The 48,986-nt window shown below is 28.6% G+C and carries 43 protein-coding genes; 36 read left to right on the top strand and 7 right to left on the bottom strand.

Annotated elements, in window-relative coordinates; all coding sequences use genetic code 11:
• Positions 1–17: 17 nt before the first annotated feature.
• The 18 genes from ACRC28_RS07425 (at position 18) to ACRC28_RS07510 (ending at position 19,875) form a co-directional block, all read left to right on the top strand.
• Complete coding sequence (locus ACRC28_RS07425) at positions 18–215, top strand: hypothetical protein (RefSeq protein ID WP_438542817.1); 198 nt, start codon at positions 18–20, stop codon at positions 213–215.
• Between the two features lie 380 nt (positions 216–595).
• Positions 596–1,639, top strand: coding sequence for a DNA-processing protein DprA (locus tag ACRC28_RS07430; protein ID WP_438542818.1), 1,044 nt, complete (start codon positions 596–598; stop codon positions 1,637–1,639).
• A gap of 77 nt (positions 1,640–1,716) precedes the next feature.
• A complete protein-coding gene (locus tag ACRC28_RS07435) occupies positions 1,717–2,286 on the top strand; it encodes a Uma2 family endonuclease (protein ID WP_438542819.1) in 570 nt (189 codons plus the stop codon).
• 229 nt (positions 2,287–2,515) lie between these two features.
• The gene (galU, locus tag ACRC28_RS07440) at positions 2,516–3,385 is read left to right on the top strand and encodes a UTP--glucose-1-phosphate uridylyltransferase GalU (RefSeq protein ID WP_438542820.1); all 870 of its coding nucleotides are present in this window, start codon (positions 2,516–2,518) and stop codon (positions 3,383–3,385) included.
• 135 nt (positions 3,386–3,520) lie between these two features.
• Positions 3,521–4,468 (top strand): LCP family protein, encoded by a 948-nt coding sequence (locus ACRC28_RS07445; protein WP_438542821.1) that lies wholly within the window; start codon positions 3,521–3,523, stop codon positions 4,466–4,468.
• A 160-nt stretch (positions 4,469–4,628) separates the two neighbouring features.
• The gene (gene galE / locus ACRC28_RS07450) at positions 4,629–5,687 is read left to right on the top strand and encodes a UDP-glucose 4-epimerase GalE (RefSeq protein WP_438542822.1); all 1,059 of its coding nucleotides are present in this window, start codon (positions 4,629–4,631) and stop codon (positions 5,685–5,687) included.
• A gap of 173 nt (positions 5,688–5,860) precedes the next feature.
• Positions 5,861–6,952 carry an immunoglobulin-like domain-containing protein gene (locus tag ACRC28_RS07455; protein WP_438542823.1) on the top strand — a complete coding sequence of 364 codons (1,092 nt, stop codon included), beginning with the start codon at positions 5,861–5,863 and terminating at the stop codon, positions 6,950–6,952.
• 161 nt (positions 6,953–7,113) lie between these two features.
• Complete coding sequence (locus ACRC28_RS07460; protein ID WP_438542824.1) at positions 7,114–8,784, top strand: hypothetical protein; 1,671 nt, start codon at positions 7,114–7,116, stop codon at positions 8,782–8,784.
• Between the two features lie 10 nt (positions 8,785–8,794).
• Positions 8,795–9,325, top strand: a complete 531-nt coding sequence (locus ACRC28_RS07465) for a hypothetical protein (RefSeq protein WP_438542825.1) — start codon at positions 8,795–8,797, stop codon at positions 9,323–9,325.
• Between the two features lie 2 nt (positions 9,326–9,327).
• The gene (locus ACRC28_RS07470; protein ID WP_438542826.1) at positions 9,328–10,068 is read left to right on the top strand and encodes a hypothetical protein; all 741 of its coding nucleotides are present in this window, start codon (positions 9,328–9,330) and stop codon (positions 10,066–10,068) included.
• A gap of 61 nt (positions 10,069–10,129) precedes the next feature.
• Positions 10,130–10,780 carry a hypothetical protein gene (locus tag ACRC28_RS07475; protein WP_438542827.1) on the top strand — a complete coding sequence of 217 codons (651 nt, stop codon included), beginning with the start codon at positions 10,130–10,132 and terminating at the stop codon, positions 10,778–10,780.
• 787 nt (positions 10,781–11,567) lie between these two features.
• Positions 11,568–12,338: a threonine/serine ThrE exporter family protein gene (locus ACRC28_RS07480; protein ID WP_438542828.1), complete on the top strand. Its 771-nt coding sequence runs from the start codon at positions 11,568–11,570 to the stop codon at positions 12,336–12,338.
• Positions 12,338–12,814, top strand: coding sequence for a threonine/serine exporter family protein (locus ACRC28_RS07485; protein WP_438542829.1), 477 nt, complete (start codon positions 12,338–12,340; stop codon positions 12,812–12,814). Before ACRC28_RS07480 ends, ACRC28_RS07485 begins: the two co-directional genes overlap by 1 nt.
• A gap of 49 nt (positions 12,815–12,863) precedes the next feature.
• Positions 12,864–13,994 carry a glycosyltransferase family 2 protein gene (locus ACRC28_RS07490; protein ID WP_438542830.1) on the top strand — a complete coding sequence of 377 codons (1,131 nt, stop codon included), beginning with the start codon at positions 12,864–12,866 and terminating at the stop codon, positions 13,992–13,994.
• A gap of 149 nt (positions 13,995–14,143) precedes the next feature.
• On the top strand, positions 14,144–16,411 hold the full coding sequence (locus ACRC28_RS07495; RefSeq protein ID WP_438542831.1) for a bifunctional glycosyltransferase/CDP-glycerol:glycerophosphate glycerophosphotransferase: 2,268 nt from the start codon (positions 14,144–14,146) through the stop codon (positions 16,409–16,411).
• Positions 16,412–16,427: 16 nt separating this feature from the next.
• Entirely contained in the window at positions 16,428–17,138 is a 711-nt protein-coding gene (locus tag ACRC28_RS07500) for an ABC transporter permease (RefSeq protein WP_438542832.1), read from the top strand.
• A 94-nt stretch (positions 17,139–17,232) separates the two neighbouring features.
• The gene (locus ACRC28_RS07505) at positions 17,233–18,390 is read left to right on the top strand and encodes an ABC transporter ATP-binding protein (RefSeq protein ID WP_438542833.1); all 1,158 of its coding nucleotides are present in this window, start codon (positions 17,233–17,235) and stop codon (positions 18,388–18,390) included.
• Entirely contained in the window at positions 18,391–19,875 is a 1,485-nt protein-coding gene (locus ACRC28_RS07510) for a DUF6056 family protein (RefSeq protein WP_438542834.1), read from the top strand. It begins immediately after the preceding gene.
• A gap of 32 nt (positions 19,876–19,907) precedes the next feature.
• Here the strand turns inward: ACRC28_RS07510 and ACRC28_RS07515 are convergent, their stop codons facing one another.
• A complete protein-coding gene (locus ACRC28_RS07515; protein ID WP_438542835.1) occupies positions 19,908–20,855 on the bottom strand; it encodes a glycosyltransferase family 2 protein in 948 nt (315 codons plus the stop codon).
• A complete protein-coding gene (locus tag ACRC28_RS07520) occupies positions 20,842–21,270 on the bottom strand; it encodes a GtrA family protein (RefSeq protein ID WP_438542836.1) in 429 nt (142 codons plus the stop codon). Before ACRC28_RS07520 ends, ACRC28_RS07515 begins: the two co-directional genes overlap by 14 nt.
• A 360-nt stretch (positions 21,271–21,630) precedes the next feature.
• Between ACRC28_RS07520 and ACRC28_RS07525 the strand changes: the two genes are divergently transcribed.
• The 3 genes from ACRC28_RS07525 (at position 21,631) to ACRC28_RS07535 (ending at position 25,759) form a co-directional block, all read left to right on the top strand.
• Positions 21,631–23,046 (top strand): SH3 domain-containing protein, encoded by a 1,416-nt coding sequence (locus tag ACRC28_RS07525; RefSeq protein WP_438542837.1) that lies wholly within the window; start codon positions 21,631–21,633, stop codon positions 23,044–23,046.
• Positions 23,047–23,354: 308 nt separating this feature from the next.
• Positions 23,355–24,551 (top strand): LPXTG cell wall anchor domain-containing protein, encoded by a 1,197-nt coding sequence (locus tag ACRC28_RS07530; protein WP_438542838.1) that lies wholly within the window; start codon positions 23,355–23,357, stop codon positions 24,549–24,551.
• 134 nt (positions 24,552–24,685) lie between these two features.
• Entirely contained in the window at positions 24,686–25,759 is a 1,074-nt protein-coding gene (locus ACRC28_RS07535; protein WP_438542839.1) for a phosphotransferase enzyme family protein, read from the top strand.
• A gap of 49 nt (positions 25,760–25,808) precedes the next feature.
• Here ACRC28_RS07535 and ACRC28_RS07540 read toward each other — a convergent pair whose 3' ends face one another.
• Together ACRC28_RS07540 and ACRC28_RS07545 are read right to left on the bottom strand one after the other, a co-directional pair.
• Positions 25,809–26,828: a hypothetical protein gene (locus tag ACRC28_RS07540; RefSeq protein WP_438542840.1), complete on the bottom strand. Its 1,020-nt coding sequence runs from the start codon at positions 26,826–26,828 to the stop codon at positions 25,809–25,811.
• Between the two features lie 142 nt (positions 26,829–26,970).
• On the bottom strand, positions 26,971–27,711 hold the full coding sequence (locus tag ACRC28_RS07545; RefSeq protein WP_438542841.1) for a zinc-ribbon domain-containing protein: 741 nt from the start codon (positions 27,709–27,711) through the stop codon (positions 26,971–26,973).
• A gap of 124 nt (positions 27,712–27,835) precedes the next feature.
• Here ACRC28_RS07545 and ACRC28_RS07550 point away from each other — a divergent pair, with 124 nt between their 5' ends.
• From ACRC28_RS07550 to ACRC28_RS07560, 3 genes are all read left to right on the top strand, one after another.
• The gene (locus ACRC28_RS07550) at positions 27,836–28,975 is read left to right on the top strand and encodes a CDP-glycerol glycerophosphotransferase family protein (RefSeq protein ID WP_438542842.1); all 1,140 of its coding nucleotides are present in this window, start codon (positions 27,836–27,838) and stop codon (positions 28,973–28,975) included.
• A 183-nt stretch (positions 28,976–29,158) separates the two neighbouring features.
• Positions 29,159–29,866 (top strand): helix-hairpin-helix domain-containing protein, encoded by a 708-nt coding sequence (locus ACRC28_RS07555; RefSeq protein WP_438542843.1) that lies wholly within the window; start codon positions 29,159–29,161, stop codon positions 29,864–29,866.
• Between the two features lie 157 nt (positions 29,867–30,023).
• Positions 30,024–30,638 (top strand): type II toxin-antitoxin system PemK/MazF family toxin, encoded by a 615-nt coding sequence (locus ACRC28_RS07560; RefSeq protein WP_438542844.1) that lies wholly within the window; start codon positions 30,024–30,026, stop codon positions 30,636–30,638.
• A gap of 417 nt (positions 30,639–31,055) precedes the next feature.
• Here the strand turns inward: ACRC28_RS07560 and ACRC28_RS07565 are convergent, their stop codons facing one another.
• Entirely contained in the window at positions 31,056–33,335 is a 2,280-nt protein-coding gene (locus tag ACRC28_RS07565) for a transglutaminase domain-containing protein (protein WP_438542845.1), read from the bottom strand.
• Between the two features lie 135 nt (positions 33,336–33,470).
• Here ACRC28_RS07565 and ACRC28_RS07570 point away from each other — a divergent pair, with 135 nt between their 5' ends.
• Complete coding sequence (locus ACRC28_RS07570; RefSeq protein WP_438542846.1) at positions 33,471–34,616, top strand: CapA family protein; 1,146 nt, start codon at positions 33,471–33,473, stop codon at positions 34,614–34,616.
• Between the two features lies 1 nt (position 34,617).
• Positions 34,618–35,433, top strand: coding sequence for an N-acetylmuramoyl-L-alanine amidase family protein (locus ACRC28_RS07575; protein ID WP_438542847.1), 816 nt, complete (start codon positions 34,618–34,620; stop codon positions 35,431–35,433).
• Between the two features lie 56 nt (positions 35,434–35,489).
• On the opposite strand, the gene ACRC28_RS07580 is transcribed toward ACRC28_RS07575, so the two are convergent.
• A complete protein-coding gene (locus tag ACRC28_RS07580; protein ID WP_438542848.1) occupies positions 35,490–36,302 on the bottom strand; it encodes a zinc-ribbon domain-containing protein in 813 nt (270 codons plus the stop codon).
• A gap of 111 nt (positions 36,303–36,413) precedes the next feature.
• Positions 36,414–36,611: a hypothetical protein gene (locus tag ACRC28_RS07585; protein WP_438542849.1), complete on the bottom strand. Its 198-nt coding sequence runs from the start codon at positions 36,609–36,611 to the stop codon at positions 36,414–36,416.
• Between the two features lie 277 nt (positions 36,612–36,888).
• On the opposite strand from ACRC28_RS07585, the gene ACRC28_RS07590 reads away from it, so the two are divergent.
• The 10 genes from ACRC28_RS07590 to ACRC28_RS07635 form a co-directional block, all read left to right on the top strand.
• Positions 36,889–38,187, top strand: coding sequence for a J domain-containing protein (locus ACRC28_RS07590; protein WP_438542850.1), 1,299 nt, complete (start codon positions 36,889–36,891; stop codon positions 38,185–38,187).
• Positions 38,188–38,232: 45 nt separating this feature from the next.
• The gene (gene grpE, locus ACRC28_RS07595) at positions 38,233–38,811 is read left to right on the top strand and encodes a nucleotide exchange factor GrpE (RefSeq protein WP_438542851.1); all 579 of its coding nucleotides are present in this window, start codon (positions 38,233–38,235) and stop codon (positions 38,809–38,811) included.
• 2 nt (positions 38,812–38,813) lie between these two features.
• The gene (locus tag ACRC28_RS07600) at positions 38,814–40,523 is read left to right on the top strand and encodes an Hsp70 family protein (protein ID WP_438542852.1); all 1,710 of its coding nucleotides are present in this window, start codon (positions 38,814–38,816) and stop codon (positions 40,521–40,523) included.
• A gap of 9 nt (positions 40,524–40,532) precedes the next feature.
• Positions 40,533–41,333 (top strand): tetratricopeptide repeat protein, encoded by an 801-nt coding sequence (locus tag ACRC28_RS07605; RefSeq protein ID WP_438542853.1) that lies wholly within the window; start codon positions 40,533–40,535, stop codon positions 41,331–41,333.
• A gap of 75 nt (positions 41,334–41,408) precedes the next feature.
• A complete protein-coding gene (locus ACRC28_RS07610) occupies positions 41,409–42,023 on the top strand; it encodes a hypothetical protein (protein ID WP_438542854.1) in 615 nt (204 codons plus the stop codon).
• 150 nt (positions 42,024–42,173) lie between these two features.
• Positions 42,174–43,523: an MATE family efflux transporter gene (locus ACRC28_RS07615; protein WP_438542855.1), complete on the top strand. Its 1,350-nt coding sequence runs from the start codon at positions 42,174–42,176 to the stop codon at positions 43,521–43,523.
• Positions 43,524–43,644: 121 nt separating this feature from the next.
• Positions 43,645–45,213: an ABC transporter substrate-binding protein gene (locus tag ACRC28_RS07620; protein WP_438542856.1), complete on the top strand. Its 1,569-nt coding sequence runs from the start codon at positions 43,645–43,647 to the stop codon at positions 45,211–45,213.
• A 460-nt stretch (positions 45,214–45,673) separates the two neighbouring features.
• Complete coding sequence (locus ACRC28_RS07625; RefSeq protein ID WP_438542857.1) at positions 45,674–46,627, top strand: ABC transporter permease; 954 nt, start codon at positions 45,674–45,676, stop codon at positions 46,625–46,627.
• The gene (locus ACRC28_RS07630; RefSeq protein WP_438542858.1) at positions 46,627–47,439 is read left to right on the top strand and encodes an ABC transporter permease; all 813 of its coding nucleotides are present in this window, start codon (positions 46,627–46,629) and stop codon (positions 47,437–47,439) included. The genes ACRC28_RS07625 and ACRC28_RS07630 overlap by 1 nt, the downstream gene beginning before the upstream one ends.
• A 3-nt stretch (positions 47,440–47,442) precedes the next feature.
• A partial coding sequence (locus ACRC28_RS07635) for a dipeptide ABC transporter ATP-binding protein (RefSeq protein ID WP_438542859.1) occupies positions 47,443–48,986 on the top strand: 1,544 nt, incomplete at its 3' end.

A 48,986-nucleotide genomic window follows, 5' to 3' on the forward strand; every position in this document is an offset into this window, starting at 1 on the left:
GGAAAATATAGATAAATATGTATTTAGAAGAAAAAAGAAAAGGTGGGAATTGTATCGTTTATATAGGAACTAAAGAAAAACAAGAACAAGACTTGTTAGTAAATAAAATAGGAGCAGGAACATTTGCAGGAACTTTTAAAGTTAGTACTGCGGGATATTATACATTAACTTTTACAACAGACAGTGCATTTACCTTTGAATATAAGCCGTTTTAAAAGCAAGTGGGATCTAAAGTAAACAAAACAGATACTGTGCAAATTCAAGAAAAATGTAAAATAAGTAATTTGAAAAAGTAATTTAAGATAGGTGAAGAGTGTTAACGTTAGTGTTAGTGCTCTTTTTTTAAGATAGTGCATTGTATAATAATTTTAATATTTGATAAAATGAAAGAACTTTTGTTCGTATATAAATACAATATTTTGGCTAGTATTGTAATAGAGGAAGTGATATATTCAAAAGTTCTTAAATCCTGTTAAGATAAATGATTTAAGAGATGAAGTAAAAGGTGTTGAATCAAAAGGATTAAAATGATAGTAAAGAAAGGAGGTATTTAGTCTTAGGAATTTTGAAATATTCCTAGAACTAAGGAGAAGTTATGGGGATTGATGTTTTGTATTTGTGGATAAATTTAATCTCTAGTGTTGGAGATGTGAGAATAAATAAACTTGTTAAAGAGTTTGGAAGTATAAAAAAGGTATATGAAGCTAAGAGAGAAGATTTACTAAAGGTTGAGGGAATTGGTAAAGTTATTGGAAGTAGAATATTTGCATATAAGTCTTTAAATAAGGCAAATGAAATAAAAAAGTATTGTGATTCAAAGGGAATAAAGATTTTATGTCGTGAAGATAAAGAATATTTTAAAGAACTTTTGAAATATGAAGATGCACCATCTATGTTATACACTTATGGAAGGATAAGAAAAATAAAAAATACTATAGGTGTTGTTGGTGGCAGAAATGCAGATATGTATGGAAAGAATATTGCCTTGGAAATAGGAGATAATGCAGGCGAAAATGATGTGACTATAGTAAGTGGAATGTCAGAAGGAATTGAAGCTTATGTACAATCAGGAATTATAAGAAGCAAAGGATATTCAATTTGTGTATTGGGAACTGGAATAGATGGATGTTATCCTGCAATTCATAAAAGGTTAAGGAATGCACTTGGAGAAAATTGCTTACTTATATCACCATTTAAAATAGGAACAAAGCCAATCCGTGAAAACTTCTTTAAGAGAAACAAGTTGATAGCAATGCTTAGTAATAAAATTGTAGTCATACAAGCAAATAAAAATAGTGGTTCTTTAATAACAGCTAAGTATGGAATAAAAAAAGGAAAAGAAGTATATGCAGTGCCAGGTGATATTACGAATGACTTAAATGAAGGAAGTAATATATTACTTAGAAATGGGGCAAAAGTATATGTTGCTATCGGAAACATTATGAGAAGAAAAAATAAAAAAGAGGAAAAGGTAAAAGAAGAGGTTGAAAAGAAAATAATAAGGTTAATAAAAGAAAAACCAAAATCTATAGATCAGTTAGAAATAATACTAAGATTAAAAAAAGAAATTATTGTAGATAAATTATTTAACCTAGAACTAGAGGGCTTAATTAAATGTAAAAATGGAGAGTATTATTAGAATAAGATTGCTTTGAAAAATAGGAAATGTATATAATAGAGATAGATAGAAAAGGACGATATAAAAAGGAGGATAAAATGGCGATAAAAAGATTGAATCCAAGGTTTACGCTTGAAGAATTTGAGCAATTAGAAAAAGAAAGCAAAGAAATATTAGAATTTATAGATGGATATATTTATGCAAAATCATTTTCATCAATGAATCATAATACAATAATAGGAAATATACAAGGAGAACTTAGAAGTTATTTAAGAGGAAAACCTTGTAATGTGTATATGGAACAAATAGAAGTTATACTTGGCGAAGATAGAGTAAAACCAGATATATTCGTTGTTTGTAAAAATGAAGAGGGGGAATTTTCTAAAAAAGGACAGTCGTTTCTTACTATACCTAAATTAATATTTGAAGTAGTTTCAAAATCAAATGCTAGATTAGATACAGTAAAGAAAATGGATCTTTATGCAAGAGCGGGAGTTGAAGAATATAACTTAGTATATCAGGAAGGATATATTCATCAGTATAAGTTGAATGAAGAGGCAGAGTGTTACTATTTAAATGAAAGCTATAATATAAATGATACTTATAAAAGTATAGTTTTCTCAGATTTTAAAGAAAAGTTGAAAATAATTTTTGAAGACTTAGAATAAAAAATAAGTGTAGATATGTAAGGAGCATGGACAGAGATGTCGGTGCTCTTTTTACACGGTAAAGTGATATAGTATTTTACTAAGATTTAAGTTTAATATAGATATTATAAGAGTTGAATTCATAATTTGGTTACAAAAAATTAATGATATGTTATAATGATTTGTGAAAATATTATTTTGTAGAAATATAGAGTGGATATAAGAAAATTGTATAAAAAGGGATGGGAATATGAGAAAAGTAAGAAAAGCAATTATACCAGCAGCAGGATTGGGTACAAGATTTTTACCTGCAACTAAGGCACAGCCTAAGGAGATGCTTCCTATAGTGGATAAGCCTACTATTCAATATATTATTGAGGAGGCTATTGCATCTGGAATTGAAGAGATTCTTATTATTACAGGAAGAAGCAAAAAGTGTATTGAAGATCACTTTGATAGAAGTGTTGAACTTGAGTTAGAACTTGCAAAGGGTGGCAAGGATGAACTTCTTGAGATTGTTAATGGAATTTCTAATATGGTTGATATTCATTACATTAGACAAAAGGAGCCTAAGGGGCTTGGACATGCTATAAATTGTGCAAGAACTTTTGTGGGTGATGAGCCTTTTGCAATACTTTTAGGTGATGATATTGTTTATAATGATGAAAAGCCTTGTTTAAAGCAACTTATAGAATGTTATGATGAGTATAAAACAAGTGTTTTAGGGGTACAAACTGTAGATGCTAAAAATGTTAATAAGTATGGAATTGTTGATGGAATTGAAATTGAAGATAGAGTAATGAAAGTTAAAGGTTTAGTTGAAAAACCAAATGTAGATGAAGCTCCTTCAAATGTTGCTATTTTAGGGAGATATATAGTAACTCCAAGAATATTTGATATTTTAAAAGATACAAAGCCTGGTAAAGGTGGAGAAATCCAATTAACAGATGCATTACTTACATTAATAAGTGAAGAAGCTATGTATGCATATAACTTCCAAGGAAGAAGATATGATGTTGGAGACAAGCAAGGTTTCCTAGAAGCAACTATAGAGTATGCACTTAGACGTGAAGATTTAAAAGAAGGTTTTAAAACGTATTTAAAAGCGTTAGATATATAAAAAAAATAATAAATCAAAAGATAGTAATAATAGGAGTATTGATAAAAATAGTACTCCTTTTTATATGGGTTAACTACAGAAAAAGTTATAGAAAAATGACAGATATGAAAGAGTGTATATAAAGGAGAAAAGAGAATGGGTAAAAAGAAAAAGATTTTAATATCAGGAGTTTTAGGGATTATAGCCATAATAGGAATGCTTTTTGGTGGAGGATACTATTATGTTAAAAATAAGCTTGATAAAGTTGAAAAAGTTGATATTAATGTAGAAGAGCTTGGGATAGATAAAGAATTAACTGCAAAGTATGGAAACATTCAAAATATAGCTTTATTTGGAATAGATAATGTTGATGGAATGAAAGGTAGATCAGACTCTATAATGATATTAACTATAAATAGAGAAAAGAAAACTTTAAAAGTAAGTTCAATAATGAGAGATAGTTATGTAACAATAGCAGGAAAAGGAATAAAGGACAAAATAAATCATGCATATGCATTTGGTGGACCAGAAATGGCAATAAGAACTTTAAACGAAAGTTTTAATTTAAATATAAAAGAGTTCATAGCAGTAGATTTCGCATCATTACCAGAAATAATAGATACGATTGGTGGAATTGAGTTAGAAATAGATGAAGAAGAATTGAAATATATAAATTCATATATAAGTGATTTAAATAAATTAAATAAAACAGAAAATAGAGAAATAACAAAGCCTGGAAAGACACTAGTAAGTGGAACTGAAGCAATGGCATACTGTAGAATAAGATATACAAGTGGTGGAGATTACAAAAGGACAGAAAGACATAGAGAAATTTTAGGAAAGATATTTGAAAAAGTACAAAAAATATCACCAACAGAATATCCAAAGTTTTTAGATAAAATATTACCATTAGTAAAAACAAATTTAGAGTCAAAAGAAGTGATGGATATAGGCTTAGATATTGTGAAAATAGGAGGAAACTTACAAGAATCAAGATTTCCAAAGGATGAAGATTGTAAGGGCGAAATGATAGATGGAGTATATTATTTATCATTTAATAAAGATACTACAATAAAAAAGATGCATGAATGGATATTTAATTAAAGAATAATTGATAAAAAATAAGGCTTAATTTAAGAATACAAAATTACAGTGAGCGCTAACTTCTAGTTAGTGCTCTTTCAAAATATGTCTAAATAGTTAATTAAATGAATAAATGTGGTATAATATTAGAGTAAAAAGGGTAATAAGGGGAGAATTGAATATGAAAAATATTTTAGTTACTGGTGGTATGGGGTACATTGGTAGCCATACTAATGTTGAACTTTTAGAAAAGGGTTATAACGTTATTATTTTAGATAATTTGTGTAATAGCGATGAAAGAATAAAGAAAAGGGTTGAAGAAATCACAGGTATTGAACCTAAGTTTTATTATGGTGATATTTTAGATTCTAATATACTTGAAGAGATTTTTGAGAATGAGGACATTCATTCAGTTATTCATTTTGCAGCGCTTAAGGCTGTTGGTGAATCTGTTCAAAAGCCACTAGAATATTATAAGAATAATATTAGTGGAACTTTAAATTTACTTAATGTAATGAAGAGGTTTAACGTAAAGAATATTATTTTTAGTTCATCAGCAACTGTTTATGGAGAGGCTAAGGAAATGCCTATATCTGAAAAATCAGAAAGACTTCCTGCAACAAATCCATATGGTAAAACTAAAAGTATGATGGAAGATATTCTTATGGATGTATATAAGAGTGATGATTCTTGGAATATAGTTTTATTAAGATATTTTAATCCAGTTGGAGCACATAAAAGTGGTCTTATAGGAGAAATGCCAAATGGAATTCCTAATAATCTTATGCCATATGTTTCAAAGGTTGCATTTGGTGAACTTCAATATTTAAATGTATTTGGTGATGATTATGATACAAAGGATGGAACTGGAGTTAGAGATTACATTCATGTGGTAGATTTAGCTAAAGGACATGTACAAGCTATAAATAAAATAAATGAAAACTGTGGTCTTAAAATATATAATTTAGGAACAGGTGTTGGATATTCAGTTTTAGAAATAGTTAAAGCCTTTGAAAAAGCTTCAAATAGAGAAATAAAATATAAAATTAAAGAAAGAAGAGCTGGGGATATAGGAACATGTTATGCAGATCCAAAACTAGCAAAAGAAGATTTAAAGTGGGAAGCTAAATTTGGAATTGAGGATATGTGTGAAGATTTCTGGAGATGGCAATGTGAAGGGCTAAAAGCTTTGATTGAAGAAATTGATTTTAAAGAAATTGAAACGACACAGAAAATCTAAATATTATTAAAAGTAAATGAAAATCCAAGTAGAGTGCTTTAAATATGAAGTTACTTTCCTTGGATTTTTTTATTTAGATCTATTAAAGTATAAATTTAAATAACTTACTTGAAAATAAAATTTATATATGGTAATATTTGGAAGGGAGATAAAATTTCAAGGGGGATAATTTAATGAGAAAAAGAAAATTATTAGGTATGATTGTTGCTTTAGGATTAGCTGTAAATTTATCAACTGGTTTAGTAGCAAATGCAACAGAAAATGTAGGGGATGTACCAGCAGTTGAACAAGAAAAAGAGGAAAAAGAGGAAGTTGTTAAGTTAACATATACTAACTCTACTCAAAAGGTTGGAGAGGTTTTAAATTTAAATTTACTTAATGCTGAAGCAATTAATGTAAATGACAGAGTTACAAAATATAAAATTGTATATGGTGCGTGGGATGATACTGAAAATCCTATATTTGATGTAGTTAATAAAGATACTGCTATTATTGAAAAGGCCGGAGTTTATAATGTGGTTATTCAAGCAATAAATAGTAAAGGCGTTTTAGTTGCTGAAGGTCAAGCAACTATAACTGTTTTAGAAGAGGATAAAAAGGTTGATCAAGCACCGGTTATAGAAGGAAAAGGAACTATTATTAAGCAGTATGAAGCTTTTGATGTAAGTACTTTAGGAATAAAAGCTTTTGATAAAGAAGATGGTGATTTAACTAAAAATATTGTTATAGATAGTAAAGTAGATACATCAAAAGCAGGAGTTCAATCAGTTTATGTTTCTGTAAAGGATAGTGCAGGAAATGAAACGAAAGAAGTATTTTCAGTAGTTGTTAAAGAAAGAGGAAAACCTGTTATAACAGGAGTTGCTGGAGATAAATTAGTTTTAAAAGTAGGAGATAAATTTGATAACTCTATGCTTAACGTAAAAGCAACTGACAAGGAAGATGGTGATTTAACTTCTAAGGTTGTATATGAAGGCGCTGTAGATACATCAAAAGTTGGAACTTATAAAGTAATTGCAAAGGTTTCTGACAAAGAAAATTTAGAAACAATCAAAGAATTTACTGTTGTAGTTGAAGAAAAAGCAACTGTGAAACCACCAGTAAAACCAGTACAACCAACAAAACCAGTACAACCAACAAAACCAACAAAACCAACATCAAAGCCAAATTCAACAAAGCCTGTTACAGGTGATGAAACTGCATCAGGATATGCAATGGCAGGAATGTTAGCTTTAGCTGGTATAGTAATTGCAAAGAAAAAATAGTTTTATAATTAAATAGATTTTAAAATAAATTAAAGTGGTAGGATGATAAATCTTACTACTTTTTTTTAAAACTAGAGAAAGATATAGTGAGTAACAATTAACATAAAAAAAAATAATATATAGTAAGCAAGAGTTTAACGAATGAAGAGAGGAGGGAGATGATGTTTAAAGGAAAGATATTTTACTATGAAGATGTCTTATATATTTTATATGAAGATGAGATGGAGAAGTTAGAGAAGTCGAGTATTTTTCTTGGAAAGAATTACAGTTTTCATGTTGACGGGGAGAGGGATGTTTTTTTATCAGATATAATAACTGAAGTATTTTTTTGTAGCTTAGATTATGGAAGGAACTGTGTTTCTTTTAAGGTCAATGAAGATGGAAAAGGCGTATTGAAAAATTATAAATTAAGGTTTGGAGCATTCTTTTTAAAGGAGATTAATTATGTAACTAATAGTAAAGGCGAGATATATGATTTATGTAATTTTTACGATGTTAAGCCTAACTATACTCTTATAAAGCTTAAGGATTTTGAGGTTAAGTTTATTGATGAATGGAGTATTGGATTACTTCTAAAATCAGATATTTTCATTAAGACTTTGAATAAAGATGACTTTATTTTTGAAGTTGATGGAAAGGCTAGGGAGATTGCATATATAAGAAAGGATGACTTTAATTATTTTACAATGGTCTTTAGAGAGCGGTTTACTAATAATCCAAGGGAAAGCTTAGTATTAAAAACGAAGAATGTTATAAAGGGTTCAATAGATGCCTTAGGAAGATTTATAAAGGAAGAGGAAATGGTTTCTATAGAAAACAAGCTTAAACCAAGGATAAGAAATATAGGTTTAGTCCAGTTATCTGAGGAGAAGATAAGCTTAAGTTTAAATTTTGATACAGATATTTTAAGGTATTCTTCTAATGATTTTTATGTAAAGGTTAGAGGTGAGAAGGCTTTAGCTAAAGGAAGTTCAAATTTCTTAAGAAAGGGTAAGCCTATGATTTTAGAGCTTGAGAAGACTAATGGCATTGACATTGAAGATGTGGACATCTATGTAAAAACAGAGGGTATAAAGTCCTTCTTTACTCTTGGATATAATAAAAGTATGATTGAAAGCTTTGATTTTATAAAGGTGGAAGCTTTTTATGGAAAAAGGGCACTGTTAAATAGTGATATAGATAGTATTTTAAATGTTTCATTTAATGAAAGATTAAGGAAGATAGAAAAAATAGATATAAAGTATACAGTAGCAAAAGAAGAAGACAGGATAAGCCTTATAAATGAAGAGTATGGAAAGATAAATTTCTATTATGAGGGGATTGTACAAAATATAACGAGAACTACAATAGATGGAACCTTAGAAAGTAGTGAAAATAATCTTAATATCTTTTTTGCTGGAATGATTTTAAATGAGTTTAAAGGCTTTGTGTATGCAGATTATACAACAGGGAATTCTATTGAAAATGAAAGAAAAATAGGTGGATTAAAGGGCGTTAATACACCTATAGAATATGTGGAAAATGTTGAAGAAGTCATATATATAGAAAGCTATGATTTTGGTGAAAATTGGACTTTAGAAGGAAAGCGAGTAACCAAGCCTGTAATTATAGAAATTGATAATAGTGTCTCTTATAGATATTATGGAAACTTAGAAAATAAAACGATTTTTGAGGCTGAGTTAAAATGGATATATATAGAAAGAGATGATGGAAATTTGAATGTAGATGTTGATATTTATAATTTTGAGTGTGAAAATCTTGTAATAGAAATAGATAAAAATATTAATATAAACTTTAAAGAATCTATTATAAAAAATATGATAAAGCTTTAAGGAGAAGGTTATGGGAAAAGTATTAATTAGTATAAACAGTATAAAAAAAGAAGAGATAGAGTTTTCATTAAATGAGTTTACAGAGATTACTAAAGAAAGTTTAAGGATTTTTAGTCTAGTAGAAAATATAGCACTTGAAGAGGCTGAGTATAGCTTAGTATTTAAAGATGAAAAATATATATTGACTGTAAGGGGTGAAAAGTCCTGTTATTTTTATATAAAAAAAGAGGGAATAATGTCAAATATTATATATATTTTCAGAAAGAGTGTTATATTAAATGGAAATTATATTTATACAAGAATACCATTGCCAGATGAAAGCTATAAAACTTTTTTTAGTGATGAAAGCTTTATTAAGGGGAGGAACGTTTTAGCTAAAGGTGATGTTTTTGAACTTTTAAAAGAAATAGATATGGAAAAATCTTATTTTGTAGTTGATGAAAGAGAGACTCAAAAGAAAATTATAATTTATTTATTTTCAGTAAATGGGGGTTTAATAGAAGGGGATTATAAGGTAAAGCTAGTTAAAAGAGGTGGATAAGGATGAAGATTCAGCTTGAAAACTCAAGGATAGATAATTTAAATGTAAAAGCAGAAAATGAAATGACTGTAGAAAATAAGGGAAGTGAAGTTGGAGAAATTCATATTGGTGGTAGAATAATTGAATTAAGAGGGGAGTTTTTCAATAATATTAATATTGAAAAAGCTACAGATATTATATTAGATGGTAGCTTTAGATTGATAGATAATAAAATAAGCTTAGATACTGAAGTTACTGATATAAGAATGATTTATAGTGCAGGAACTGATGTATATATGGATATTTTAAATAATATTAAAATTGATATTTTAAAAGGTATGACAAAAACAAAGCTTTATATAAAAAGTAAGGATATAGAAATTTTAGAATCTAAAGCAGGGAATGAACCTTTCATAAATATCTATTTAGATGGTGGACAAAGGGTAAAGGTTGATGAAAGTGTAAATGAAATTAATTTTAATAATGAAAAGAACCTTGAAATTGAGTTTTTTAATACCAAAAATTTGCCTATAATAAAAAATTTAAACAATGGAAATGTAGAAAAGCTAATAGGAAGTTTTGAAAATGTAAAGTTAATTGAAGAGAGTGGAGTAGCTATAAATAATATTGAATTTGTTTATGATGTTAAGTTTGTAAGTGGAGTAGGAATAATAGAGAATTTAGAAAATTTCTCTGATTTAAGAGATATATCTTTAAAGATATATGAGAAAAAAGAATATGAAATAAAGGAGTCACAAATTTAGAAGGTTAACATAATATATATTATAAAGTTAAGATTTAACGAGAGATAAGGAGTGAAATATTATGTTAATTAAAGTAAAAGGATATTCTTATACAAATGGTACTATTTCAATTGAATTAACTAAAAATGATAAAACTAGCTTAGCTTTAACAAATACTGCAAAACCAGCAAAAGAAATATTTACGTTACAAAAAATAGATGGAGAAACTTTAAAAACAGTAGAGATAAGTGCTCTAGATTTTCAAGGTGGAGCAGAGGCACCGGCAACTTTTGATGGATTATTTAAGATAACTTTTGTAAAAAATGGAACTAATGCAGTTGCAGTAGGAGATATCTTAGTTTTAGGAGGAATTGATGGGGTTATAGCTTCTCCTTTTGAAAGGATTTATAATACTGCAACAGTTGATGGAAGTCTTGGAGCTATTGCAGAAACAACTGAAACAACTGTTTCAATGGTAGCGCCAAACCATAATCATACAAGTGATCAACCATATAATTTAGTAATAAATGCATTAACTGAAGGTGAAGTAGCTTCAGCAGCAGTTGTAGTACCCTTAGGAGATGATTTGATAATTAATGGTATTCAAGTTGCAAGTGTTAAGCTATCAAAATCAACTGCAGGAACTAACTTTAATAAAGGTGATAAGATTGATTTTAAAGTAACATTCCACAGTGATGCAAATGGAACATCAGCACCATTAAACTTTGATTAACTGCCTACGCAAACTCGTTACTTTAGTGATGAGTTAGTAGGCAAAAAGTCAGTATATAGAGAAATCTGTATATAGAGATAGAGTTAACTCTATCCAATACTACTTGAATTGCTAGAAACCCCTAAAACTAACTAAACTACAACGTAAGAATGAAATAAGTCTAAGCGTGAATGTTGAGAAATCAGAAAAAATTAGTTAGATGTTATAAGGTTAAAGCCTAAGTAACTTTAAAAATGGGCAATTAGCAGGTAAGCTCCGAATAGGAGAAACTTCAACGACTATTCCTCTTGAGGGAAGTACACTACAAGCTATTGGTAGTGGAAGTGGGTAGCCCCTAGCACATAATGGTGAGGGTGAAGATATAGTCTGTGCTTATGTGAAAGCATAAGAAGTTCATAAGAGAACTGCTATAATAGTAGCGAGTTATAGTGAACGACAACCTCTAAAACGACTAAGGACTATGGGGTTAGCTTGGTGAATTTACTTACATTAGTGGGTATTACCCAAGAACCCATAGGCTTTAGTCGTGGGAGGTTCAGGGAAATGTAAATGATTATTTAGCAATAGGATTTGATTATAAAGGTTAGAAGTTAGAGGAGGAGTATCTGAAAAAGGATACTCCTTTTTAGATTTGAAAAAGGTAAGTTTATTAAGGGAGTTTAAATCTTTTTATGTAGCGTAAACATAGTAAATAGAAAGGGGGATATGATATAATAAAGAAGAGAAATAAATGTATAACTAAGACAGATTTCAAGGGTTTGTTTTAGTTAATTTTTTGTGTTAAGGAATGGATTTTAAGATGGAGATAAAGGATATTTTAACTTTTGCATTGGATATTGGTGAAAATATGCTTAAGTGTAATGCAGAAATAAATCGTGTTGAGGATACAATAATAAGAATATGTAAAAGTTATGGAGAGTATACAGTAGATATTTTTGCAATAAAGAGTTTGATTATAGCAACCATTAGAGATAAAGAGGGGAATAGTTTTAGTGAAAATAGAAGAGTTTATCGTAGTGATTTTAATTTAGAAAAATTAGAGGAGCTTAATAGCTTATCAAGATATATTTGTCAAACTAAACCTAACAAAAAAGAAATAAAAGAAAAACTAGAGAATTTTAAAATATATGACTTATCAGAAAGTAGAAAAAATTTAATTGGTGGAATACTTGGGGGGATTGGATTTTGTATATACTTTGGAGGGGGTTTTAGAGATGCAATAGCAGTTGGGATTATAGGAATTATTTATTTTTATATAAATAAATATGGTAGTAAATTTATCGCAAATCAAATAGTTTCTACAACTATAATGTCCTTTATAATAGGTTGTCTTGCAATAGTATCTGTGAAAATTGGAATTGGTGTAAATGTTGATAAAATAATAATTGGTGGTGTTATGCTTGTAATACCTGGAATGGCTATGGTTACAGGCTTTAGAGATATGTTAAGTGGTGATATCTTAGCTGGAACATTTAGGTTAGTAGAAACAATGCTTATAACCCTTGGAATTACAAGTGGTTTTGCTTTAGCTTTGTATTTAGGAGGTGCAATAAGATAATGAACTATATAATTGAAATAGCATCATGTGCACTAGGAGCTTTAGGGTATGCATTAATTTATAATGTGAAAAAGGATAAGCTTGTAGCAGCAACAATTGGAGGAACCTTTACAATTACAACATATGTTATAGCAAATGGAATAATTAAAGATATTTTATTATCAACAGCAATTGCATCAGCTGTGATAACAGTTTACTCAGAGATTTTAGCAAGAAAGCTAAAGGCACCAGCAACCGTATTTTTACTTCCAGGAATTATACCATTAGTTCCAGGAGGAGGCTTGTTTTATACAATGACAGGATTACTTACAGGAAATAAAGAGGAGTTTCATTCCTATGGAATAAGTACTTTACAAACAGCAGCAGGTATAGCAATTGGGGTTATAATTGCATCATTAATATTTTATCATTTAAATAAAATTTTATATAAAAAAATAAAAAGAATTGAGGCTATGAAAAATAATCTTAATTTATGATTATTATTTGAATGAAAGTATTTTATGGAAATACTGAAGGAGAGAAGATATGAGAGAAAAAAAAATTAGTATAATTATTCCTGTATATAATAGTGAGGATTATTTAAGTGAGGCTATAAATTCAATAATGAATAATAGCTTTCAGGAATTTGAAGTTATATGTATAGATGATGGTTCAAGTGATGAAAGCTTGAATATTTTAAATGAATTAGAAAAAAGAGATGAAAGAATAAAAGTATATACACAAAGTAATAGTGGACCAAGTAAAGCAAGAAACTTAGGGCTTGAAAAAGCTAGTGGAGAATATATAGTATTTATGGATTCAGATGATATACTACCTAAAGATTCTTTAATGTTAAGATATGAGGCTATAGAAGAGTCTAATAGTGATGTTGTTATAGGTGGAACTAATAGATTTAATAAAGAAAAAGAGTGGCGTATGGAGAAGCATTATTTTGAAGATGGGGAAAAGGATATTTTAAAAGATTTTAAGCTTTTAAGGAATTTAGGACCTTGCAATAAGATATATAGGGCAAGTCTTTTAAAAGGCATGTTTTTTAATGAAGAATTGAAATATGCTGAGGATGTGGCTTTTGTGTTAGAAGCTTTAGTAAAGGCAAAAAAAATATATACATTAAATAAATTGGTGTATAAATATAGAGAGAGAGAAGGTTCATTAACTTTTTATAAAGGAAGAGAAGTAGAGATATTAAGAAATTCTATAAAAAGCTTGAAAAATGTATTTAATACTTTAGATAAAATAGAAATGAAAAAAGAAAATAAACTGTTGAAGATAAATTATTTAGAAAGAGTAATAGATGTTGATATTTGGCCATCATATAGAAGTATTAAAGAGAAGAATATAAAAAAAGAAATGACTTTAGAAATTTTAAATATGCTAACTTTATTAGATAAAAAAATAATAGGGGCTTCATATAAAATAAAGATATTTATAGCTAAAAATCTTTATGAGAATTATTTTTTATATTTACAAAGTAATGATGACTTTAAAAAAGAAATTAAAGTAAAAATAGAAAAAATCTATGAGGATAATTTAGAGGCTAAAAGCTATTTAGAAATTATAATTAACTTTTTTTATAAGGAGAAAAAGCAAATATTATTTAGATATTTAATTAAAGAAAAAATAAAAAGATTATTTAAAGACAGGAAAAGCACTTAGAAAAATTCTAAGTGCTTTATTTATGACTTTTAAATTAATAAAAAGGCTAAAGTTTAAATAAAAAATGAATAAAATTTTCAAGTATGATATAATTCTAAAAGAAAAGGTTAAATTAAAACTTATATGATTAAAGGGGTAGAAGAAAAAATATGAGGAAAATAAGCGTTATTATACCTGTATATAATGTTCAAGCTTATATAAAGGAAACTTTAGATTCATTATTTAATCAGACTTTAAGAGATTTTGAAGTAATTTTAGTAGACGATGGTTCAACAGATAATAGTAAAAAAATAATTGAAGAATATATAAGTCAGTTAGAAAATTTCAAATTAGTAGAACAAAAAAATGGTGGACCAAGTAAAGCTAGAAACAGAGGCATATTAGAAGCTAAGGGTGAATATATAGCATTTATGGATTCTGATGATATTATACCAATAGATTCATTAGAAATGAGGTATAACCTAGCTGTGGAAAAATGTGCAGAAGTAGTTGTTTGTGGAACTTATAAATATGATGGTAAAAATAAATGGCCTATGGAAAATCATTTTTTAAATGAGGGAGAAAAGGATATTAGGGAAAGCTACGATTTATTATGGACCCTTGGGCCATGTAATAAGCTATTTAAAACCGATATTATAAAAGATATGGCTTTTCCACAAGAAATTAAATATGCAGAAGACCAAGCCTTTGTAATAGAAGCTTTTTTAAAGGCAAATAAAATTTATGCAACTAAGAATGTAGGATATTACTATAGAATGAGACCAGAAGATGGAGAAGCTTCTTTAACAAATCAAATTCAAAGTAAAAGTGCAGAAGTTCTAGAACAGGTAAAGAAATCTTGGGAAATTACCAGAGGGAATATAGATAAATATTGCACAAATAAATTTACAAGAGAAAAGTTAAAGGAAGAATATTTTGAAAGACTAATATTAGTTGATATATGGCCACCTTTAAAAAAAGCTATTGTTCATGGAAGTGAAGAAATTAAAGTTAAAGCTTTAGAAAATATGATTATATTAATAAAAGAATTAGACCAAAGTATAGTTAATAATTCAGCTAAGTTAAGGTGGATTATAACACAAGGGATTGTTGATAAATATTTGTTTATGAACAGTAAAGCTAGAGATGAGTATGTGAATTTATTAGTAGAGATTTATAAAAAATTTGATGCAAATAGTAAAAATTATTTGAAAGTTAATTATAGTGATTTATATAGATATATAAGAAAAACAGTAAGACATAGAAATAAAAAATATTTATTTTTGTATCTAGTAAAAAGAAAGCTTAAAAAAATTCCAAAGAAGCTAGAAAGTCTTTTAGTGAAAAATTCAAAGTATATGTTTAACTTAGCTAAAATATTGCCTATAAAGAAGGATTTAGTTATTCTTGCAACAAATAAAAGTGAAGAGTTATCAGGAAATTTACTATATATAAATAAGGAACTTGTGAAAAAAGATAGTTACAATATAAAGCTTTATTTAAATAATGAGAGAGGTTTTATAGAGAGCTTAAGAATGTATAGAAATTTTGCAAGAGCAAAATATATTGTATTAGACGATTATTATAGACAAATATATGGGCTGAAATTTAAAAAGGAGGCAGAAGTAATACAAGTATGGCATGCCTGTGGAGCTTTTAAAAAGTTTGGGTTTAGTGCAATTGGAAAAGCTGATAGTAATACTAAAGAGTTTGAGTTAAATGCTCATTCAGCTTATACAAAGGTTGTTACAAGCTCAAAAAACATAGTAAAAGAATATGCTGAAGCCTTTAATATTAAAGAAGAAAATGTTTTACCACTAGGTGTTCCAAGAACAGATATTATGCTTGACGAAGAGTATAGAAAATTTATTAGAAGAAATCTTCAAAATGAATATCCAGAAATAAAAAATAAAAAAATTATTCTTTATGCACCAACATTTAGGGGGGGTCCAAAAGAGAGGCAAAATTTTAAGTTAGAGCTTAATCCAACTAAGCTTCTTAAAAATATAGATGAAGATTATGTTTTAGTTTTAAAATTACACCCTAGTGTAAAAAATGGATTAAAGGATGTTATAATTCCAAAAGAATTAAAAAAGAGAGTCTTAAATATAGATAGTGAAAATGATATAAATGATTTAATCGCTGTTTCAGAAATTGTTATAACAGATTATTCATCAGTTGTATTTGAAGGAGCATTATTAGATAAAAAAATTATTATGTTTGCCTACGATAAAGATGATTATTTAAAGGAAAGAGATTTTTATTATGAATATGACTCCTTTGTACCGGGAAATATAGCTAAAACTAATGAAGAAATAGTAGAAATAATTAATAATAGTGACTTTGATATGCAGAAGGTTAAAGAATTTAAAAATAAATTTTTTGACCACTATGACGGACAAGCTTCTAAAAGGCTTGTGGAAAATCTGTTTTGTTAAACAATGGAGGAAAAAGATGCTTAAAACTATTTTAAAAGAAAATAAAGAAAATTTAAAACAAACTATACTAATATCAAAGGTTGATTTAGTTAAATTTTATAAAGGAACTGCCCTTGGTTATGCTTGGGCAGTTATAAGACCGATGGTTACAATAGGGGTATATTTATTTGCATTTACTTTTATTCGTGAAAGCAGTCATATGGATGGCTTTCCATACTTTTTATGGCTTATTGCAGGGCTTACACCATGGTTTTTTATGAGTGATGCAATTGTAGGGGGAGCTATGTCTATAAGGGCATACAGGCATTTTGTAACAAAAATAAAGTTTCCTGTTTCTACAATTCCAACATTTACGATACTTTCGAAGCTTTATGTACAGTTAATGTTGATTGGATGTATTACAGTTATTTTTGCTATATTTGGATTTTTTCCAGATATATATTATCTTCAATTTATAGTATATATTCCATTAATGTATGTATTTTTCCTTGTATTATCATGGAGTTTAGCATCCCTATCAGCAATAAGTAGAGATTTTGAAAATTTAGTTAAAGCAGCTATACAAGCTGTTCTTTGGATGTCTCCTATTTTATGGAATATAGAAAGTGTAGGGAATCCACTTTTAAGGTTTATATTAAAATTAAACCCAATTCACTTTTTTATTCAAGGATATAGAAATATATTTCTTTATAAAAGATGGTTTTTTGAAAGTCCATACATAATTTAATTGATAATAGTAATTATAATCTTAGGGATTATAGGAAGCCGTGTGTATAAAAGAACATATAAAGAATTTACAGATGTGTTATAGGAGAGAGAAAATGGGGGATTATGCAGTTAGATTTAAAAATTTAGTTAAAGAATACAAGCTTTATAAAAATGATAAAGATAGATTTAAAGATTTATTTTGGGGGAAGAGATACACTCCGTTTAAGGCAATAGATGATTTAACTTTAGATTTACCTACGGGTGAAGTTATTGGAATATTAGGGAAAAATGGTTCTGGAAAAAGTACAATTTTAAAAATGGTTACAGGAGTTGTATATCCAACTTCAGGAGAAATAGAAGTAAATGGGCGAGTGTCAGCACTTTTAGAGCTTACAGCAGGATTTGATGGAGAGCTTACAGGAAAGGAAAATATATATTTAAAAGGCTATTCTATGGGGATGGATAAAAGTGGTGTAGAGAAAATTATTCATTCAATAATTGATTTTTCAGAGCTTGGCGAATATATAAATCAACCTGTTAGAATGTACTCAAGTGGAATGAAGGCAAGGCTTGGATTTGCAATTGCAGTAAATATAAATCCAGATATACTTGTTGTAGATGAGGCATTAGCTGTGGGAGATGAAATGTTTAGAGATAAATGTTTAAAAAGAATGGACAAGTTTAGAGATGAAGGAAAAACAATTCTTTTTGTATCACATTCATTGCCTCAAATGAGGAGCTTTTGTACAAAAGGTGCATGGCTTTATAAAGGAAAACTTATAGACTATGGAGACATAGATGAGGTAGCAAATCTTTATAAGCATTTTTTAAATGGTGTAAGTATAGAAGAGATTATAGAAAATAAACATAAATATAAGGACTTAGTAGAAATAAAACAAAGTCTTACTGATATAGAAATGAAGGAAGATGGAGCAGAATTCAAAGGATATGTTTCGTTAGAGCCAATAAGCAAAGCTTATACTATAGATAACATTTCATTGGTGGATAATGAGAAAATATTAAAATTTAAAGATATAATTATTGAGAAAAATAAAGATGAGAAATTAAATAGATTAGATTATAAATTTTATCTTCCATTTGCTCAAATAGAAGAGGGATTCTTTAATTTTGAGTTAAATATAGATGTAGATGGTGAAAATTATAATAGACAAGCTTGGTGTGCAAGTAAGTTTGGTCAGTTTATCAATGGAAAAGGAATAGAGATAGTAATAAAATCAAATAGGATAAAAATAAAGTGTGGGAGAAGATAAATGAGAATTGATAAGAAAAGAGAAATGATAATATTTTCTGCTATTTTTATAATAGTTTTAGGAAGTTTAGTATTTTTATTTCCGTATTCTGGAGATGACTGGGCATGGGGAAGTTCCATAGGTGTAGAAAGATTAGAAAATTTATTTAGAGATTATAATGGAAGATATTTGGGGAATATTGTAGTTCTTATATTAACAAGATCTAATATTTTAAGAACTGTAGTAATAACATTAACATTATACGGATTAATTTATCTAGGAAGAAAATATATTGTAGAAGAAAATACAAAGATAACAGGGATATATTTAATGGCGTTATTATTAGTGTTTATGCCACGAGATGTTTGGATGCAAAGTGTAGTATGGACTGCAGGGTATTCAAATTATGTAATTTCAATGTTGTTGATATTTATATATTTCATTTATACTAAAAAAATATTTAAAGAAGAAGTACCAGTATTTAAAAATACATTTATAATACCATTATTTATACTTGGGATTGCAACGACTCTTTTTGTGGAACATGTAACGTTATATTGTGTGGCTATGGGGATATTTGTAATAATATTTACAAAAATTAGGTTTAAGAAAATATATGCTACTAATATTTCTTATTTAGTGGGAAGTATATTTGGGACTTTTTTAATGTTTTCAAATGGAGCATATAGTAAAATTGCAGAAGGTACAGAAACTTATAGATCAATACCTAAAAGTGGAGGATTTATAACAAAAGCTTTTGAAAGTTATTTTAAAGTTGTGTATAAACAATTAGCATATAATAATGTTGTTTTAAATATTGCAATGGCAATAATCATAGTAGTAATTGCAATGAAGTTTATAGATATGGGAAAAGAAAGAGCAATATTAGCTAAGGGGATAATGTTTATTATAGTAGCATATGCTACATATAGTACAATAGGAGTGTTAAATCCGGAGTGGAAAATGTTATTAAAGTACACTGATGTTTTTAATGGAATATTTTCTATAGTATATTACTTAGCTTTAATAGGAGCTGGGATTTTATTTATAGAAAATGCAGAACAAAAAAGAAAAACATTATTTTTACTAGGAAGCTTAGCTATTTTAGTAGGACCACTATTTTTTGTAAATCCTATAGGACCAAGATGCTTTTTTGGAAACTATATAATATTTATTTTAATAGTAGCAGAATTCTTTGAAATAGCAATTGGCACGAAAAAAAGCAATGGTTTAAAAACTGTAATGATAGGAATGATAGGAGTTCAAATGATCTTTTTATTTAGTGTATATGGATACATATATAAGATTAATAATGAACGATTAAAAGCTGTGAAAATAGGGATAGAAACAAAACAAGAAGAAATAATAATTCCTAAACTACCATATAAAAAATATGTATGGACAGGAGATCCATTTTCTTTTTGGACAGATAGATTTAAATTGTTTTATTCAATACCAGAAGAAGTTAAGGTAAAGACTGTTGAGTTAAAGGCTTGGAAAAAATAATAATCTTTATAAAAGCTAGCTTGAAAATCAAGCTAGCTCTTTTTCTCAGTTTCTTTAATTATATAAACAGGTCTTTTTTTAGTTTCTAAATAAGTTTTAGAAAGGTATTGTCCTAAGATTCCAATACATAGTAATTGTATCCCAGACATAAAAAGAATTAAGCAAACTATTGTTGGCCAGCCAGATATTGGAGAGCCAAAGATTAAAGTTTTACAAACTATGAAAAGACCATATAAGGTTGAGCAAATAAATAAAAATACTCCTAGAAAAGAAGAAATTAAAAGTGGTGTTGTTGTATAAGCTAAGAAGCCTTCCATTGAATATTTTAAAAGACTCCAGAAGGACCAACTTGTACTACCAGCTTGTCTTTCTTCATTTTGAATAGGAATCCATTTAGTATCAAAGCCAACCCATTCAAAAATTCCTTTTGAAAATCTATTATATTCCTTAACATTTAAAATAGCATCAACCATAGAACGCTTCATTAATCTATAATCAGTTGCACCTTCAACTATATGAGTATCTGAAATTTTGTTAATGATTTTATAAAATTGCTTTGAGAAGAATGAACGAATAACTGGTTCCCCTTTTCTATCAAGCCTACGTGTTGCAACACAATCAAAGTTTTCTTCACATATTATTTTATACATTTCTTTAATAAGCTTAGGTGGATGTTGTAAATCAACATCAATAGCAACACAGTAATCACCAGTGCTATTTTCTAAACCTGCAAACATTGCAGCTTCTTTTCCAAAGTTTCTAGAAAATGAAATGAAGCGTACAGAAGAATCTTTAGCTGAAAGCTCTTTTAATTTTAATAAAGTTGAGTCTTTAGAGCCGTCATTGATAAATAAAAATTCAAAATCAACATAATCCATATCAAGTTCTAATTTCTTTATCGCATCATAAAAAAGAGGAATAGATTCTTCTTCGTTATAACAAGGAACTATTATAGAGATTAATTCTTTATCTTGTTTCATTTGCTTGTCTATCTCCTTTAAATACAAAAAATTTACTTACTACATAGTTTAATAATGTAATTATTATTCCAATAATAACTTTGCTAAGCATATCATTTATTAATAAATTTAAAACTAAAAAATTAAAAAGAAGCATATCAAGTGCACCAGTTAAGGCTCTTGATAAGGTGAAATCAAAAGCTTCCTTTAGAAAGGTTGGTATATTTGTAGTTTTGCTATTAAAAACAAAAAATTTATTCGTTAAAAAAGCAAATAATACAGATAAAAACCAAGCTATAAAATTACTAGGAAGAGGTGGCAGATTTAGGAATCTACTACAAAAAAAATAAACTATAAAGTTTACAAGTGTTGTAAGGACTCCAAAAATTATATATGAAATCCCTTCTTTATATTTAGACAATAAGTTTTTATACATAAAGTTATATCTCCTATTAAATTTAATTGATAAAAGTTAAAGCAAAAGCTTTAAATATATTTCATTATAACATTTTAAATTAACAAAATTAACTTTAAATTCAAATATTAAGGTTTTATTAATAAAACAGATAATATAAAAAGAAAGATAAAAAATGGAGAAAAATATTAAAAAAATTGGAATTAAAGAATAAAGAGTGTAAGGTAAAGAGTTAATTGTAAAATATTGAATAAAAAAGAAAAATGATATATAATAAAAATATTGAAAAATATGCTAAAAAAGAAAATAATTAAAAGAAATTTATGAGTACAAAATATAAAGAAAAACAATGAATTTATGGTGGGATGAATAGGGGGAATTATGAAGAGAGAAAGGTTAAATACTATTGTAAAAAGTACAGTTGTAGCAGTTGGTATATCAGCAGTTTCTGCTTATGGAAACGGTGTAGTAGCAGAAGCTAAAGGAAATACAGAAAATTTATCTCAAGATGGGATATTAAGAGTAGATGAAAGCGTTGCGGTAATATCTAAAAATATTTTAGGAAGTACAAATGTTAATGCAGAAACGATGGAAAAGTGGGCTAGAGGAAAGGGTGCAACGGATACATTTATTTCATTAGCACAAAAATATATAAACCTTTCATCAGCACATGGAGGAGTTAATCCAATAGTAGCTTATGCTCAGGCGGCAGTTGAAACAGGATATGGTAAGTTTGGAGGGGTACTTAATGAAAGTTATCACAATCCATGTGGTTTAAAAACCAGAGAAGGTGGAAGCAATACTGATCCAAATGCACATCAAAGATTCGCTTCATGGGATGAAGGAATTGGTGCTCATCTAGATCACTTAGCACTTTATGCAAGTGCTGGAGGTTATCCAAGAGCAAACACAAAAGATCCAAGACATTTTCCGCATATTTTAGGAAAAGCTAAAACAATAGAAGCTTTATCAGGAACATGGGCAACTGATACTCAATATGGAGCAAAAATTACTAGATTAGTAAATGAAATAGAAAATTTAGCAGGTGTAGTAGAGCCAGTAGATCCACCTAGACCAGTGGACCCACCAAAGCCAGTAGAACCACCGAAACCAGTAGAACCACCAAAGCCAACACATCCAGAAGTTGTAGAGAAGCATGGAATTGTAAAGGCTAGTGTATTAAATGTAAGAGAAGGAATGGGAACAAACACAAAAATTATAGGTTCATTAAAAAGAGGGACAAGCGTAACCATACTTGAAACAAAAAATGGATGGCATAAAATAAAGCGTGGAAGTTCTTATGGATATGTGAGCTCACAATATATAGATGTAGCTAATATTGTAATTCCAGAAACATCTAAACCAACACTACCACCAGTTGTAGGCGGAAGTAAAAATGGAATAGTAACTGCAAATGTTTTAAATATAAGAAGTGGAATGGGTACAAATACAAAAGTTATAGGGTCTTTAAAAAGAGGAGCAACTGTAACTATATTAGAAACAAAAAATGGATGGCATAAAATAAAGCATGGAAGTTCTTATGCATATGTAAGTGATGACTATGTAGCAATAACAGGAGAGTCTACAAATTCAGAAAAACCAAATGTTGGAGAATCTAGAGGAACTGTAATAGCTAGCGTTTTAAATGTTAGAGAAGGAATTGGAACTCATACAAAGGTGGTAGGTTCATTAAAAAGAGGAACTAGTGTGACTATAATAGAAACACAAAATGGATGGCATAAAATAAAGTATGGAAATTCATATGGATATGTAAGTGCCACGTATATAAGAGGGTAATTGAAAATTTAAAATTAAGAATTAAGAATTAGGAAGGACTTGAGTAAGTCCTTCCTTTTTTGAAATAAAATTTATTTAGCGACAAATTTTATTTCAAAAAAGATAAGAATAAAGAGATATTAGTGAAAAAGTAAGAGTTGATTGTAGTAAAAAGGGAATTATATTTAATATATTTAATAAATATTCAATTTAGAAAAATAAAAATAATTTAAATAAATTTCTATAAAAAAGAAGGAAAAAGATATTCAATGAAGAATAATACAAATATCCCAATTAAAGGGAAAAAATATACAAAGGGGTATTAATTTATGAGTAAAAGATTATTAGCAATAGTTGCGACAGCGGTTATTGCAACAAGCATGTTTGGAACAGAGGTTGAGGCAAAAGCTGAAACTAAGACAAACGAAGAAACAAAAATTGAAAAAACACAAGGAAAACCAACAATTAAAGCATTAGCCACAGATGTATATGTAGAAGTTGGTCAACTAGCTGGAGGACAACAGCTTTATAGGTTCTTTGAAGGAAAAACTAGCGAGGGAACAAGCAAGACACCTATAATTACTATCAATGGATTTAATACTAATGTAACAGGAACATATACTGCTGAAGCAGTAGTAACTGAAGGAACTGGCGAAAATAAACAAGAAGCTAGAGCAGAACTAAAAGTCCACGTAGTAAATAAAGGTGATGCAAAAGTTAATCCAACACTAGTATTAAAAGATGCAGAAATAGAGAAAAATGATAAAGAAGCATCACTAAGAAAGCTACTTGTTGTAAGTGCAAAAAATAATTTAGGGCATAGTATAGAGGGAGCTACAACTTTTAAAGTTAATGGAGAAGGACATAATGCAGGGACAGCGCCACAGAAGCCAGGAAAATATAAAGTTGAAGTAACAGTTAAAGATGGAAGTAGAGTTACGGTTAAGGAATGTAATTTAACTGTAAAAGGAGAACTTAAAAACCCAGTTTTAGAATTAACACAGGAAAAAGTAAATCTTAAACCAGATCAGAATATAAATTTATCAGGATATGTAAAGAAGGCTTGGGATGAGGAAGATGGAGATTTAAGAAAGAAAGTTAGATTCTGGAAAGATAATAAAGAGGTTTCAAATATACCGTTAAACAAGGGCAGAAATGAAGTAGTATTTACAGTAGCAGACAGTGATGGAATGAGAACCTTTGCAACATTAATAGTAAATATTACTGATAATGGTGAGGATCCTGTAGAACCAGGAAAACCAGAGCCACCGGTAAAACCAGAGCCACCGGTAAAACCAGAACCACCAGTAAAACCAGAACCACCAGTGAAGCCAGAGCCAGAAAAGCCAAAGCCACCGGTAAAACCAGAGCCAGTGAAACCAACAAAGCCAGTACAACCAACAAAGCCAAGTACAAGCAAACCAGGAGATAATAAACCATCAACAGGTGATGTAGGAACAGTTGGATTTGCTTTAGTAGGAGCTTTATCAGCAGGAGCTTTAGTAAAGCTTAAGAAAAGAAAATAATTAAAAGAAGATGAGATAGCAGTTTTTTTCTGCTATCTCATTTCTTTTAGTAAAAAAACGTTATCAAAAGAATGAAAATATGGTAAAATTGAGTAGTATTGCTTTAATTTAAATAAAAGAAAGAGGATTTATTGATGAAGAAGGAAATATTTAAAGATATTTTAGAAAAGTTTGATTTTAAAGGGGTTTGTACTTGTGAGGAATGCCACAATGTTGGAAATATAAATGATACTACAATAGTAACGTATACTGATAAGGGTGAAGAGAAAAAGTATGTGGTTCAAAGAGTTAATCATAATATTTTTAAAGATGTAGATAGTTTAATGAATAACATAATAAAAGTAACTAACCATATATCTAATAAGGTTTTAGAAAATGGTGGAGACATTAAAAGAGAGTCTTTAAATTTAGTAAAAACTAAAAGTGGTGAATACTACCATAAAACTGAAAATGGAAATTATTATAGAGCTTTTGAGTTTATAGATAATGCAAGAACTTTTATGAAGGTTGAAAATGAAAAGCATATTTATGAAGCAGGGAAAGCACTTGGAAAGTTTCAAAATTATCTAGGTGATTTTGATGCAGAAGAGCTTTTTGAGGTTATAGAAGATTTTCATAATACACCTAAAAGATATGAAGCTTTTGTAGAAGCTGTAAAAGAAGATAAGGTAGGAAGAGTTTCTTCTATACAAGAGGAAATTCAGTTTATAGAGAAAAGAAAAGATGAATTAAGTAAGCTTGTAGATTTATGGCAAGAAGGAGAAATTCCTGTTAGAGTAACGCATAATGATACAAAGTTTAATAATATAATGATAGATGAAGATACAGGAGAAGCAGTTTGTGTTATTGATTTAGATACAGTAATGCCAGGGCTTTCACTTTATGATTTTGGTGATGCTATAAGATCAGGGTGTAGCACAGCAGAAGAAGATGAGAAGGATTTAGAAAAAGTAACTATTGATATAAAGCTTTATGAAAATTTCTTAAAGGGGATTTTAGAAGAGTGCGGACATGCCTTAACTGAAGAAGAAAAAAATAATATACCTTTTTCAGCTAAGCTTATAACAATAGAGCTTGCAATGAGATTTTTAACTGACTATATAAATGGTGATGAATATTTTAAAGTAGATTATGAAGATCATAATTTAGTTAGAACTAGAAATCAATTAAAACTTGCAAAAGAAATGGAAAGAAAATTAAATATTTAAAATAAAAAAGATATACTTGTGTTTTATTTTACACAAGTATATCTTTTTATTATTTTGTTTGAGAATGTGATGAGCTTGAAGAGCTAGAATTTTCATCATTATTGTTAGCAGTATTATTAGTTTGAGTGTTAGAAGAACTGCTGTTATTATCAGCATTACTGCTATTATTACTACTACTATTATTGTTATTATTAGATGAATTTTGCTCATTATAATTTTCATGATGATGTCTTCTTCTAGGTTCTTGCTCTACTTGTTGATTTTGTGATTGTCTTTGTGGAGCTTGTTGCTGCACTTGAGGCTGTTGTTGCTGTTGCTGGCTTTGTTCTTGTGATTGCCTTTGTGACTGTCTTGTTCCATTTTGTGATGGTGTAGCTTGAGCTTCATATGGAACTGTAACTGTTAAGGTTAAGGTACCATTTACCATTTCAGTATTTAAAAATACTGTAGGAACATTAGCGCTTGCAACTACGGCATTATTACTTGATTCAAGGAATTTATTTAAGACTCCTTGAGCTAGTAATGTTTCTGTATTTAAATTTTGATTTTGTGCTACTTGTTCTATGTTAGGAATTTGAAGTGTTACACTTGTTCCTTTTGATATAGAACGAACTCTTTGAAGAGCCTCTAAGCCTTTATTTTCTCTATAAGTGTTTAATTCTTGTAAGAATATTGCACTGAATGTATTATTTATGTTGCTAAAGTAAGGATATGTTGGTGTTTGAGTATTAGAGTTATCATTAGTAGTTGTTGTTTTAGTTTCTGGTGCTTTAGCTTTTTTAGGCTTTGGATTCATTATAAGCTGTGTTCCTACAATAAGAACTAGAAGAAGTCCAAAGACGGCGATACCAAGGTTTACCTTACTTCCTTTTTTTGAAGTAGCTTTTTGTGTAGTTGTCTTAGATTGTAATGCAGCACTAGTTTTTGAAGAAGTTACCCTAGAGGCAGATTTATTATTACTCTGTTCCTTTGAGTTTAAAGGTTTTCTTACTTTGCTAGTGTTATTAGATTTTTTTATATTTGTGGTTGAAGTCTTTTTTTTATTAGTCATCGTTAGTTTTATTGCCATAGGTAAAGTTTTAATATTTAAAATGGCAAACTCTCCTTTGTAAATAATCTTTAGTATAATTATAGATTATACAATAATTTTTAATACATATCAAAAGCAAAAATGAGAGGTTACAAGCTTGTAACCTCTCATTTTAAAGTAGTTAAAAAATTGATCTAAAGAACATTTCACCTATAATTGAACCCATTATCCAAGCTGATACAAAGAATGTTATGAAAAAGCTTGCTGAAAATGAAATTGGTAATAGTTCAGATTCAGGAGAAAAATATCTAACACCATTAAAATAAGTAAATAGGAAAGATAAAAATCCAGTAAGTGATACAATTGAGCCTATAGTTGAGGAAATAAGTGAAATAACTATAGCTATAAGTGAAAACATAAATAAATTTATCATTGGAAGTGTTGCAGCACGAACAACATTTTCAAAAGATAATCTACCTTTAGTAAAAGCTATCATCAATCCACCAGTTCCAAAAATAAGTAATCCAAAAAATAAAACTAAAATAATAAATATCTTTAAGATTAATGAGAATGGTAGGCTAGGTCCAAATGGACTACTGTTTAGATTGATACCTATAACCATAAGAAGAACTGTTATAAGAGGTAGTAATACTATTAAAGAAATTAAAAGTGCTAAATTCTTTGAATAAGACAATCCCTCTTCTAGTAGTTTAGGTGCTGACAGTTGATTCTTAAAAAGTGATAAAGATAAAAAAGTGTGCTCTTTTATATCTTTAGTTGATATAGGTGAATTAAACTCAGGTTTAGAATAATTACTAGCATTATTGTTAGAATTAGTATTTCCCCTATTTAAGCTTTCACCACAAGATGTACAAAACAAAGCATCATCATCAAGTCTACTTCCACATTTGGTACAAAACATATTATAAAATCCCCCTTTTATGTTAAAAAAATACATTTATATTATACTACAAAAAAGAAATAAATATGAATAATTTGAATAAAAAGAAAACAAATGATATTATTTATTTGAATGGGGGATTGAGATGAGGGTTAATAAAAATAAAATTATAAAGGGAATATTAAATTTTATATATAAAATTTCATGTAGGGGAAGGATAAAAAATAGAGTAATCCTAGCAACAAATAGAGAAGATACAGTTTATGGGAATTATAAATATATAGTAAAGGAATTAGAAAAAAGAGATGTGGATTATGAGTACAAATATTTATATAGAAAACCTAAGAGAGGGCCTTTAGGTGGAATAAGTAATTTATTTCATATGTGTATTGCAGAATATTATTTAGCTACATCTAAAATTTTTATAGTAGATGATTTTTATTTGCCAGTGTATGTTATGGATAAGCTTAGAGAAAAGACTAAGGTAATACAAGTGTGGCATGCATGTGGTGCTTTTAAGAAATTTGGATTTAGTATCATTGATAAAAAATTTGGAGCAAATAAAAGTTATGCAAATGATATGGGGATACATAAAAATTATAGTAAAGTTATAGTTAGCTCAAAAGAAGTAATTAAGCATTATGGAGAGGCATTTAATATGGAGCCTAAAAATATTATACCAATAGGAGTTCCAAGAACAGATATTTTCTTTAATAATGAGGAAATAGAAAAAGTAAAAGAAAAGTTATATAAAAAATATCCTAAAATAAGAGATAAAAAGATTATACTTTATGCACCGACATTCAGAGGTGAGAGCCAAAAAGAAGCTAAGGGAAGTATAAGATTTGATATAAAAAGAGTATTAGAAGAGTTAGATGAAGATTACGTGATTGTCTTAAAGATGCATCCTTTTGTAAAAGAGAGGTTTGATAATATAGATGAGAGAGTTGTAGATATGTCAGATTATAAATTTATAAACGACATACTTTGTATAACAGACACATTAATAACTGATTATTCATCTATAGTATTTGAATTTGCATTATTAGAAAGAAAAATAATAATGTATGCAGATGATTTAGAAGGTTATATAGATGAAAGAGATTTTTATTATGATTATGAAGAATTTGTACCGGGTGAAATAGTAAAAGATACTGAAGAATTGATTTTAGCATTAGGTAAAGAAACGGATATAGAAAAAATAAGAGAATTTAAGAATAAGTTTTTTGATGAAGCAGATGGAAAAGCAAGCGAAAGATTTCTTGACGTTTTAGTTGAAAGTTGAAGTAATTTAGAGCTGATTTAATATCAGTTCTTTTTTTATCTCAGAAATGTATATTATAGCTTGTCATATGGAGATAATTTCTAATAATAAATAGAAAAAATTTGACTAAAGATTCAGAGAAATTTTTAACTTTTCATTTGAATCGAGTATTATTTCATAAAAAGGAGAAAGTAAAATAGAGAGATGAAAAAAGAAAATCTTTTAGAAAATAAAAAAGTTCTTGGAATAATTGGAGTTACAGTAATCTTAGCTTTTTTCGGTGGAATGTATTTAAAAGATGGAAAAGATGGGAGTACGGGAAACAGTATTTTTACAGAAGGAAAAGTAGAGAAGATTGAGCTTAATGGGAAAAAAGAGAGTAAAGAAACAGGTACAAAAAAGGAAAGTGATTCAAAAAAGGAAACTAATGAAGGAGGGGAAGAAACAGAAATTGTAGTTGATATAAAAGGTGAGGTTAAAAATCCAGGAGTATATACCTTAGCAAATGGAAGTATAGTTGAAGATTTAATAAAGAAAGCAGGTGGAATCACAAAAGATGGAACTCTTCAAAATATAAATAGAGCACAAGTCTTAAAACCAAATGAAGCCATAGTTATAGCGAATAAAAAAGACATAGATAAAGATGTAGCAGTAGGAAATGATAATTCATTAAATACAACTTCAAATGGAGTGGGAGAAAAAGAAACCGGTAAAAAGGGAAGCTTGATAAATATAAATACAGCATCAGTAGAAGAGTTAAAAACTTTAAATGGAATAGGAGATTCTAAAGCAGAAGCTATTATTTCATATAGAGAAGAAAAAGGTGGATTTAAAAAGATAGAAGAGATTCAAAATGTTAGCGGAATAGGAAAAGCAACATTTGAGAAGTTGAAAGATAAGATTTGTGTTTAATTAAAAATTAAGAATTGGGGGGAATCGCAAGCGATTTAGTGGGAGAACTCAAAATTTATCTTATGACAAATTTTATCTGAATAGGGAGATGAAGTTAGTTGTATATTATTCGAGAGTGATATACAATGTTAATTTAAGAGAAAAAGAGGTGAGAAAATTGAATATAGATTTAAATAAAGTACAAACAATGTTAGAGTGGGTAAAGACTAAATTATACTTAGATACAATTGCATCAAAAGCTAAGACAAGAGTTGTTAAACGAGGGCAAGTCTACAGATGTAATTTTGGATATGGTGTAGGTAGTGAAATGCAGAAAGATAGACCATGTGTTATATTACAAAATGACATAGGAAATATTAAATCACCTAATACTATAGTTGCACCAATAACTCATGATATGTCTAAGTTGGCATGTATGGCCAGCATTGATTCACAAGTTGATGAAAGTGGAGAAATAATATTAGATGGACAAGTGAATACTGCTAATACTATGTGCATTAGTAAGGCAAGGCTTGGAAGTTATGTAACAGAGCTTACAAAAAATGATATGAAATTAGTAGATGAAGCGATGGCAAAAACATTAGGAATTATGGGATACTATAGTGATGCAAAAAGAAAATTAGATAATAAATTAAAGTATATTGATAAAATAAAAAAAGATAGAAATGAAGCACAAGATTTTATCAAAGAGTTACAAAAAGAACTAAAAGTTAGTAGTAGTGCAGAGATTATGGAAAAAGTTAAAGCTTTGAGTTCAGATATTGACAGATAGAACTTAACATGATAGTATAGTCATACAAAGTAATCCTCTTCCGGAGTGTAGAGGAATTTAAAAGTATTTCAAAGTAAGGGAACTAAGGATAGGTTCCTTTTTATTTTTCAGAAATTTGAGTATTTTTCGGAAATTTGGGCATAGTATATAATACAAAGTAGCTTTAAATAGGAAATTTAAGGTTTTATATAAAAGCAATTTAAATTGCTTTAAATAAATAGTGGAAGGCGTAGGTAATACCTAAAGCTAAATATTCCATTTATGGGAAGAGTAAGACTATAGGTTTTACTCTTTTTTGTATAAAAATATGAATTTCTGGTTCAAACAAGCCCTGGAATGGGAGCGGAGATTTGATAAGGAAAAAAACTCGCCTAAGCGAGTTTTTACTACAATTATTAATTATTAATTTTCAATTCTTCATTTCTTAACATATATAACCCCAAGCCATAGTCTTGCATCTTTGGGTTTTACTTTAGCTTTTTTACAAGCATCTTGAACTATTTTAGAGGCATCTTGGTCGCTTATATTTGTATCTGTTCTTATATAAACTTCATTATTTTTCTCTAGCTCTTTTGCAAGTGCTGAGGCTACTTTGTCTTTTGAGTGGTATTTACCACTAACTCTGTAATACTCAAACTCAGATTTAGTTCCTTTAAATTCAGGTAGTTTAGTATTTAGAACATATTGGTCATCTTCTACTAAAACTTCTTTTGCATCTTTGTCTGATAAATTTAGAAGTGCATTTGGAATATCTTCATTATCATTGTTTGTACTATCTAAAGTCATCCATTGTCCATCTATAAGGACTCTGTTCCAAGCATGAGGTAAATTACCATTAAGGTTACCTGTAACAACTATTGATTCAAGTCCAGCGGCATCTGCTAATAATTTAAATGAACCAGCATAGCTTGCACAAACTCCAACTTTTTTTACAAGGACACCATATGGAGTAAAGGAGTCGTTAAATTTAGCATCTACTTGCATGTCATTTTCCTTTGCATTTTCAAGTGCTGCAAAGTCGTACTCGGCAGTATCACATAGATATTTGTTTATAGCAAATTCTTTTTCAATTGGTGTCATATCATCTTTAATAATTTCTTTAGCTACTTTCTGTACTTCATCTTTAACTTCTTTTTGAAGTTTCTTTTGCTCTTCTTTAGTTTGTCCATATTGTACAACAAGCTCTTTACTAGAGTAGTCGTAGCCAACTGCCTTAACAGTCATAGCTAATGGATTTTGATAAAGAGCTTCAAAGAAACAGTCTATAAGCAAGTCTTTGTTAGAGCTTTCAGGGAATTTTGAAACATTTACTTTTTCATTTCCATCAAGTAAATTTAATGCGATATATTCACTAAGGGCACTACTTGCATAAACTTTTTCATTTTCAGAAGAAACTTTGGTATCTTCTTTAGCTTCTGATTTATCTTCTGGTAAATCACTTGGTGGAGTTGATTCTATATTTACATCTACATCAGAGTTTAAGCCATTCCATTGGATTTTCTTTTGTCTTTCCTGAAGAGTTTTTAAAACATCAAGAGCCTCTTTTTTTGTAGCATCATCTTTTTTATCTACCTTTATATAATGCTCCGATACTAAGGAGGTGCCACGATATTTATATCTAATAACTGCAATTAATCCATGCTTATCATGCTCTTTAAATTCTACATAATTTGTATCAAAGTCTAGTGGTGTTAAGACTGCACTACCATCTCCCATTTTTACATAAAGATGAGTTGGAAAATCAACTAAAGCATCGCCTTTATCAAGCTCTTTATTTTTTTCATGATGGACACTAATAGGAACATTTTTAGCAACATCTACAGGATTGATGATATTACTGATTAAGGATTTTTTATCTTCGGCTACTGCCATAACACAGAATTTTCTTATAGATTTTTTTTCACTTACATTAAAATCACTATTTGTAGATACAACCATTCCATCAAAATCAACTACTGAGCCTACAAAGTCTTCAAAATTTGTCTTTTTTGTAGAAGCTACTTCTGAAAGGCTATAAAAATTTGATTTAGGGTCTTCTATAATAGAGTAAATAATATATTTATTAGCACCAGGAACTTCATTCCACTTAAAGCCTGCTTTTCCTTCAGGACTTAGATAAAATTGAATTGTTGGAGTGTTAAGTTCTGACTTTATAGTGAATAATGTAAGCTCTGGTTTTGGCAATGTATCGCCAGTTTCAAGATTTAAAGTATTGCATAAGTAATAATTGTTTCCATTTCCCCAGTCTTTTTCATTTTCACGAGAAGTTTCAACTTCGAAATCTTTTACATTTAAATCAGTTCTTGATTCATTATAATCTTCATTGTTATAAAGAACTGGAAGATTTGGAGCTTCAACCTTTAAGACATTGTTTTTTTCATCAAAGGTAAGTACTGAGTTTACTTTCATTTTCATTTCTGAATCTAAAGAAACATAAATCTTTTCTTTAATTGTATCCTTATGTTTTTCATATACTTCTTTTTTCATAGGAATTTCAAAGGTGTGATTTCTAGAGACATTGTATATAGGGTCTTTATAAGTTACTTTTTCATTAGCAGAATATTTTGTTTTTAGTTCTTCAACATTTATTGAAGAGTTAGATGATGTAGTAGAAGCTTCATTATTATTGCCTCCACATGCTACTAAATTTAAAATTAGTAGTCCAGAAATTAAAGCAGTTAAAAATTTTTTTTTCAAAATAGTTTCCCCCTTAAAATAAGCTTTAGTATTATGTATATGCTTTAAATTTTTAAGATATGCATAATATTGTAAAATATATACTATATCTGTTAAATATGATAAAATTGGAAATGGGAAAAGGGGGATGAAGTAATGAGAAAGAAAAGAAAAAATAATAAAAGAAAGTTAAAGATTTTATTACTTGGAATAGGTGGAGTTATATTAGTTGTAGGTTCATCTATGACGCTTAAAAAAGTTATAAGTTTAAATGAAAAAAGTGAGACTTCAGCTGAAAAAAATGAAGATAAAAAAGATGAGGTTGTTGAAAAGGCTGAAAAAGTAAAAAAAGAAGTGGTAATAACAGCAGCTGGAGATTGTACTTTAGGAACAGATACTAAGTTTAATTATAATACAAGCTTTAATAATGAAGTGGCGAGTTCAGGAAATGATTATAGTACAATAATGAAAAATGTAAAGCCGATTTTTGAAAAGGATGATTATACAATAGTAAATCTTGAAACTACATTTACAGATTCAAAAGAAAAAGCTAATAAAGGTGGAGGTACAGTATTTCACTTTAAAGGGCCAAAGGATTATGTAAATATTCTTACAAAGGGAAGTATTGAAGGGGTAACTTTAGCTAACAATCATATTTATGATTATGGAAAGAAAGGCTTTGAAGATACAGTAAGAACTTTAGAAGAAGCAGGAGTTGAATACTGTGGTGAAGGATATAAAATTGAAAAAGAAATAAAAGGACTTAAATTTGTATTTTTAGGATATCAAGGTTGGTCAAATGATAAAGAATTAAAAAATAAAATAAAAGCTGATATTGAAGCTGCAAAAGATGGAGGAGCAAATATTGTTATTCCATATTTCCATTGGGGAATTGAAAGAGCTTCAAAGCCATATGATGTACAAGTTGACTTAGCAAGATATTCAATTGATATGGGAGCAGATATGGTTTTAGGTTCACATCCACATGTTATTCAAAGTATGGAAGAATATAAAGGAAAGATGATAGTTTATTCATTAGGAAACTTTAGTTTTGGTGGAAATTCAAATCCTTCAGATAAAAGAACCTTTATGATACAAACAAAGTTTAAATTTGAAGATGAAACTCTTGTTGACACTGAATATAAGGTTATTCCAACTATGATATCTTCAGTTAATGGAAGAAATGATTATAGACCAACAGTTGCAAAGGGGGATACAAAAGAAGGAATACTAAAGAATTTAAATTCTTTATCTAACTTAAATGGAAAAATAGATGATGAATTTTTCAAGATAGGTAAGTAAAATGAAGAAAGTTAAGTTTTTAGTATTAATAAATTTAGTATTGATGTTGTTTGTAGGCTGTGGTGCTAAAGAAAGTAATGAATTTAAAAAAGGCGATTTTAAAGGTGATCTTTTAGAAAACTTAAAAGAGAAGGGAAAAAATCTAAAGGAAAGCATAGAAAAAAATAAAAATTTATTAAAAGAAAAAAAGATAACAATAGTTTTAGATCCAGGACATTCCACAAAGCCAATGAGTGGAAAGGAAAAGGTTTCTCCAGACTCAAATGAAACTAAGCTTAAAGAAACATCAGGTGCAACGGGGACATGGACTAAGAAAAAAGAGCCAGATACAGTTATGAGTGTAGTTTTAGAAACTAAAAAGCTATTAGAGGAAAAAGGCTATAATGTTATTTTAACTAAAAATAGTGCAGAGGAATCTATAAGTAATATAGAAAGAGCTGAAGTTGGAAATAAAGAAAACGCAGATCTTTTAATAAGATTTCATTGTGATAGCTTTGGAAATGCAAGTGCAAAAGGAGCTTCTGTTTTAATTCCAAGAGTAAAGGGATATGTTAGCAAAGAAGTTGCAGACAAAAGCAAAGCTTATGGAGAAAATATTCTTGATGAATATTTAAAAGAAACTAAATTATCTAGTAGAGGCGTTGTATATAGAGATGACTTAACAGGCTTTAACTGGTCTAAGGTTCCTGTTGTTTTGATTGAAATGGGATTTATATCTAACAAAGAAGAAGATTTATTTATACAAAGCACTGAAAATCACTCAAAGATAGCAAAAGGTATAGCTAGTGGTATAGAAAAATGTTTTGAACAGAAATAAGATAAATCTATGTATATAAAAAAGGCGATTCAAAAAGAATCGCCTTTTTACTATATTTAAAAGAAGCTTGATTTCATAGCTTCACTCATTATACTATCAAATACCATTTTTACTTGAATGTAGTAACTGAAGGCATATCCAATTACGATTGCAATAGAAACTGCATATGGTAAAAATGTTTTATTATCCATTAAAGCTTTAAATCCAGTATAAGTAGTAATAACAAAAATACTTGTTAAAATAAGACTACATATAATTGTTAATACAAATCCTAGAGATAAGAATAATGGAGTTAAAATAGCTGATACTAATAAAGTTAATGATGGAAGTATTAAAGCACAAAGTGCATCATTAAAGTTTAAGCTTTCTTTATTTATTTTAAAGAATAAAAACATAATTCCAAAAATAACACCGAATAAAAGAGCTAGGAATAAAACACCATATAAGAAGATAGTTCCAAAAGGAATAGCTTCTCCAAGTGCAGCATTAAGCATAGATTTTGCAGCAGAAATTTCGAATGATGATACAGCCTGTCCCTCTAAAGCTGCACCAAATTTAGCAAAAGATATAAAGAAGTTAGTAATAGTTGACTTTATAGTTGCTAAATTTATTATAGGAATTAAAAGTAAAGTAGTAAAAAATAAGATTTTTGCTTGAAGAGAAGTTAAATTCTCTTTTAGTATTAAAGTAGAGTTACTTGGATTTTTTAAAGAATCTAAAACACCTTTAAAAACTTTACCAGTATCTTCTTTTGAAATATTGATATTAATACCATTTGAGCTAGATGTTTCTGCAGCTTGTTTAGCACCACATGATGTACAGAAAACTGAATCAGAATCTAGCTTGCTTCCGCAATTTGAACAAAACATAATTATTATCCCCCTCATAAATAAATACTTTAAAAGTATATATTTTGTTCATAAAAAAGTCAAATTTTATTAATAAAATAAAAAAAGCCATCAAAAAATGATGGCTTTAGATTACTTAGATTTTAAATCTTTAGAAACTTGCTTTTTAACTTCGTACCAAGATGGTAAAAGATCAATTTGATCTAATATTTTTTCAACATCATCAAATGTATCTACATTTTCTAATTGAGCTGAAAATTCTTCAACCTTTGAGCTTAAATCAAGTCTTTTTTTAGTTTCTTTTGCTATTTTTCTTTGAAATTTGTTCATAAAATATAACACTCCTTTAAATGAAACTTATCATTATATATAGATTATATCACAATACAAAAATTTAATGCATAAACAAATACTTTATAATGAAAATTTTACTGGATAATGTTTATATTAAAGAATTTAATTATATTGTTACTTAATCATTTTAATGTTAAAATTGTAATATAATGGTTAATAAGAATATTTTTTTATATACTATAAAAATTTCCATATTAAATATTAATAAAACAAAATGGGGTATTTAGAAATGTTATTAATGTAGGAGGGGTGTATGGAGAAGAATTTATATGAAATCTTAGAGATATCTAAAAATGCAAGCAGTAGTGAAATTAAAAAAGCTTATGCTAAACTATTAAGAAAATTTCCACCAGAAAAGTTTAGCAAAGAATTTTCAATAATAAATTCTGCATATGAAACTTTAAATAATGAAGAAAAAAGATATGAGTATGATCAGTTAAATGGATATGATTATAACTCACAAAAGCTTTTAGATGAAGGATTAGAGCTTATAGAAAAAGGCGAATTTATTAAAGGAAGAAAATATTTAGAGAGTTTTGTAAGTAAAGAAGGCGAAGTCACATGTGCAATGCAAGAAATTGCAAAGAGTTATGCTTTAGAAGGAAAGTATGGAAAAGCTTACGATATTCAAAAAAATATTTTGGAGAAAGAAAAATTTATTAATTTTGAAGAAATTGATTGTATGATACATTACCTATATAAGTTAGGGGATGAAGATGGTGTGCAATCTTATATGAAGAAAGCTATCCTAAAGTTTAAGGATGTTAAAACATATTATAATCTTATGAACTTGTATATAGAGGACAAGAAAATTGAAGAAGCAAAGCTTTTATTAGTGAAAAAGATAATACCATTTATAAGAAAGCAAAAGAATATTGATGATTACTGTATTTGTGGGAAACTGCTTTTAAAAGTAGGAGAAAATGAAAAGTTTGTAGAGGTAATATCAGATGGGATATATATAGAGTGGAGAAATGATAGCGAGCTTGAGGAAAAATTAGAAAAAGTTAAAAATTTAATAGTAGAAATTTTGAATTTTAAGAATGCTAAATATATAGAAAGAATATTAGAGATACAAATAAATTATATTAATAAAGAACGAGAAAAGATGAAGAAAAACATTTATATGGATAATTTAGGATGGACAACACTTACAAAAACAATAGTTGGTGATATGAGTTCAATAAGTAAGGTTGATATGAATAAGGTGCTAAAAAGGTTCTTGTTAGTTTCGGTAAAGAAAAGAATAGCTATAGATATCCAGACTAGAGATTATATGGGAGATAAGATAATTGAATATTTAGAAGAAATGAAAAATGGATATGATATGAAAAAGATAAAAGATAATTTATTGCTTTTAGAAAGATTTCATGAAAGTTTATATAAAATAGATGCTAAATATTTATTTGATAGGTATGGTGGATTTATACCATATTCTAGGCAAGTTAAAGAGAATAAAAGGAAAAAGAAAAAAGAAAAGAAAGGCAGTGGAAGTGCAGTATTTGTATTACTTGGAATAGTGATAGTTATAGCACTTATATATTTCATTTAATGATGTTTTAGAATATAAATCTAACTTATATTGGAGGATTATGGTATGGAGGGTATAAATTTAGAAAAAGAATTTAAGGAATATAAAAAGAAATATCTACAGGAAAAATCTTCGCTTGAAAACTTATTAGATAGAAAAGATTTTAATGATGTATTAAGTGATAGAGAAAGGCTTATAAAGAAAGAACTTTTGAAATTTGAAAGGTTAGAACAAGCTTATAGAGATAAGATTGATAGTTTAGAATTAGACTTAATAAGAAGAGATAAAGAGCTTAAGGAAGTTAAGAAGGGATTTAGAAAAACATTAAATTCTGTTATAGAAATATTAGATGAAATAGATAATTTTAAAGAATTACTAGAAGAAAGAGAAGATAAAAAAACATTAAAAACTTTTAGTAGAACGATTAAGGGGATAGATAAAAAAATAAATTATATAGGGCTTGAGAGAATAAAAACGATTTCTGAGCAGTTCAATGAAGATTTTCATTACTGTGTAGAGGTTGTAGAAAATAATGAGTTTGAAAATGAAACAATAATAGAAGAAGTTAAAAGCGGTTATAGATACAAAGGAAATGTAGTTAGAGAAAGTAAAGTTGTTGTGATAAAAAATGAGGGGAGAGAATAATTATGGGAAATATAATAGGGATTGATTTAGGGACGACTACTTCAGAGGTAGCGTATATAAAAGATGGAAAGGCCGTTATGATTGGTGATGAAAAGTATTGTGATGGAAATATAATGCCATCAGTTGTAACAATAAAGAAAGATGAAATTATAGTTGGAAAAAAAGCTAAAAGACAAATGCTTATAAGACCAGAAATTACAATAAGTGAAGTGAAAAGGCTTATGGGAACAAGTGAAAGACTTATGGTAAATGGAAAGGAATATCTTCCACAGCAAATATCAGCAATTATTTTAAGAGAGCTTAAAGAAATGGCAGAAGAAAAAATAGGGAAAGTTGATGAAGCAGTAATAACAGTACCAGCAAACTTTAATGATGCACAAAGAACTGCAACAAAAGAAGCAGCTCAAATGGCAGGCCTTAAGGTTGAAAGATTAATAAACGAGCCTACAGCAGCTGCAATGCATTATGGATTAGAAAACATAGGTAAGGAAGCAAAGATATTAGTTTATGACCTTGGTGGTGGAACTTTTGATTGTACAGTTCTTGAATTGTTTTCAGGAATAATGGATGTTAAATCAAGTAGAGGAGATAATGTATTAGGTGGAAAAGATTTTGATGCAAAAATTGAAGAATATATTATAAATTATATAAAAGAAAACACAGAAATAAATGTTGAAAAATTAAGTAAAAAGAAAAGAAGTGAAATAAAAGAAGCAGCTGAAGAAGCTAAGAAAGATTTATCAGTTTCTTTAAATACTGAAATTATAATAAATAATTTAGGAATCGACAGTGAGGGAGAGCCTATTGATGTAGAATTTGAACTAAGCCGTGAAACCTTTGATGAAATTACTAAAGAATTAATAGATAGAACTGAGCTTATAGTTGGGGAAACATTACTTGCAGCAAATATAAAGGGAAGTGAGATAGATGTAGTGTTACTTGTTGGAGGTTCAAGTAGAATTGTTGCAGCACGTGAAATGCTTATAAAATCCTTTGGAGATAAAGTCTTAAACACTGTAAATGCAGATGAAGCTGTTGCATTAGGAGCTGCAGTACAAGCTGGTATAAAAAATGATGATATAAGTTCAGAAAGTGGACTTATAGTAACAGATGTATGTAGCTATACTTTAGGAGTAGCAGTTGAAGACAATGAGTTTAGTCCAATTATTTATAGAGATATGAAGCTTCCTTCTATAAAAACAGAAGAGTTTGTTACATCAGTAAATAATCAAGAGAGAGTAAATATTAGAGTTTATCAAGGTGAAGAGAAGTGGACTGATAAAAACATGTTTGTAGGAAACTTTACTATAGATGGTATACCAAGAAATAAGGCAGGAGAAGAAAAGATATTAGTTACTTTTGCATATGATTTAAATGGAATGTTAGATGTATCAGTAGAAGTTTTATCTACAGGACAAAAGAAAAACAAAGTTATGGCTATTGAAAAATTAAATGAAGAGGATATTAGAATACTTGCAGAAGAAATAAGTATAAAAGAAAATAAAATAGCTTGGGAAGAATCAGAGTTATACAATATTGTAAGTGTTAGTATATCTGTTGCAAAGGAAAAATTTGAAAAAATGGATGGAAAAACATTAGAAGAAGTAAATGGAATAATTGATGAAATAAGAAAAGCCATAGAAAAAGAAGAAAAAGATAAGGTTGTAGAATTAGATGATAAATTAACTGACATATTGTTTGATATAGATTAGGAGAAAAATATGGTTAATGAGTTGGTTTATGAATATAAGGTTAAAAGTATAAATTATATAGTTAATAATAACATTACAGAAGCTATAAATACATTGCTTGAGGGATTAAAGATAGATAATAAAGATACAGACTTATTAAACATTTTAGGACTTCTTTTTTATAAAAAATGCAGATTCAATGAAGCGATAGAAGCATTTAAAAAGAGTATTTATTTAGATGGAGATGTAAGAGCGAAAGAATATTTAGATAAAATGTGTAGTGAAGATTTTGAGAATATTTTAAAAGCCTATAACGAAGGAATAGAAAAAATAAATAATTTAGAGCTAGGGGAAGCTTTAGACTGTTTTAAAAAAATAAATGAAAAAAACAAAGAGCTTATAGAGCCATATATAATAATAACAGAAATATATATCTATAAAGAAAACTATACTGAAGCATTAAAATGGATTGAGGAATTAATAAAAATAGATATTGGGAATGAGAAAATAGTAAGGTATAAAGAATTTATAGAGGGAAAAAATAGTACATTAAGTGAAAAAGATTTTACAAAAACTGAATTAAATCATAAGGAAATTGCAGAGGTAAGATTTTTGCTTGCAATGTCTTATGAAGAAGTTTCAAATTTTGAAATGGCAATAGAGGAATATAAAAACTATATAGAGGAATCAGAAAAAAAGTCTTATGAAGAATGTGCCTTATATAGTTTAGTAAGGATACTTGGGAAGCTTGAAAGAATAGATGAAAAAAGCAAATATGAAGATATGTTGAAAAGAAAATATGGAACTATTGATAATAGAATACTAAACTAAAGATTAAAACTTCCTAGAAGCTTTGAAAGTGGAAGGAGGTTTTTTATTTGAAATGGTGATATGGTTGGGGTTAAAATGAAAAAATTAATAAAAGTAGTTTTAGTTTTATGTGTCTTAATGCAATTTTATTCTGTGGCATGTGATATGCAAAAAGAGAAAATAGAAAATAATTTAAAAGTTGAAAAAGAAAAAGAAGATTTGGAAAAAAGCAAAAATAAAGAAGAGGCGGAAGCCTTAAATAAAGTAGAAAAGAAAGAAGAAAAGAAGGATATAAGTAAAGATGTAGTATACAATAACGAAAGGTTTGGGTTTTCAGTTGTATATCCTGGATTTTTTGAAATTGAAGAAGAAGGTTTTAATAATGAAGGAATAACTGTATGGGATAAAAATAAAACTTCAAAGCTTGTTATATTTGGAGAAAATAATTTAGATAGCTTAACAACAAAGGAAATGTTAGAAAAAGACCTTAAATACTTAGGAAAAGCAGACTTTAAGAGGGAAAAGAAGGAGGAGTATGCTATTTCATGGAAAAGTGGTTCTAAAATTTTTTATAAGATGATTAAAGTAGGAAAAGGTTCTACAGTAGGATTTTTAATTGAATATCCAAGTAAAGAAAAGAAGAAATATGATTCTATAATATCTAATCTTTGTAAAAATTTAAAGACACCTAATTTAGCGGAAAGTCATTAAATGTCTAAAAAGTTAAAAAAGTTATGGATAAATGAACAAATTTTGTATATAATATTAACTGTATTTAATAAAGCAGACGGGCAGCTGAGATTACCCGTATGCTTTTTTCTTTGGGAAAAACTAGAGGAAAAGCATTCTCTAAGGAGGATTATGAGAAGTATATTTAAAGATAAAAATTTTATCAGAACTATGGTAACCTTAGCAATACCAATTACTCTTCAATGTTTTGTAACTTCCTCTCTTAATTTAGTGGACAATCTTATGATTGGAAATTTAGGAGAAAGTGCAATTGCAGCAGTTGGTCTTGCAAATCAATATTTCTTTATTTTTATGTTAGCATTAACAGGAATTAATGCAGGTGCTAGTATTTTTATGGCACAATATTGGGGAAAGCGTGAAGAAAAAGAAATTAAAAAAGTTTTAGGATTAGATTTAACAGTTGGATTTATAGCATCAACATTATTTTTATTAGGAGCAGTTTTTGGTGCAGAAATTATAATGGGGATTCTTTCAAGTGATCCTGTAGTTATAGAACTTGGAGCGACATATTTAAGAGTAGTTTCGGTAAGTTATATATTTACTAATATAACAATGGCATACTCATCAGCACTTAGAAGTACAGAACAACCTACAGTGCCAATGAGAGCAAGTATTATAGGTGTTTTAGTAAATGCATTCTTAAACTGGGTATTTATATTTGGTAATTTAGGAATGCCAGAAATGGGAGTTATGGGAGCTGCCCTTGCAACATCAATTGCAAGAGGAGTTGAAATGCTTTATATAGTTCTTGTTGTATATATTAAGAAAAATATTGTGGCATCAACTATAAAGGAAATGAGAGGCTTCTCTAGAAGCTTTGTTAAAAAATATTTCCAAACTGCAACACCAACTATTTTAAATGAACTTGTTTGGTCTTTTGGAATGACAGCATTTTCAATAGCTTATGCAAGGATTGGGACAAGTGCTGTCGCAACTATGCAAATAGCAACAACATTAAATAATATGTTTATGGTTATATGTATTGGGCTTGCAACAGGAGCATCCATTATGGTAGGTAATAAAATTGGTGCAGGAGAAGAAGAGGTAGCTTTAGATTATTCTAAGAAGATTGGAATTTTATCACCGATTTTTGGACTAGCGTTAGGTCTTACTATTATGATGACAGCAAAGCTTATAGTAGCACCATTTAATATTGAACACAGCACTTATTTAGATACAGTAAATGTGCTTTATGTAATGGCCTTATTCTGTCCTATAAGATTCTTTAATATAGTAATGATTATAGGAGTATTTAGAGGTGGCGGAGACACTACTTACTCAATGATTGTACAAGCTGGAACAGTCTGGCTTTATGCAGTGCCACTAGCCTTTATTGGTGCAATAGTATTTAATCTATCAGTAGTACCTGTATATTTCTTAATTTGCAGTGAAGAAATAATAAAAGTATTTTTTGAAATGGTTAGATTAAGGTCTGGTAAGTGGCTAAAGGTAGTTTGTTAAAAAAATTAATAAAATTTAGTAAAATTGTTAAAAATAAATGTGGAGTTTTCTTTATATTCAAAGAAACTTCACATTTTTTTATTATAATTGACTTAAAAATTTATACAAACTGGAGGAAGAAATGAGTAAGAAAAAAATAGCTAAAATTATTGGTGGAATAGTAGTAGTTGCTATAATAGCAGGTGGTATATATGCAGTTGTATCAAGTAAAGATTCAAATGCAAATAAACCATTAGTATTATCACTATCATCAACACCACCTACAATGAATCCATTATATGCAAATTCAAGTAGTTCATTAATGGTAACAGACGTGTTATATGAACCACTGTACACATTAGGTGATAAAGGGCAGATTGTTTATAATGGTCTTGCAGAAAAGGTAACACATTCAGAGGATTGTAAAACTTATACTGTTACATTAAAGAAAAATTTAAAATGGTCTGATGGGCAGCCACTTACAGCAAATGATGTAGTATTTACATTTAATAAAATAATGAATCCTAAAAACAATGCTGTAATAATGCAAACATTTATGGTAGGAAATAAGCCTGTAACTATAAAGAAAATAAATGATGATACAGTACAGTTTGACTTACCAGCACCATCACTTGGATTTGTAGGTAACTTATCACAGCTGTATCCAATTCCAGAACACATCTATAAAGAGGTTCCAGATATAAAAACAGCTGAAGCTAACAAAAAGCCAGTTGGAGATGGACCATACATGTTCCAAAGTGAAGAACCGGGAAGCACAGTTACACTTGTGAAAAATCCAAACTTCTTTGGAAATGAAGCAAAAATTGATAAAGTTGTATTTAGAGTAATTCCAGATAAAAATGCAGGAGTTGCAGCTTTAGAATCTAACCAATTATCAGCAGGATTTGGTTCAAATCAAATATTACAAAATGAAAAAATACAAAAAAATTATAACGTAAAAGAAACAAGTTCAGGACTTGTAAATACAGTTATATTTAACTTTGAAAATAAAGATTTACAAAATATAAAAGTAAGAGAAGCTATAACATATGCTTTAAATAAAGAAGCGTTAACAAAAGCAGAATATGGTGACAGTCAGTACGTACAAGAAGCGAACTCAGTATTTGCACCAGGAACACAATACTATACAAATGATGTAAAACAATATAGCCAAGATGTAGATAAAGCAAAAGCTTTAATGAAGGAATCAGGAGCTAAAAATGTAACATTAAGACTTGCATATGCAGCAGGATTCCAATGGGCACAAAACCAAGCAGTATTAATTAAAGATGAGTTAGCTCAAATTGGAATAACAGTAGAGCTTGAACCAGTAGAATTAAATGCATTCTTTAAAGAAATATTTACACCAAACAATAAAAATTATGATTTAGCTATAAATGGATACAACATGGGAACAACTCCAGATGGTTATTCAACATTATTCACAACAGGTGGAGCAAACAATGCATCAAACTTCAGTAATCCTGAAATAGATAAATTATTTAAAGAAGCTCAAACAGCAAACACAGAAACAGAAAGAGCAAACATATATAAACAAATCCAAAAACAAATTTCAGAAGACTTACCTTTATATGTAATAAATTATCCTGAAGATATAATATTAACATCTAAAGATTTAAAAGGGGTTGAACAAGCGGGAATACAACCGATTGCTATGTTTAATAATTTAGGGGAGCTTTATTGGAATTAAGAATTTAAAATTAAGAATTGAGAATTAGAGGGAATCGCAAGCGATTCGTTTGGGGGGACTCAAAATTTATCTGTGATAAATTTTATCGTAAGGAGAGTTGGAGTTAAGAGGTTAGAGGTAAGAAGTAAGAGTTGTTTTAATTAGGAATTTAAAATTAAGAATTGGGGGAATCGCAAGCGATTTGCTTGGGGACTCAAAATTTATCAGGCGATAAATTTTATCGTAAAGGTGATGTCAACTCGTAACTCCAAAAAAACTCTTAACTATTACCTATTAACTCCAAAACTCTTAACTGTTAACTATTAACTCTTAACTAAAAAGTCTACGTTGTTTGTTTGAAATACAACGTAGGCTTTATTTTTAAAATTCACGAAGTGAATTATTTAAGAACTCTTAATTCTTACTTATTAACTCTTAACTAAAAAGAAAGGAGTGGGCTTTTTGCCTTGTTTTATTAGTTATGGCTAAGTTTATTATTAAAAGAATTCTTCAAGTTATTCCTATGTTTTTTCTTATTTCTATTGTTTGTTATTTTATTGTTAGGAGTGCACCAGGTGGTCCTATTTCTATGTATGAAAGACCTGGTATGAATTATCAGCAGATTGAACTTATAAGGCATAATATGGGGCTTGATAAACCTATTATTATTCAATATCTTTATTGGCTTAAGGGGATTTTACATGGGGATTTAGGATTTTCTCTTGTTTCGGGGAATTCTATTTCAGGTGAGATTTTAGCGAGGCTTGTGCCTACTATTATTTTAAGTGGAATTTCTATGATTGGTACTTTTCTACTTGGGATTTTCTTAGGTGTTGTTGGTGGAAGGAATAAGGATAATTACATAGGGAAAGGGATAGATGTATTTTCAAATATAAGTATTTCTATGCCATCTTTTTTATTAGCTCTTGTGCTTATAATTATATTTACTGTACAACTTAATATTTTGCCAAGTGTTGGTATGTATAATATTGGGGAGAAGTCTTTAAGTGGACTTATTGCTCATTTAATTATGCCTGTTACTGCAATTATTTTAACTGATGTTGGTGGAATTATTCAGTATGTGAAGAATTCTATTGAGAAGGAAATGGATAAGGATTATGTTAGAACTGCTATTGGAAAGGGACTTTCTAAGGATATTGTTTTTTACAAGCATATTTTAAAAAATAGTATACTTCCTGTAATAACTTTAATTGGTCTTAGTTTACCTAATTTAGTTATGGGTTCTGTTGTAATTGAGCAAATTTTTGGATGGCCTGGTGTTGGTAGAATGGCATATACCGCAGCAGTTGGATTTGATTATCCTGCAATTATGGCAACTACAATGCTTGCATCTATTCTTCTTATTTTAGGAAATTTAATTTCAGATATTATATATATGTTAGTTGACCCTAGAATAAAGGGGGGACTAAAGTAATGAAAGAGTTATTTAAGAAAATAAGAAATGATAAGCTTGCAATGTTTGGACTTATTTTTATTTCTATAATGATAGTTTTGTCAGTTTTTGCATTTTTATCGCCATATAAAAGTAATGGTATAGATATGAATACTGTATTTTTAAAGCCTTCTTTAAAGCATCCATTTGGAACTGATTCTTTAGGTCGTGATTATTTAACTAGAATTCTTTATGGAACTAGAATAACACTTTTAGTTGGATTTTTTGTTGGTATAGCCTCTGCACTTTTAGGAACAGTTGTTGGAGCTATGAGTGGATATATTGGTGGAAAAGTTGATAACTTTATTATGAGGATTTTAGAAATTTTAATGAGTATACCAAGCTTTTTTATATTACTTGCCTTAAGTGCTATTTTAAAATCAAGCTTATTTGAAGTTTTATTAGTTCTTACAATTTTCTCATGGATGGGCACTGCAAGGCTTATAAGAGGAGAAGTTCTTGGAATTAAGAATTTAGAGTATGTACAATGTGCTAAACTTCAAGGACTTGGAGGTTTCAAAATAATTAGAAAGCATATTATTCCTAATGTATTTAACGTAATTATAGTATCTGCTACTATGTCATCTGCAAATGCAATTCTAACTGAAGCAATGCTGAGTTTTTTAGGGCTTGGATTAAAGCCACCTACAGCATCTCTTGGAAGTATGTTAAATGCAGGTCAACAAAACCTAATGACAAGTCCTTATTTAGTAGTTTTTCCAAGTATTTTTATAATTTTAATTATTTTAAGCTTTAATTTTATAGGAAAAGCTTTAGGAAGAAAGGAGAGATAGGCTATGAATATAATAGAATACAAAAATTTTTCTCTTTCTTTTAAAGATAAAAAAGTAGTAGATAATGTAAGCTTTGAAGTAGAAGAAGGAAAAGTTATAGGAATACTTGGGGAGTCAGGTTCAGGAAAAACTGTAACAGCTATGTCTTTAGTAAATCTTATATTAGAAGAAAAAAAGGCTGAAGGTGAAATTCTTTTCTTAGGTGAAAATTTATTAAATGTAAAAGAAGAAGAAATGGAAAAGATAAGAGGAGAAGAGATAGGTTGTATTTATCAAGACCCTTTATCTTCTTTAAACCCTGTTTATACTATTGAAAATCAAATGATTGAAGGATTAATCAAGGATGGAAAAATAAATAAGATTGAAGCTAAAAAAAGAGCATTAGAACTTTTAAAAAAGGTTGGAATAAATGATGCTGAAAAAGTTATAAAATCTTACCCTCATGAATTATCAGGTGGAATGAGACAAAGAGTTCTTATAGGAATGGCTATAGCCTTAAAGCCTAAGGTTTTAATTTGTGATGAAATAACAACAGCTTTAGATGTAACTATCCAAGCACAAATATTAGAACTTATAAAAAAGATTCAAAAAGAAGAAAATACAACGATTTTATTTATAACTCATGATTTTGGAGTTTGTGCAGAGATTTGTGATTCTGTAATAGTTATGGAAAAAGGAAAAATAGTTGAAAAAGGTGATATTATTGAAATCTTTGAAAATCCAAAGCATCCATATACAAAGAAATTGTTAAAAGCAAGAGAATCTAAATTATTAAATAAAGATAGAATATCTAACAAAGTTTTATTAGAAGTAAATAATTTAAGCAAAGAATACATAAAAGAAAAAAGTTTTTTTGGTAAAAAGAAAAAGGTTTTAAAGGCAGTAAATAATGTTAGCTTTAAATTATATGAAGGTGAAACTCTTGGAATAGTAGGAGAGTCAGGCTGCGGAAAATCAACTGTTGCAAAGCTTTTAGTTAGATTATTAGAAAAAGATAGTGGAGAAGTTATTGTAGATAATAAAGATATCTTTAGTTTAAAGGGAAAAGAATTAAGAGCTTTAAGACGGGATATTCAAATGATTTTTCAAGATCCATATAGCTCACTAGATCCTATGATGAAAATTGAAAAGATTATGGAAGAAGGACTACTTCAAAATAATATAAAAAGTAAAAGTGAATCGAAAGAGTATATCAAAGAGATTTTAAAAGATTGTAGTATTTATGAAGAAAGTCTTTTAAAGTATCCTAAAGAGTTTTCAGGAGGCCAAAGACAGAGAATTTGCATAGGAAGAGCAATTTCTTTAAATCCTAAAATCATTATTGGAGATGAGCCTATTTCTTCTCTAGATGTAAGTACTCAAGAAGAGATAGGAAAGCTTTTAGTTAAACTTCAAGAAGAGAAGGGGATAAGTTATATATTTATTTCTCATGATTTAAGTGTAGTTAGAAGAATAAGTCATAGGGTAATAGTTATGTATTTAGGTGAGATAGTTGAAGAAGGATTAACAAAGGAAATATATGAAAATCCAAAGCACCCATATACAAA

It is taken from the genome of Clostridium sp., from assembly GCF_051650885.1.
GTDB lineage: Bacteria > Bacillota > Clostridia > Clostridiales > Clostridiaceae > Clostridium.

Coding starts and splice junctions, on each gene's coding strand:
- ACRC28_RS07620 (WP_438542856.1), top strand. CDS start 43,645: ATGAGTAAGAAAAAAATAGCTAAAATTATTGGTGGAATAGTAGTAGTT.
- ACRC28_RS07525 (WP_438542837.1), top strand. CDS start 21,631: ATGAAGAGAGAAAGGTTAAATACTATTGTAAAAAGTACAGTTGTAGCA.
- ACRC28_RS07515 (WP_438542835.1), bottom strand. CDS start 20,855: ATGAAACAAGATAAAGAATTAATCTCTATAATAGTTCCTTGTTATAAC.
- ACRC28_RS07630 (WP_438542858.1), top strand. CDS start 46,627: ATGAAAGAGTTATTTAAGAAAATAAGAAATGATAAGCTTGCAATGTTT.
- ACRC28_RS07550 (WP_438542842.1), top strand. CDS start 27,836: ATGAGGGTTAATAAAAATAAAATTATAAAGGGAATATTAAATTTTATA.
- ACRC28_RS07615 (WP_438542855.1), top strand. CDS start 42,174: ATGAGAAGTATATTTAAAGATAAAAATTTTATCAGAACTATGGTAACC.
- ACRC28_RS07575 (WP_438542847.1), top strand. CDS start 34,618: ATGAAGAAAGTTAAGTTTTTAGTATTAATAAATTTAGTATTGATGTTG.
- ACRC28_RS07555 (WP_438542843.1), top strand. CDS start 29,159: ATGAAAAAAGAAAATCTTTTAGAAAATAAAAAAGTTCTTGGAATAATT.
- ACRC28_RS07545 (WP_438542841.1), bottom strand. CDS start 27,711: ATGTTTTGTACCAAATGTGGAAGTAGACTTGATGATGATGCTTTGTTT.
- ACRC28_RS07460 (WP_438542824.1), top strand. CDS start 7,114: ATGTTTAAAGGAAAGATATTTTACTATGAAGATGTCTTATATATTTTA.
- ACRC28_RS07435 (WP_438542819.1), top strand. CDS start 1,717: ATGGCGATAAAAAGATTGAATCCAAGGTTTACGCTTGAAGAATTTGAG.
- ACRC28_RS07600 (WP_438542852.1), top strand. CDS start 38,814: ATGGGAAATATAATAGGGATTGATTTAGGGACGACTACTTCAGAGGTA.
- ACRC28_RS07585 (WP_438542849.1), bottom strand. CDS start 36,611: ATGAACAAATTTCAAAGAAAAATAGCAAAAGAAACTAAAAAAAGACTT.
- ACRC28_RS07610 (WP_438542854.1), top strand. CDS start 41,409: ATGAAAAAATTAATAAAAGTAGTTTTAGTTTTATGTGTCTTAATGCAA.
- ACRC28_RS07480 (WP_438542828.1), top strand. CDS start 11,568: ATGGATTTTAAGATGGAGATAAAGGATATTTTAACTTTTGCATTGGAT.
- ACRC28_RS07590 (WP_438542850.1), top strand. CDS start 36,889: ATGGAGAAGAATTTATATGAAATCTTAGAGATATCTAAAAATGCAAGC.
- ACRC28_RS07540 (WP_438542840.1), bottom strand. CDS start 26,828: ATGGCAATAAAACTAACGATGACTAATAAAAAAAAGACTTCAACCACA.
- ACRC28_RS07425 (WP_438542817.1), top strand. CDS start 18: ATGTATTTAGAAGAAAAAAGAAAAGGTGGGAATTGTATCGTTTATATA.
- galU (WP_438542820.1), top strand. CDS start 2,516: ATGAGAAAAGTAAGAAAAGCAATTATACCAGCAGCAGGATTGGGTACA.
- grpE (WP_438542851.1), top strand. CDS start 38,233: ATGGAGGGTATAAATTTAGAAAAAGAATTTAAGGAATATAAAAAGAAA.
- ACRC28_RS07500 (WP_438542832.1), top strand. CDS start 16,428: ATGCTTAAAACTATTTTAAAAGAAAATAAAGAAAATTTAAAACAAACT.
- ACRC28_RS07625 (WP_438542857.1), top strand. CDS start 45,674: ATGGCTAAGTTTATTATTAAAAGAATTCTTCAAGTTATTCCTATGTTT.
- galE (WP_438542822.1), top strand. CDS start 4,629: ATGAAAAATATTTTAGTTACTGGTGGTATGGGGTACATTGGTAGCCAT.
- ACRC28_RS07455 (WP_438542823.1), top strand. CDS start 5,861: ATGAGAAAAAGAAAATTATTAGGTATGATTGTTGCTTTAGGATTAGCT.
- ACRC28_RS07495 (WP_438542831.1), top strand. CDS start 14,144: ATGAGGAAAATAAGCGTTATTATACCTGTATATAATGTTCAAGCTTAT.
- ACRC28_RS07485 (WP_438542829.1), top strand. CDS start 12,338: ATGAACTATATAATTGAAATAGCATCATGTGCACTAGGAGCTTTAGGG.
- ACRC28_RS07490 (WP_438542830.1), top strand. CDS start 12,864: ATGAGAGAAAAAAAAATTAGTATAATTATTCCTGTATATAATAGTGAG.
- ACRC28_RS07510 (WP_438542834.1), top strand. CDS start 18,391: ATGAGAATTGATAAGAAAAGAGAAATGATAATATTTTCTGCTATTTTT.
- ACRC28_RS07580 (WP_438542848.1), bottom strand. CDS start 36,302: ATGTTTTGTTCAAATTGCGGAAGCAAGCTAGATTCTGATTCAGTTTTC.
- ACRC28_RS07505 (WP_438542833.1), top strand. CDS start 17,233: ATGGGGGATTATGCAGTTAGATTTAAAAATTTAGTTAAAGAATACAAG.
- ACRC28_RS07465 (WP_438542825.1), top strand. CDS start 8,795: ATGGGAAAAGTATTAATTAGTATAAACAGTATAAAAAAAGAAGAGATA.
- ACRC28_RS07445 (WP_438542821.1), top strand. CDS start 3,521: ATGGGTAAAAAGAAAAAGATTTTAATATCAGGAGTTTTAGGGATTATA.
- ACRC28_RS07530 (WP_438542838.1), top strand. CDS start 23,355: ATGAGTAAAAGATTATTAGCAATAGTTGCGACAGCGGTTATTGCAACA.
- ACRC28_RS07470 (WP_438542826.1), top strand. CDS start 9,328: ATGAAGATTCAGCTTGAAAACTCAAGGATAGATAATTTAAATGTAAAA.
- ACRC28_RS07570 (WP_438542846.1), top strand. CDS start 33,471: ATGAGAAAGAAAAGAAAAAATAATAAAAGAAAGTTAAAGATTTTATTA.
- ACRC28_RS07475 (WP_438542827.1), top strand. CDS start 10,130: ATGTTAATTAAAGTAAAAGGATATTCTTATACAAATGGTACTATTTCA.
- ACRC28_RS07605 (WP_438542853.1), top strand. CDS start 40,533: ATGGTTAATGAGTTGGTTTATGAATATAAGGTTAAAAGTATAAATTAT.
- ACRC28_RS07520 (WP_438542836.1), bottom strand. CDS start 21,270: ATGTATAAAAACTTATTGTCTAAATATAAAGAAGGGATTTCATATATA.
- ACRC28_RS07535 (WP_438542839.1), top strand. CDS start 24,686: ATGAAGAAGGAAATATTTAAAGATATTTTAGAAAAGTTTGATTTTAAA.
- ACRC28_RS07430 (WP_438542818.1), top strand. CDS start 596: ATGGGGATTGATGTTTTGTATTTGTGGATAAATTTAATCTCTAGTGTT.